The following is a 50,003-nucleotide window of genomic DNA, read 5'->3' on the forward strand; positions in this document are numbered from 1 at the left end:
GGGGGGGGGGGGGGGGGGGGGGGGGGGGGGGGGGGGGGGGGGGGGGGGGGGGGGGGGGGGGGGGGGGGGGGGGGGGGTGGGGGGGGGGGGGGGGGGGTGGGGGGGGGGGGGGGGGGGGGGGGGGGGGGGCCCCCCCGGGGGGGGGGGGGGGGGGGGGGGGGGGGGGGGGGGGGGGGGGGGCCCCCGCCGGGGGGGGGGCCCCCCCCCCGGCACGCGCAGCAGCGTCACGGTCACCGCCCCTGTACGTAGTAGTAGTAATACGCACTGCCGCGATCCGTGCCGAGTGCGGTGAGCGGGCTGGTGCGCTGGACCCTCGCACCGGACGGGTCATTGGCCAGAGGTGCCGCGTTGGAGGCGGCGAAGGCCGATCCTCCGCCGATGAGCGCGGCGATGGCGGAGACCGCGACCAGGAGCGACTTGCGCAGGGGGATCAGGGCAGCCATGGGGGGTTCCTTTCCGAGGGGCCGGGCGGCGGTTCCGCCTGGTCCGTGGCCTCCATTGCGCCCCGGGGAGGGGCCGGGGACACGTCACGAAGAACAGGGACGTGTCCCCGGCCGCCGCGTCTGGCACAATGACCCGCTCCTCCTGCGGCGGTGGTCGGCCGGGCGGGCGGGCATGACGTGCGGCTCCCGCGCTGGCCGAGGCGGGCACGCACACGTACTCCCTGCACACGCTGCTCGACACCACCTACGCCAACAGCGACGTCAACCGCACCCGCCACTGGAGCTCTCGGACCGCCGCGCGCGCCCTCCTCGCCCCGCCGGACCACGAGAGCCATCGGCAGGGCGCCGATCGCCGAACACCCCCGCCCCGGCCGGACCTCTCCTGCCGGGGCGGAAAGGGCCCGAGGCACTCCGCGATCCGGTACCTCGCCGCTTCCGCCGCACCACACTGTGGCTCACGTCACACCCCGTTCCTGTCAGGAAACCGCCGGCTGTCCCGCTCAAGTCACCGAGACCCCAGCGAACCGACAGGAGCGTCACATGAAGCACCGCGTCCTCGTCCTCGGTGCCGGATACGCCGGCACCTACGTGGCCGGGAACCTGGCCCGCCGGCTGTCCCCGGCGGACACCGAGATCCACGTGGTCAACGCCGAGCCGGACTTCGCCGAACGGCTGCGGCTCCACCAGGTCGCGGCCGGCCAGGAGTTCGAGGCCCAGAAGCTCGCCGACATCTTCGCCGGCACGGGGATACGGCTGCACCTGGCCCGTGTCACCGCCGTCGACCCCGAGCGCCAGGTCGTCGCCGTGGCCGGCGCCGACGGCGCCACCGAACTCGGCTACGACACCCTCCTCTACGCACTCGGCAGCCACGGCGAGGACCACGGCGTCCCCGGCGTGGCCGAGCACGCCTTCGACATCGCCGCCCGGACCTCGGCACTGCGGCTGCGCGAACGGCTGGACAGCCTGCCGGAAGGCGGGAACGTGCTGGTCGTCGGCGACGGGCTCACCGGCATCGAAAGCGCCACCGAGATCGCCGAGTCCCGGCCCGGCCTCTCGGTGACGCTGGTCGCCCGCGGCGAGCTGGGCGCCCGGCTCTCCGCCGCGGCCCGCCGCCACCTCCGTCTGGCCTGCGACCGGCTGGGCATCACCGTCCTGGAGCACACCACCGTCGAAGCCGTCGAGGCGACCCGGGCACGGTGCGCCGACGGGACCGCCCTGACCTCCGACGCCACCGTCTGGGCGGCGGGCTTCGCCGTCAGCCCGATCGCCGCCGCCGCCGGACTTGCGGTCACCGAGACCGGACGGATCCTCGTCGACCGCACCATGCGTTCCCTCTCGCACCCGAACGTCTACGCCGCCGGCGACAGCGTCCACGCGATCGGCGACAACGGCGCGCCCCTGCCGATGTCCTGCGCCACGGCCGGCTTCACCGGCATGCAGGCCATCAAGGCCATCATGGGACGCCTCACCGGCAGCAAGATCGGCCACGTCAAGCTGGACTACCTGGGCAACCACATCAGCCTCGGGCGTCGCGACGGCATCCTCCAGCCGGTCGACCGCCAAGGGCAGCCGAAACCGCGGCACTTGGGCGGCCGCAAGGCCGCGCGGATCAAGGAGGCCATCCTCAGGACGGCCCGGTGGACCAGCCGGCACCCCACCTTCCGCCTGCCCACGCGCAAGCGCCACCTGACCGCCGCGCCGCAGGCGCCGGCCACGCACGCGGCCCCGTACGCGCCGGACGCTCCCGCCGGCCGGGCGGTCGCGTAGCCGCCTGGGGTGATCCGCATGGACAGCGCCATCAGTGATCGCTTCGACACCAGCCGGTTCGAGGCCGGCCGCGACCGGCTGGCGTCGCTCGCGTACCGCATGCTCGGCTCGGCCTCCGACGCCGAGGACGCCGTACAGGACGCGTTCCTCCGCTGGCAGGCCGCCGACCGGGAACGGATCGGCGTACCGGAGGCATGGCTGACCAAGGTCGTCACCAACCTGTGCCTCGACCGGCTCCGCTCGGCACGGGCACGCCACGAGCGGGCCGTCGGCGCGTGGCTGCCCGAACCGCTCCTGGAAGGCGACCCGATGCTCGGCCCGGCCGACACCTTCGAGCAGCGCGAATCGGTGTCCTTGGCGGTACTGACCCTGATGGAGCGACTCTCACCCCTGGAGCGGGCCGCCTACGTCCTGCGCGAGGCCTTCTCCTACAGCCACGCCGAGATCGCCGGGATCCTCGGCATCACCGAGTCCGCGAGCCAGCAGCACGTCCACCGTGCCCGGACACGGATCGCCGCCGAGCGCCGCCGCGGCGGCGAGACCGACCGGGCGTCCGCGCGCCGGGTCGTCGAGGAGTTCCTCGCCGCCGCCGCGTCGGGACGCACCGAACGCCTGGTGGCGCTGCTCACCGACGACGTGACGGCGTTCTCGGACGGCGCCGGGCTGGCCAGGCGGCTGCTGCGGTACCACACGCCCGGGCAGGTCGCCTCCCACGTGCGGGCCGGCTTCAAGCCGACCCCGGCGAAGCGCCGACTGGCAGGCGGCACACCCGCGTTCCACTTCGCGCTGGTCAACGGCTCCCCGGCCGCCGTCGCCGTGGTCGGCGACCGGATCCTGGGCGTCATGGCGTTCGAGGTCCGCGACGGCAAGGTCGCCTCCTTGCGCGGCATCGCCGCGGCGTCCCGGCTCAGGCGCCTCGACGAAGCCTGGCGCCGGCACGAACCCGACGCACCGGCCATCGCCGCATGGTGACCGGCTTGCCCGGCAAAGAGCCCGCCGGCCGACCGGACGTGGTGCCGGTCCGCTCGGAGGCGGTGGCGGAAGCCCCTACGCCGGAAGTGTCTCGATGACTTCGAGGCACTCGCGTTCCGGCTTCCCCCGCGCGGGGGAAGCCGGATGATCCGTGCGGGGGATGTGATCGGCCGACGAGACGCGGAGTCTTGGGGGCGTCGGACATCTGGAGGCATGGGGGTTGTGGTGGCTGTACCTGCGTACTCTGAGGTGGGCGGCGGTCTCACGCCGCCGGCCGTTGCGCCGGGGTGGCGGCTGTGGTGGTGGCGGTGGCCCGTATGGGCGCCGAGGGCCGCAGCGGTGTGGGCGGTGTCCTACGCCGGGGTCGAGGGCGTCTGGGCGGTGACGGGCACCGCCGTGCAGTGGAAGGAGCACTCCACGTACGCGCCCTGGGTCCAGCTCCTCCTGGCGGCCCTCGCGCTCCTGGCCGGCGGTGCCTGCCTGGCCGGCACCCGGGACCTCGGCACGTCCGGCCGGGTCGCCGTGGCGACGGCGCTGATCACGGGGCTCGCGGTCTTCGTCGTGGGGATGAACGGGCTGCCGATCCACTTCGTGACGTTGGCGACGCTCTCGGCGGCCGAGAGTGCCACCGGGCTGGCCCAGGTGCTGCTGAACACGGCCGGCGCCGCCCTGCTGTTCCTCGTCTGGATCTCCTACCGCCGGCGGCTGCGCGGAGACTGTCCGCGGTGCGGGCGCCGGCACACCGGTGCGTCCGACGGCCCGCTCGTCCACCCGGCCGCGTCCCGAGCCCCGAGGCGGACCCGTGCAGTGGTGTACCTGTTCATCGTCGGACTCCTGCCGTGGGCGGGAGCCAAGACCATCTGGACCCTGGGCGGCAACGCGCTCGGCGTCGCGGGTGATGACTGGCAGAGGACGGCCGTGGCCGGCGCGTCGGGACCGTCCAAGGCGATCGCGTCGGCGGGCGTCGACGCGACCGTACTCGCCGCCCTGGTCGGAGTCTTCCTGCTGCTGGGCCTGTTGTACGGGTGGGGGCAGGCGTTCCCCCGCTGGACGCTGTTCCTGTCCGGACGGCGGGTCCCGCGCCTGCTGCCCTTGATTCCCGCCTGGCTGACCGGAATCCCCCTGGCGATGTACGGGGCCGTCCTCATCGTCATGGCCCCGCTCATGGCGGCCGGGGTGCTGCCCCCGGTCCAGCCCTCTCCGCCGTTCACCACCGGCTCGGGCATCACCTGGTTCGTCGAGTTCGGCGGGCTGGCATTCGGCGGCCTCGGCTTCGCCCTCATCGCGGCCGCGCGCTCCTACACCGCCCGCACCCGCCCCGTCTGCGCCGGCGCCCTCGCCACGGCGAAGTCCCCGTAGCCGGAGTCAATGGCTGTCGAAGCGGTGGCGGGCGGTTTCGAGGTCGGCGAGGTAGCGGTGGGTCCAGTCGCACATGCCGTCGACCACGGTGCGCAGGGCCTGGCCCGGCTCCGTGAGGGTGTACTCGACCCGTGGCGGCACGGTGGGGTGGACGGTGCGGTCGATCAGGCCGTTGCGCTCCAGCAGGCGCAGGTTCTGCGTGAGCATCTTGTGGCTGATGCCCTCGACCTCGTCACGCAGTTCGGTGAAGCGCAGGGTGCGGTCGCCCACCGCTTCGATGATCAGGAGCGCCCATTTGTTGGCGATGTCGGAGAAGATCTCGCGCGCCAGCGAGTCCGCCCGCGTGACGTCGGCCTCGTCCTTGGCCGTGCCCGAGCCCTTGAGCTGCTTGGTCACCATGAGGTTCCCCCGTCACCAAAAAGTGCGTTCTTCCAGTTCGGTGGCCACTCTCCTACGGTTCCTGAGTAACTGCAAGAGAGCACGAGGAGACTGGAAGAACATGGCCATCACCCTGGTGAACCCCGAGGGGCTGCCCACCGTCGACGCCTACCGGCAGGTCGCGGTCGCGTCGGGTTCGAGGACCGTCTTCATCGCCGGCCAGGTCGCGTGGGGCTCCGACGGGGCCACGGTCGGCGTCGGCGACCTGGCAGCTCAGGTGGAGCAGTGCTACGTCAACATCGCCACCGCCCTGGCCGCGGTCGGCGGGACCTTCGACGACGTGGCGAAACTGACCGTCTACGTCGCCGACTGGACCCCCGAGCAGATGCCACAGCTCATGGACGGGATCTCCCGGGCGGCCGAAAGGCTCGGCGTGGTGCCGGTGCCGCCCGCCACCCTGATCGGTGTGGCGGCGCTGGACGTTCCCGAGCACCTGGTCGAGATCGAGGCCACCGCGGTCCTCGACTGACGGCCCCGGACCGGTGGGAGGGCCGGCGGTGGCCCCCGCGGTCCCGGAGGGCGATCTTGTCCGGGTGAGCAGACAATGAGCGGCAAGGACCTACTCGTGGCGTGGCGAGATGGGCCGTTCTGCGGTCTGGAGGTCGTGGAACATGAGATCGGTACCGCCATGACGGTCGAGGAGCAAGTCCACAGGGCCGACGTCAGCCCTCCCTCCGAGGGCGGCGCGATCGAGTTTCGCGGGCCGGCGGAGCCGGCCGGCCCCGCGGCGCCGCAGCCGGGCGCCGCCCCACCCCCCTCGTACGAAGAATCGATGATCGTCCGGGACATCGTGGTGCGGCTGTGCGCGGCCTTCCCGTCGGTGGACGGGGCGATCGTCGAGACGACGGTGTGGCACGCGTACGACGCGTTCCGCGACGCCAGGATCAGGGCCTTCATCCCGATCCTGGTCGAACGGCGTTCCCGGAAGGCGCTCAGCGCCGCCTCGGAGCAGACGCAGACGCAGACGCAGATGTCGGAGCAGACGAAGGCGGATCGCTGATGTCCGACGAGAGAGCCGAACGCATCGCGGATTTCATCCGGCCGCTGCGGGTCGAGCCGGGATCCGAGGTGCGCCTTTCCCGGGACTTCGATCCCCGCTACAAGGCCGGTATGAGGAAACGGGAGGGCATCGAACTGCTGCGGAGCGGCGTGTCGTTGCTGGCGGAGTACCAGGAGCGGCTGGCCGCCCAGAACACGTACGGGGTGGTCCTCTGCCTCCAGGCGCTCGACGCCGGGGGCAAGGACGGGACCATCCGCCACGTGATGAGCGGCGTCAACCCCCAGGGCGTACGGGTCAGCAGCTTCAAGGTGCCCTCCGTGGAGGAGCTCGACCACGACTACCTCTGGCGTTACGCGCAGCGGCTGCCCTCCCGGGGTGAGATCGCCATCTTCAACCGCTCGCACTACGAGGAGGTCCTGGTCGTCCGGGTCCACCCCGGGATCCTCGACCGCCAGAACCTGCCGGCGGGCTCGTACGGGCCGGACCTGTGGGACCGGCGCTTCCGGGAGATCAACCACTGGGAGCGCTACCTCACGGACAACGGCTTCAAGGTGGTGAAGATCTTCCTCAACCTGTCCAAGGAAGAGCAGCGCATCCGCTTCCTGAAGCGGATCGACCTGCCGGAGAAGAACTGGAAGTTCTCCGCGGCCGACGTCCGTGAACGCCGCTACTGGGACGACTACCAGCGCGCGTTCTCCGCAATGCTGTCGGCCACGAGTACCAAGTGGGCGCCCTGGTACGTCGTGCCCGCGGACCGGAAGTGGTTCGCCCGGATCTGCGCGGCGGCGGTCCTCGCGCACACCCTGATGGACATCGATCCCCAGTTCCCCGACGTGGGCGAAGAGGCGCGCAAGGACCTGCTGGTGACCCGGCGGGCGCTGGAGAAGGAGGCGCCCGCCGGAGGCGAGGCCGACCCGTACGCCGCCGGGCACCCGGAGAAGAAGAAGGGGAGGAGCGGCAGGCACAAGAAGCGGAAGAAGGGCCGGAAGCACGGCTAGGGGGGCGAACGTCCCGCACCGGACCGGCCCGGACCCGTCCGCGGCCACGGATCGGAGGCAGCACGATGACCGTGCGGTCGGTTTCCCCGGGCGAGCAGCCCCAGGCTGGCGAGGACGCCTGGTACACGCGTGATCCCAAAGACGTCGCCGCGGCCTTCGGCGTCGATCCGGCGGCCGGGCTCTCCACGGCCCGGGCCGCCGAGCTCCTGGCCGCGAACGGCCCGAACGCGCTGCCGGCGGAGGAGCGCACGCCGACGTGGCTGCGGTTCCTCGGCCAGTACCGCAGCTACATGCAGCTGGTCCTGCTGGCCGCCGCGGCCGTCTCGCTGGTCATCCAGGAGTGGACCACCGCGATCCTGCTGATCGTGCTGACCCTGCTGAACGCGGTGATCGGCCTGCGCCAGGAAGGCAAGGCGGAGAGCGCGATGAACGCGCTCCAGTCGATGATGAAGGCCTCGGCGCGGGTGCGCAGGGACGGGACGGAGGCCGAGATCCCCGCCGACCGGCTCGTCGTCGGCGACATCGTGCTCATCACCGCAGGGGACCAGGTGGCGGCCGACGGGCGCATCATCGAGGCCAGCGCCCTGCAGATCGACGAGTCGGCCCTCACCGGCGAGAGCGTCCCGGCGGCGAAGGACACCGGCACCCTGCCGGGCGCCCTGCCCTCGCCCGGCGACCGCACCTGCATGGCGTTCATGAACACGCCGGTCACCCACGGCAGCGGGGTGCTCGTCGTCACCGCGACCGGCGCCGCCACCGAGGTCGGCAAGATCTCCGGGATGCTGTCGGCCACGGAGAAGGAGGTGCCGCCGCTCACCAAGGAGCTCGACACCCTGACGCTGTGGATCACGGGCGCGGCCGGCCTGACCATGATCGTGATGTTCGCCCTGGGGCGCCAGCGGGACCAGGCCTGGGACGCGCTGTTCGTCAGCGCGGTCTCCCTGGCCATCGCCGCCATCCCCGAGGCCCTGCCGACCGTCACCCAGGCGATCCTCTCGGTCGGCAGCCTCAACCTCGCCGAACGGAACGCCATCGTCAAGGAACTCCCGTCGGTCGAGACCCTCGCCTTCACCTCGGCGATCAACTCGGACAAGACCGGCACGCTGACGATGAACGAGGTCACCGTCGTCGAAGTGCTCAGTCCCACCGACCGCTACACCGTCTCGGGCACGGGCTACCGGCTGGACGGCAAGGTCCACCACACCGCGGGATCCTCGGCGGGCATCGAGGACGCGATCCTGCCCTATGTGGTGGCCAGCGACGCGAAACTGGTCGACGGCACGGTGGTCGGCGACCCCACCGAGGGCGCACTGCTGGTGCTCGCGCACAAGGCCGGCCTGGACATCGACGGCACGAGGGAGGCCTTCCCACGGCTCGCCACGCTGCCGTTCGACCCGACCTACAAGCTGATGGCCACCTTCCATGCGGCGGTCGACGCCTCCGGCCGCCAGGTCGTGCGCTGCTTCGTCAAGGGTGCGGCCCCGGCGGTGACGGCCCGGGCCGCCACCGCGCTCGCGGCGGGCGAGAGCATCCCGTGGGACGCGGATCTGGCCGAGCGCGCCGACGCCCAGACCCTGCGGATGGGCGGGGAGGGGCTCCGGGTGATGGCCGCGGCCACCCGTGAACTGGACCCGGAGGCCTTCGACCCGGACGGCGACCTGCTCGCGTACGTCACCGGGCTGCGGATGACCAGCCTCGTCGGCATGGTCGACCCGCCCCGCGAGGAGGCCAAGGCGGCCGTGGCCGGCGCCCAGGAGGGCCACATCCGCGTCCGCATGGTCACCGGCGACGACGTGGTCACCGGTGCGGCGATCGCCCGGCAGCTCGGCATCCCCGGCGAGGCGGTCCTCGGCGCTGATTTCGCCGCCATGAGCGAGGAGGAGCAGCTCGCCCGCATCGACGGCATCGGCGTCGTGGGGCGCGTCGCGCCGGAGCACAAGGTGCTGCTCGCCAACACGCTGAAGAAGAAGGGCGACGTGGTCGCGATGACCGGGGACGGCGTCAACGACGCGCCCGCCATCAAGGCCGCCGACATCGGGATCGCCATGGGCAGCGGCACGGACGTGGCGAAGAACGCCGGACGCATGATCCTCTCCGACGACAACTTCGCCACCATCGTCTACGCCGTCGAGCAGGGCCGCCGGATCTACGACAACCTCACCAAGTACATCCGGTTCGTCCTGCTCCTGCTGGTGACCTTCGTGGTGACCTTCCTCGGCGCCACGGTCTTCAACATCGCGGCCGGCGAACCCTTCACCCCGCCGCAGGTGCTGTGGATCCACTTCGTGGTCAACGCCTCCTTCGGCTTCGCGCTGGGCTTCGACCGGGAGAGCCCCGGTCTGATGCGCCGCAGGCCGCGGCCGCGCGGGGAGTCGGTGCTCAGCCGGCCCGTGCTGGTCACGGTCACACTGGCCGGGCTGGCGCTCACCGTCGTCCTGCTCGGGCTGATCAAGCTCGGCGAGGCCCGTTACGGCAGCACCGCGACCGGCCAGTCGATCGCGTTCACCGCGTTCGCCCTCTGCCTGATCGTGGCGGCGTTCGAGTGCCGCAGCGAGACGGATTCGGTGCTGACGACCAGCACCTTCGACAGCAAGCAGATGAACTGGGTGGCACTGGCCCAGTTCGTCCTCGCGGTGCTGGTGACCCAGATGGACGGCTTCCGCCGGCTCCTCGGGACGACCGCGATCGACGCACGGCAGTTCGGCTGGGCGCTGCTGTCCGCCGTCGTGCTCCTCCTCCTGTGGGAGCTGGGCAAGCTCGTGGCCCGTCGGTCGCGACGCACCTGATGGGGGAGGGGGAAGGAGGGCCGGTGACCACCCGGCACGAGGACCGCGGGCTCCGCTCCCGGCTGCGGAACGTTCCCGGGGTCCGCGCGGCGTCGTCCTACCGCCGGGAGTGGCTGGTCAAGGACCTGCTGGCGGGTGTCGTCCTGACCACGCTGCTGGTGCCGCAGGGCATGGCGTACGCCGAACTGGCGGGCCTGCCGGCCATCACCGGCCTCTACACGACGATCCTCTGCCTCCTCGCCTACGCGGTCTTCGGGCCCTCGCGGATCCTCGTGCTGGGCCCCGACTCCTCCCTGGGGCCGATGATCGCCGCGACCGTGCTGCCGCTGGTGGCGGCCGGCGGGGACCCAGCGCGGGCCGTCGCGCTGGGATCGATGCTCGCGATCATGGTGGCGGCCATCATGATCCTGGCCTCGGTCGCCAAGCTCGGCTTCATCGCCGACCTGATCTCGAAACCGACGATGATCGGCTACATGAACGGCCTGGCCCTGACCATCCTGATCGGCCAGCTGCCCAAGCTGCTCGGCTTCAAGGTCGAGGCGGACAGCCTGATCGGCGAAGCCGTCGGTTTCGTACGGGGCCTCGCCGCGGGCGAGGCGGTACCGGCCGCCGCCGCGGTCGGCTGCGGCGGCATCGCCCTGATCCTGCTCCTCCAGCGCTTCCTGCCGAAGGTTCCCGCGGTGCTCGTGATGGTGGTCCTGGCGATCGCCGTGACCACGGCCCTCGACCTGGGTGAGCACGGCGTCGGCCTGGTCGGCGCACTGCCGGAGGGCTTCCCGCCGTTCACCCTCCCCGGCATACGGCTCTCCGACGTCGGGCCGCTGCTCGGCGGCGCCGTGGGCATCGCCCTGGTGTCCCTGGCCGACACGATCTCCAACGCGTCCGCATTCGCGGCCCGCACCGGGCAGGAGGTCCGCGGCAACCAGGAGATGGCGGGCGTCGGTGCGGCCAACCTGGCGGCCGGTCTCTTCCAGGGCTTCCCGGTCAGCACCAGCGGATCGCGTACGGCGGTGGCCGAGCGCGCGGGAGCCAGGAGCCAGCTCACCGGGGTCGTCGGAGCGCTGCTCATCGCCCTCATGCTCGTGCTGGCGCCGGGGCTGTTCCGCAATCTGCCGCAGCCGGCCCTCGCCGCGGTGGTCATCACCGCGTCCCTGTCGCTGGCCGACATTCCGGGCGCGGTCCGGCTGTGGCGGCAGCGCCGGGCGGACTTCCTGCTGTGCGTCGCGGCCTTCCTCGGCGTGGCCCTGCTCGGGGTGCTGACCGGGATCGCGGTCGCCGTGGCCCTCTCCGTCCTGAACGTCTTCCGGCGCGTGTGGTGGCCGTACCACACCCTGCTGGGGCGCGTGGAGGGCCTGGAGGGCTACCACGACCTGCGCTCCTACCCGCGGGCCGGACAGCTGCCGGGCCTGGTGATCTACCGGTTCGACGCACCGCTGATCTTCGCCAACGCCAAGACCTTCCGCGACGAGGTCGCGAGGCTGGCCGCCGCGGACCCCAAGCCGAGCTGGATCGTGGTCGCGGCGGAGCCCATGACCGACGTGGACACCACCGCCGCCGACGTGCTGGAGGACCTCGACGAGGCGCTCAACGCTGACGGCGTGCACCTCGTGTTCGCCGAGCTGAAGGACCCCGTCCGCCGCAAGATCGAACGCTACGGCCTCACCCGCACCATCGACCCCGGCCACTTCTTCCCCACCGTGGAGGTCGCCGTCGACACCTTCCGCCACCGCACCGGAGCCCAGTGGGCCCCCCACCCACCCCCCGAACTACCCGAGCCCCCCTCCGGGGAACAGTGAAGGCCGGGGCCCGCCAGCGCCACGGCCACCCGGTCGGCCGATCTGCCCAGCGCGGCAGCGCGGCATCGGCGGGACTCTGGCCGAACTGTCTCGGCGCAAAGACCCCAGCGGGATCTACGCCGCAGGGTGTTCAACCATCTGACGGCGTATCCGACGCCGAAGCTCCCGCAGTGCGCCGACCCGACCGGTACCCGGTGAGGGCGGCCCAACGCCGATCCGCACACGAACGGCTCAAGGGACTCGCCGGTCATTCAGAGGCCTGCACCGGGCTTATCTCGAAGGCTCCGCATACCCGCAGGTGGTAGGGAATCTCCTCGGCCTGGAAACTGTTCGGCGGATACACCTTGACGTACGCCGAGGTCGGCCGGCAGCTCGCCACGCCAGGGCTGTTGGTGCGCAGAACGGCGGTCACGGTCTCACTCGGGACCACGGACACCGTCTCCACCGCCTCACCGGTCCGGATCGCCGAGGTGCCGATCTGGCGGTGCCGTGCGTCCACGACACTGACGCCCGGGTATCCGCGCAGGGCGCAGGTGTGGCTCGTAGTGTTGGTGAACAGGATCGGGTAGTAGAGAGACCCCGCGGCGCCGTCGGCGTCGCCGACGGCCAGGTCCAGGTCGGCCACATGACAGGTCGGGGTCATTGGCAGGGCCGACGCCTGGACTGCGCCGACCAAGGTGCCGGTGGTTGCCAGGAGGGCCGCGGAAGCGACGGTCGCGGCCCGGGTCAGGATGTTGCTCATGACACCAACTCCCGTGTCAGCAGGGGGATACGCGGCTTCGGCGCGACGATGCCCATCCACTGACAGTCAAGGGACCCGGGGGGCGGTATCCGACTCCGTGCAGCGCGGGCCGACCGGGAAACGAACGTGCCCGGCACCCTCGCCGAGCTTCGACCTGCCGGCGCGCTCTCGCAGCTGAGCAACGCGTGCCCGATGACACCATCCTACCGGCCCGGCACCCCTCCGGCCTTCCGGCACCGCCTCTGCACACTGCCCCACCCGGAACGAGTCGACCTCGTCAAGGCTGGTTGAACGCGGCCGGATCTTCGTCACGGGGCCGTGGACAGCCGCGACGGCATGGATGCGCCGTGCCGCGCGGTCGCGGCCGTTCGCACCTTCGGGCCGGTCTGCCGGCGTCTTCTTGGCCCGGGTGCACCGTGCCCACGGGGTGCTCAGCGGCCGAGAGCGCTGCGGAGGGTCAGGCCGTGGTCTCGGTCCAGTCGGCGCAGTTCCCACCAGGACAGTGCCGTCACGGTGACGGGGGCGCCCAGGACGAAGACCGTCCGCACCGCTGCCGGAACGTCGGGGTAGGCTCCGGTGACCACGTCCAGCAGGGCTGTCTCCCAGACCAGGACGCAGGCGAGGAGCGGGGGCAGCACCTCGTGGATGTCGGCGGTGCGGAAGACGTGGACGAGGGAGAGGCCGATCCCGTACAGCGCGAAGCCGAGCGACCAGAGGCAGAGCACGCCGAGGACGATCTTCCCGGGCAGTCCGACGGCCTCGCGGACCCCCGCGAGTTCCGGAGCCATGGCCAGCGGGAAGGTGGCCATGGACGCCATGACGGCCAGGACCGCGCCGAGCGGGCGCAGGGTCCGGCGGAGGTAGACCCGGCGCAGCGGCCCGCGGGCGGCGGTCACGAAGGCCCCCACGACCAGGGGGAAGGTGCACACGAGTACCAGGACGCTGGTCCAGCTCTGGTCCAGGCGGTCGTCCGCGGCGGCCTTGACGGCGGCGGCGCCCACGACCGCCTTGTAGGTGAGCGTCAGCCCCAGCCAGGCCGCCAGTCCCAGCCCGGTACGCCACAGCTGCAGCCTGCGGACCCCGGGGTCGTGCACGATCCCGGCCCGGGAGGGGCGGAAGGTCTGCTGGGCGGCGTGGAAGGGGTTGAGGACGGCGCGCAGGATCCGGCGGCCGCGCGAGGGCGGGACGTGCAGGGGTCCGGCCGGCGGGAGCGGGGCCAGGTGCCCGGGGTACGGGGCATGGGGGCCGTGTGGGGGGATCGGCTGGGTGTAGGGGTTGGCCTGCGGCGGGACGGGCTGTGCGTAGGGGTTGCCCTGCGGCGGGTACGGCCGGCTCTGCGGCGGCGGAGCGCCCTGCTCGGGCCATCCGGTCGGCGGCCGTCCGCCTTCCGGGCCCCCGTATCCGCGACCGTGGTAGCCGCTCATCCTGTGCCCCCGTCCCGCCCGTGATGCCCTGCCGTCGTCAGGCATGGTACGGCGGCGGGCGCCACTCCCGGCACGTGACGAGAGGGTGAGAGAGGACTCTGTACGGGGGGTACGCGCATCGGAGTGAAGGCCGCCGCGTCGAGCAGGAGTTCGCCGTTGCCGACCATACGGGTCCAGGCCTCCGCCGTCGGCAAGGCCCTCCTGGCCCAGCTCAACCCCGCCGAACGCCGCGACCGCCTCGGCCGCCACCGCATGGAGGGAGGAGCTCTTCGCCGAACTCGACACCCGAGACCCCGGCATGGTGCGGATCGGCACGACCCCGAAAAACCAACGGCCGACGTGGCCACCGTCCTCGGCCACCACCGCACCGGGAACTGGACCGCCGCCCGCTCCTGTCTCACGTCGCGGGACTACGAGAGCGACTGGAACGCCTGGCCGACCGGAGTGGGGCGGCCGCCTGACCCACGGGCCGTCGGCCGGACGTGCGGGCCCGGCCCACGGCCGCGGACCTGACGGCCCCTCAACCGGAAGGCTCCTCCTGCCTTGCGCGCGGGAAAAGCAGAAGTGGACGCGGGCCGCGCCGCCTACGATCACCCGCATGCGACTTCGACGACTGTTGCACGTGTTCATGATCCTCGCCGTGGCACTGGCCGGGTGGGCCGGCGGCACCGGCGGGATCGCGTCGGCGCTGGAGGAAGGGCCGCCGCCGAAGGATCGTCAACTACTCTTCTTCAACCATGCCTACGGCGTGCTCGACCGGGAGACCGCCGACGCCATCGAGCACTCCGCCTACCTGCGCGACTTCGCGAACTTCCAGGTCCGCACCACGACCGGCTCGGGCGGCGAGACCTGGACCGGCCGCTACCTGAGGGGACGCGAGACCTACCTTGAGCTGTTCGGCGTCGGTGACGTCCCCGGCCAGGACGGCACCCTGGGCGCCGGCGGAATGGGGATCTCCGCCGAACGGGCCGGCGACCTCGCCACGGCCACCGCCCGCCTCCACGATCAGGGCGTGCCGAACCCGATCACCTTCCGCCAGACCCGGGACTTCGGCGACGGGACCCCCGTGCCCTGGTTCGACGCCGTCTTCACCACCGGCCAGTACGACGGCTTCGGCGCTTGGGGCATGGAATACCTCCCGGAGTACTTCGCCGACCCGCGCAGCGACACCGAACCGGCCGCGTACCCCGGGGACGTCGGCCGCGAACGGTACCTGCCCGACGGCTACCGCGACCACCTGATGCGCGACGTGACCTCGATCCGCCTCGCGGTCACCGCCCGCGACCTGGCCGCCACCCTGCCGCTGCTCCGGGCCGGCGGCTTCACGGTGCGCGAACTCCCCAACGGCAGCGCCCTGGCGCAGGGCGGGGGCACCACCATCCACCTGGACCCCGTGGCACGGGAGCAGGCCGGGCTCCGGGAGGTCGAGATGTCCCTCAACCACCCGGTGGCCTACCGCCACGAGGAGCGCATCGGCCACTCGACCCTCGTCGTCGGCCCCGGCGACCGCGCCGTGTGGACCTTCGGGGCCGCCGGGTAGCGGGGACTGCCGCGCCGCCCCTGTCCCGTAAGCCCGTTCGCTCATGGGCCGGCCGGTGCACCGCCCAGGGCCGGCCGGCCCTGGGCGGTCCTCGTTCCCGGCGGGAGGCCGGAGGGAACGGACCGCAGCCGCCGCCACGGGAGCGACGTGAAAGGCTGAGGGATGCCCCGCACCTGCAGGCGGACCGCCGGCGCGCCGGCGGCGACTCGCACGGACCGGCGCCCTGGCCGCCGGATGTACGGCGGCGGCAACGCCTCCGGCAGCGGCTGCTGGAAGCCGGGCACGACGGGCGACGACGGGGACTCATGAGGGCCGGGCATGAGGGGCGGACCCTACCGGCAGCCCCTGGACCAGGCCCGGCAGCGGGCCGGTGCCTGCGCGGACCGGCTCGGTCTGCGGGTCGGCGAGGTCATGCCGCCGCGCCCCCGCGCGGTTCCCGAAGAACTTCCCCGCCGAACCGGAGACCCGCGGCGGGAAGCCGGTCACGGAGGTCCTCGTGGACCCGGCCGGCGGCGACGCCGGATCGAGTACCCCCGTGAACGCCTCCACCGGCGCGGTGTGGGACCACACGTGGCACGGCACCTGCATCGCCACCAGCCACACCATCCACTGATGCATCCTGCCCCGGGCGCCGCCCGGTGACGGCCTCATGCGTGTGCGAGGCCCGCGGCGCGGGCAGCCGTCGCGGCCGTTCCCGCCGCGGCCCGGGCGGCGCGCCCGGTCAGTTTCCAGGCGAGTGCCACACGGTCTGCAGCAGCACCAGGCGCCGTGCTCGGCCAGCCACGCGCCGGAGGTGCTGCCCGGGCCGCCGGCCAAGCTCGCGATCTCCGGCTCCTGCCCCGCCGTCGGCCGTAGGGCCGCTTCCCGCCCGCCAGGGCGGGCTCCGGTGCTCCGGTTTTCTCGCGGCATGAGGGAGGCGTACGTGGCGGACACGACGACTGCCCCGGAGGTGACCCACAAGGCGAGCTGGATCGGGTTGGTGGTGGCGCGCACCCCCAGCTCGATGAGCGGCGGGTCGTTCTCCCGCGAGCAGACGGCAGCTCCAAGGTGGGGACGGTGACCAGGATCCGGCTGCCCGGGAAGCACTTCAGCGCGCTGCGACTGGGGTACGGACTACACCTGTCTGTGGGACAGTTCATGGTCTCGTGCCACCGGTTGCCGGGGGGAAGGGCGGAGTATGGCGCGCGAAGAGAAGGACATGCTGACGGCTCGCGAGGTGAGCCACTTGTGGCCGGGCGTCCGTACTCACTCGGTGTATGTGAATGCGCTGGCCCATGGGGTGCGGATAGCAACGGACAGCTGGCCGACCACTACGGGGTACGCCAGCAAGGTGCGGTACAACGCCGACGATGTGCGCCGAGTGGCCCCGCAGGTAGCAGCCAAGCCACTCAAGGGGCCGTCCCCGGTACCGTGCTGTCTGCTGCTGGTCGTTCTGGCAGCGGTCCCGGTCGTGTGGCTGGTGCTGGCCATACGACCTGTCTGCTGCTGATCGTTCGTTCTGGCGGTGGTCCCGGTTGTGTGGCTGGCGCCGGCTAGGCCAAGCGGCCGGCAGAGGTCAAGTGAGTGGTTGCGCGGCAGGCCAGCCGTGAGATGCTCGGGCTGTCAACCGCATTATCTCCGGCTCATTGGGCAGGGCGCCTCCGAGCCTCAAGGAGAGGCCGGTCGGATGCCTGCACGCGCCTGCCCACGCTGTCGCCCGGACAGCGCCCGGGATGGAGTAACCCCCGCGCTCGCCTGTGCGACCGGGCCGCGGTTCTGACGGCGGCCAGCAGGGGTCCGGCCTTGGGGAACGTCGCGCCGCCGCTGAGGACGGCTGGAGTGTTGGTGTGTGGTGCGCCGGGTGATGCGGTGTGTGCTCTTGTGCGCCCCTCAGATATGCGGCCTCTGCGGCCGGCGCGGGGATAGCTTCGTAGCGGAATATCCCAAATGGCGGGTCGGGCCCGCCGGGCTGGAAGGAGTGCTGGCTTGCTGAAGCGTGCGGGGTTGTCGGTGGCTGTGGCTGTCGTACTTGCCGGGGCTGTGGTGCCGGTTGGTCTGGCGAGTGAGGCTCTCGCCGCTGAGACCAAGCCAGGGGTGTGCAACTCGTCGGTGGACGGCACGTACTGCGGCTACTACTCGGGGTCGGCGTACACCGATCGCGGTGATGCGGGGGCCAAGGTGAAGGAGATCCAGGCGCTGCTGATCCAGCACCACGGCTACTCGGTGGGCCCGAAGGGTGTGGACGGCTACTTCGGCGCGGGGACGGAGTCGGCGGTAAAGCGACTCCAGAGGGCCCATGGGCTGCGGCCCGACGGCATCGTGAGTGCCGAGACGTGGGGCGCCCTGCGCGGGGAGACGGCGGATCGCTGAGGGCGACCGTCTCCGGCTGAGAGCGTTGGGTCGGGCGCTGCCACGTAACCGGTCCTTCGCACCCCACGGACGACCGTTCAGGAACCGTAGGTGATGGATACCTGCGCCGATCCGGTGGCGGGGCTGGAAGTGCCGCCCGCCGGGACGAGGTTCGACCCGCCACCGCCACCGCCGGGCCCCCCGGCGCCGGCGGTGACCAGGAAGCAGCCTCCGCCTCCGCCGCCACCGTGCCAGCCGCCGCCACCACCGCCCCCGCCGAATCCGCCACCGCCCGTGCCGCCGGTACCCGGCCTGCCGTCGGTGCCGGCCTTGGAGCTTTCGGGGCAGGCGGATCCGCCCTTGCCGCCGTGGGTGGGGGTTCCGCCGCCACCTCCGCCGCCGCTTTCCGGTCGCTCGCCGCCGGGCTTCCCGGTGTCGCCCGCGTTCCCGCCGGTGGCTTCGCGGTCGGGACCGGTGAAGCTGGAGCCGCGTCCGCCGCCCCCGCCGCCGGCGGCGACGATGAGGCGGGGGTCGGTGCCGGGAACGCCGGTCAGGGCGCAGTTGGCGCGCGCCGAGCTGCAGGTGCGGACGTCACTGGCACCGCCGCCGCTGCCGCCGGGGCGCTGCCCGGTGACGGCTCCGCCGCCCGTGTCGACGTTGACGTAGTAGGTGCTGCCGGGCACCACGGCGAGGGTGGCGGTGACGGTGGCGCCGGTCCCGCCCGCTCCGCCCTCGATGGCGGACTGTCCCGGCTCGCCTGTGGCGGTGACGGTCAGTCGGGTGACGCCGGCCGGTACGACGAACCGCTGGTCGGCGCCGGCGGTGAAGGTCTTGGTCACGGGCGCCGCTGCGGCGTGCGCCGCGGGCACCACCAGGACCGCTGGCAGCGCCGCGGTGGCGAGCAGGAGCGCGGCCCGTCGGGCTGGGCGCTGAGGGCGGTTGGACTGTTGTGGGGTCGAAGTCACGATGGGGACTCCTGGGCAGGGCCGTGCCCCCCGGACGCGCGGACGTAGGTGGATGGTCCGGCCCCTGCACGGGACCGTCCGCCGCGGACCGTGCGCACCGCAGCGGTCAGGCGTCATGCTCTCCCTCAAGTCTCCTCGTTTCCCGTTCCGCCCGCCTCCTGGCGTCCCGGTCCGTCCCGGCGGGTGCGCTCCTCCGGCCCGGGATGCTGATCGGTCCCGGCAGCATTCGTCTACGCCTCGGCGGGGAGATCGCGGCGGCGACGGTGGACGCCACCGGTATCGCCCCCTACGGCGACGAGCAAGCCTGCCGGTGGGTCGCGGTGCGCCACGCCCCCGACCACATCCACATCACCGGGACCCTCGCCCGAATAGACGGCCGCCGCCAGCCCCGGCTGCGCCGGGACCTCCTCGCCGTGCACACCGTCGCCCGCGCCTTCGAGACCCTCTGGGGCCTGACGCCGATGTCACCGCAGGACCGCACCGCAGTGGGCCGGCCCTCCACGGCGGAGCTGGCGAAGGAAACCGGCGCGGCCTGCTGGAGAGTGCCCGCCAGACCTTGCAGCGCACCGTACGCAAGGCGGCCGCGCTCGCCGAGCACGACCCCGACTTCCGCGTACGGGAGAGCTTCACCCCCGGCTGTCGGATCGGCGGACAGGTCGGCGGAGGCGCGCCTGGTGCGCGAGGCGGCAGTGCTGCCGGGCCGCTCGGGCCGTGCCGAGGGAGCGGGTGAAGTGGCCGCGCTCGGCGACCTCCTGGTGGCCGCCGCCCATGCCCCCGCCGCGGTGCGCGACCGGATCGCGGCGGCGGACGCCTTCGAGCGGGCCGGCCGGGCGCCGGAGGAGCGATCGTTGGAGGAACGGGCGCAGGCGGGCTGGGGGGCGTCGGCACGCACGTCGGAGCGGACCCGCGCACCGCCCGGGGCGGCGGCGCCATGACGGTCCTGACTCTCCTGGTGGCGCTCGTGGAGGCGGTGGAGGCTGCCCGCGTGTGGCAGAGGCGCAGCAGCACCGCGCGCAGGCGAAAGCCGTGCTGGAGGCCGGGCGGCTGCTGCGCGAGGCCGCAGCCGCAGCCGCGGCCGGCACACGCCGGTGGCGACGGTCGGCCGCTGCGATCTGGCCCACCCCATCTTTCTCGCCACCCTCACGGATCGGCAGACGCGCCGTGACGGCCGCGCTGCCGGACGAGAACAACTACGCCTTCCGGTGCCCGGCGCCGGGGGACTACTGGTCAACGAGGGAAGCGCCGACGACCAGGGGCGGGCTGTGTTTGGCGGGCGCGGACCGGGTAAGGCGCCGCGGAGAACTCGGTCGCAGGCGGGCTCGCCGAGCCCCGGCCGTTGGAGGAGATGATTGCCATGGGCAAGCGCATGCGCATGCTCGCGCTGGCGGCCACAGCGGCGGCGGTGACCGGGATGTGCGCACCGGCGGCGCTGGCCGGTGTGTCCGCCGGTGACCAGGACTCGACCTACGTGACGTCAGCCCACCAGGGCAACCTGGCGGAGATCGCCGCGGGCCGGGATGCACAGAAGAACGCGGTGACCGACTGCGTCAAGGAGGTGGGCGCGAAGCTGGTCGCCGATCACCAGAAGCTCGACACGGATCTGAAAGCCGTCGCTGCCAAAGCCGACATGACCCTGCCCACCGCTCCCACGGCCGCGCAGCAGCAGGAGCTCAAGGCCGTCCAGCTGAAGGCCGGCACGGCCGGATACGACTCGGCGTGGCTCGCCAGCCAGGAAGCCGCTCATCTCAAGACCCTTGCTCTGATCGACACCCAGATCCGGTCGGGCAGCCACGCCGACGTCACCGACGCCGCCCAGAAGGCACGCCCGATCGTTGCCATGCACCTCGACATGGTCCGCGGCGGCACGTGCCACATCTCATAGCACGACGGCGCCCGACCTCGCCGCCAACCGCCCGATGCGGTCGAGGCAGGCGGCCAAGACGGTGATGCCTGCGGACTGACCGGGCCCGCCTCGCGGCGGAGTTCGCCGGCATGCGAGCCGCTGGAGACGTAGAGCAGCACGGCTGCCCGGTCCCGGTCGCAGGTCGGCGCGGCGAAGAACTCCTCAGGGCCGACACGGCCGCCGGCCAGCCGGCGGCCGCTCCTCGGGACGGCGTCGTCTACCGATCGACGATCGATCGGAGCGACCGCACGTGCTGAGCCACCCGCTCAGGCGTCTGTGTCGAGGAGGTGCTGGTCGGTCGACTTCCTTGAACGACCAGGTGACTGCGGTGCGGGTGGATGACCCAGACCAGGCCCAAGCGGTCTGGCCCCTGATCGGTTGCGGCATACTCGGGATCGTGACCCTGCGCGGGCCGCGGCCGGGCGGGGCCCTTGTCCCTGGAGGCGCAGCCTGCCAGGGCTTTGCCGACTGTGCTCTTCCCGGCGCCGGAGACGCCCGGCACCACCACGACCACCGGCTCGCGCCCGGGCCCCGCCACGCGTCATCCGCTCTGTCCGCATCGGCCCCGACGGCCATCCGCCGAGGCCCGGTCACGACGGTGGGGTGCCGGACGCACCCCGGTCGGCGGCCGTGCGCCGCAGGTCGTTCTCGGCGAGGGGTTGCAGGGCGCCCCCGGTGTCCAGCCGGTAGAGCAGGACCAGGGGCGGTCCGACGAGCACCACCGCGACGGCCGTGACGAGGAGCAGCCAGCGCAGGGTCGTCGATGCTCCGGCCGCCTGGTCCACGGTCAGCGAGGTGGGGATGAGGTACGGCCGTTGGGCCAGCCCCCAGGCGACCACGACGAGGGCGACGCTGCCGACCGCCGTCAGTCTCGCCCAGCCGGTCGCGGTGCGGTACAGCAGTCCGGCGGTGGCCACCGCGCCGACCGCGGCCGCGACCACCAAGGCCAGGCCGATGCCGCCGGTGAGGCCGTCGTGGACGTAGCGCGCATCGTGCCGGGTGACGACGAGGCCGACCACGGCGAGAACGGCGATGACCGCGAGGCTGCACCAGGCCCGCAGCCGGAAGTAGCGGACGAGGTCGGGGGCGTCGAAGCGGCGGGCGTCGGCGGTCAGGAACACCGCACCCAGGAAGGCCGTCGCCGCGACGGCGAGCAGCCCGGCGAGCACGGAGGTCCCGTTGGACCACGCGTCGGCCGAAGCCTTCGTTCCCGGAGCGACCCGGCCCGTGGCCAGGCCGCCGACCACTGCTCCGAGGAAGAAGGGCGTGAGCAGTGAGGAGACGGCGAAGGCGGCGCCGTAGATCCTGCGCCGTGAGAGGCGTGTCATGGGCTTGCGCAGGGCGAAGCCCGCACCGCGCAGGACGAGCCCGACGGCCGCGAGCGCCAGGGGAAGCCACATCGCCGTGAAGACGGTCTGGAACAGGACCGGAAACCCCGTCCACATGATCACCAAAACGAAGATGAGCCAGACGTTGTTCGTCTCCCAGACCGGCTCCATGGCGTGGTCGATCAACCACCGGGGACGCTTGCCCCGTTCGGGGCCGCCCGCGAACAGGTCCCAGAAGCCCGCGCCGTAGTCGGTCCCGCCGGCGCAGGCATAGGCGGCCACCGCCGCCAGCAGCACCCATGCGACGACGTCCTCGATCATGGCCCTCCTCCGTCATCGTGCGCGGTGCCGTGGTCCTGTGCCGCCGCCGCGGCGGCCGAGCGGCGCGGACCGTAGGGCGTGTCGCCCTCCGGGGAGTCCTCGTGGTGGGAGCCGGCCAGTTCTTCGTCGGCGGCCCGCCACCGGGTGCGCATCGTGAGCAGGACGGCCAGGAAGGTGCCGAGGATCAGTGTGTAGACCACGACGACGATCGCGAGCATCGCCCACAACGACGCGGCCCGGGTGTCCGTGACGGCTTCGGACACCCGCATGTTCTCGTAGACGATCCAGGGCTGGCGGCCCACTTCGGTGGTGATCCAGCCGCATTCCACCGCCACCAGGCACGCCGCTCCGGCCACCGCGGCACATCGGAAGAACCAGGGTGAGCGCGGCAGTTCACGGCGGCGCAACCAGCACCAGCCGTACCAGAGCGCGAGCAGGACGAGCAGGCTCCCGATCGTCACCATGATGTCGAACGCGCCGTGGGCGATGGTGGCCTGGGCGGCCGTCGGGCGGTCGCTCGCGGGCACCGCCGTCAGTCCCGTCACCCGGGTGTCCGGGCTGAAACCGGCGAGGATCGAGTCCAGTTGCGGGATCCTGATCCCGCCGGAGATCGACCCGTCCGCATGCAGGCGGCCGAACACGTACTCCGGTACGTGGGTACCGGTCTTCCAGACGATCTCGGTGGCCGCGAACTTCACCGGCTGCTTGTGGAAGACGGAGCGGGCGATGGAGTCCCCGAGCACGAACTGAACCGGGGTGAGGATCGCGGCGACGGTGAACGGCACGGTGAAGCCGAGCCGGTGGTAACGGTCTCGCCGGCCGCGCAGCCAGCCGACCGCGTAGACCCCCGCGACGACGTACCCGGCCGTGAGGACCACCCCCGCCACGAAGTGCCAGTACTCGGGCCCGAACATCGGCGTGAAGATCGCCCTGCGCACGTCGACGTCTACGGGGTTGCCGCCCGCGTCCAGCGTGAAGCCCCGCGGCGTGTTCATCCAGGAGTTCGCGGCGATGATGCCGAACGCCCCCATCAGCGCGGTCATCGGCAGGGGCAGACCCAGCCGGAAGTGCGTCCACGGCTTGAGCCTGCGCCAGCCGTAGAGGTAGATCGCGATGAGGACGGCTTCCAGGAAGAAGGCCCACGCCTCGACGCCGAATCCCAGGCCGAAGACATCACCCCAGCGGCCCATCAGTCCCGGCCACAGCAGGCCGAACTCGAAGGAGAGCACGGTACCGGTGACGATGCCGATGGCGAACTGCACGGCCATGACCGCCGACCAGCGGCGGGCGAGCAGGAGGGCGACCGCGTCGCCCTTGCGCAGCCCGCGGTAGTGCATCAGGAGGGTGATGGCCGGCAGGGCCACCCCGAAGGGCACGAGCAGGATGTGGGAGGCCAGGGTGAAGGCCATGAGCTCACGGGCGGGGAGCAGCTGCGGCGGGGTGTCCGCCATGATCGCGATTGCGCTGTTCATGTGGGCCTTGGCGGTTTCGTGTCGGACGGCGGGTGGATTGGGGGCTCAGCCGCCGGTGGCGAAGCCGCGGAACAGCGTCATTCCCCCGTCCACGAAGATCGCGTCGTCCCCACGACGTAGTCAGCAGGTCGGAGCAGGGCCATGGCGTTCGCGATGTCCTCGGGGTCGCCCACGCGGCGGTACGGGATGAGCCGCAGCAGGTCGGCCTCGGCTTCGGGGGTGTCCCAGGCGACGATCGCGGTGGCCTTGCCCAGCGCCTTCCGCCCCTTGGGGATCCGGGCAACGAGGAGCACTGGACCGTCACTGCCGCTGGCATCCACTGAATCTCTCCCTGAGTGCCGAGGGGGCCATGAAATCCGCGCCACCACCAGAACATCGCGGTCCTGCCCCGGCCCGGTGGCACGACTGCCGCTGCCCCTATGGAGTGCTCCCCCCGGCCGAACGGCTCAACGGCGGCTCGGGAGCCCCGCCGGCCGGCGCGCCCACGGCGGTGCCGCCCAGGCAGAGGTGCGCCGCGATCCGGCCGGTGTGCTGCGATGGAACCACCCGGTGGGCGTGTCGGACGCAACCCCGGGCGCATCCTTTCGTTGCTCCGGCAGTTCGCCGACCGGCACCGGGACCAGAAGCCCCTTCATCGTGGGCGAACCGATCCGGGTCGGAGGCACCGAGGCGGAGGCCCGGGAGGCGACCCGCCACGAGGCGCTCGGCAATCTGGCGTTCGCCCGACGGGCCGCCCGTCCTGTGCCCCTACGACACCACCCTGCCGGAACGGGTGCTGGCGGAGGCGCACCGCAGGCACCCCGTCGTCGGCGACCGGGACGGCTACCGGCACAGCTCCCGCTACGGGGACCGACGTCCACCGGAACCACGGCTTCGTGACCCTCGCCTACGGTCATCTCACCCCGGTCGCCGGCGGACTCGCCGTCGACCTCGTGAGGGCCGGCCACACCCCGCCCCTCCTGCTGGACGCCGACCATGCGGTGGCGACCGTCGAGGCCCCCGGCGGGCTGCTCGGCATCGGCATGCCGCCCGGGCTGGCCTCCGTCCGCTTCACACTGCGCCGCACCGAGAGCCTGGTGCTGTGCACGGACGGCATCACCGAATGCCGGGCCGAGGGCACGGACGAGTAGGGAAACGCCCGACTCGCCGAAGCCCTGGTCGCCGCCCCGCTCCGCCCGGCCGCGACCGACATCGTCCCGAGCCGCCGGCTGGGCCGGTGGGGGAGCGGAACCGGCGACCGACGGGCCGGCGTGGTGGGGCCGGTGTCCCGGGTGCGGCCCGTTGCGATTGCGGGGCCCTCGGCAGGTTCTGGGGAGCGGTTGGGGAGCCCCTCCTGCCGACGGTCGGACCGGCCGTTCCCTCACCCATGAGAGGGCGGCCCTTCCTTGCACTTCACGCCCTCTCGTCCTCGTCGCCCGCCCGAGCGGGTGGGGGGAGGGGGATACGGGTCTGTCCCTCGATCGGTGCCGGGGTCCGCTCACCGAGCCGGTCCTCCACCTGGCGCAGCTTCGTACGCGTCTCCTCGGTCGTCATGACTCCCCCCTCGTCACCGCTGTCGCGGAGCCGGCCGACGTAGGGCCCTGTCCCTGCGCCGCCGCCGATGCCACCGTCCGGGCGTCCTCGCCGGTGAGTTCGACGATGCGGTGCTGCGGAACCCCGGCCGCCGTGGCCCGCGCCAGCAGGGCGTCGCGCTCGCCCGCGCAGTCGCGGTAGGCCAGCAGCTCTTCCTCCACGCGGGCGAGGGCACCCGGCGGCGTCAGCGCGTGCCGCAGCCGGTTCAGCTCCTCGTCGCCCAACGGGACGGGCAGCTTCTCCGACCCGGAGGGGATGGCGCCCGTCCCCTCCGGCGGCAGCAGCCGGACGCCCGGGGAGGCGGCGGTGACGCCGTGCGCGTCGAGCCAGGCCCGTACGGCCGGCGTCTCCAGGCACGCCAGGTCTCCCACAGCGGTGACGGGGGCGCCCAGCATGGGCTCCGGGTCGTCCAAGAGGAACAGGTAGGCGTCGTCGGTCATGCTCGTCTCCTTCGCAGGCACGGTGGTCGTGTGCCGTCCTCACCTACCCCCTTCGGCGCGAGTCATCGCGGCCTCGGTCACCCTCGGCCACGGCGCTCCGGCGCCGCGCATGCCGCCGTCCCGCCCGGCATCCGGTGCCGGTTGTCCGCCACCAGCCGGTAGGCGACGTGGGCGACCCACCGGGCCGGCGGCAGCATGAGCAGCGCCCCCAGCGGCGCCCATCCCCGGCCCGCGCGCAGCAGGATCTTCGCCACTGCCCGGGCGCCGCCGTACACCCGGCCGGACGGGGTCACCCAGAGCACCTCGTATGCGGCGCGCTCCGGGGGCACCCCCAGCGCGGACAGATCCGCGAACTGCCGGGGGACGATCTCGCAGTCGGGGCGCAGGCGGCGCTCGACGAACAAGACGGAGGCGGTGCAGAAGCCGCAGTCACCGTCGTAGACGAGCGTCGGTCGTGTGCGCATGACCCCATCATGCCGCGACGGCGCCCGACCCCCCTTCACGACGCCGTGTGCGGGCCCGGGGATGTCCGGCAGCCGAGGGGGCACACGCGCACACGGTGCTCGCCACCACGCGGCCGGGCGTGCCACCGGCAGCGCACACGGGGGCGGGCGGACAACGGCAGGTGACAACAGGACGCAGGGAGCGCAGTGATGACAGTCCGCTCGTGGCCGATCCGACGGGACCTCCGGCTCACCGCTCACGTGGTGGCCGACCGCTACCGGCTCGACGACCTGCTCGGCCGCGGCGGCGCCGCCGACGTCTACGAGGGCATGGACCTGCGCCTGCGGCGGCCGGTCGCCGTGAAGGTCTTCCGTCCGGATGGTGCCGCCGACATGGAGGAGCGGTTCGACGGCGAGGGCCGGCTGCTGGCCCAGCTGCAGCATCCCGGTCTGATCACCGTGTACGACTGCGGTCGGGACGACGGGACGCCCTACCTGGTGATGGAGCTGGTCAGGGGCACGACGCTGCGCCGGCGGATCGCGGCGGCCGCGCTGGCGCCCGCCGAGGCGTGCCGCATCGGGGCTGCGCTGGCCTCGGCGCTGGCCCATGTGCACGAGGCTGGAGTCGTCCACCGCGACGTCAAGCCCGCCAATGTCCTGCTGGACGAGGCGGGTGCCCCCCGTCTGACGGATTTCGGCATCTCCCGGCTGCTCGGCACCACGGCGCAGACCGCGACGGGCGCCCTGGTGGGTACCGCTGCGTACATGGCCCCGGAGCAGGTGCTGGGCCGGGGTGCCGGGCCGGCGGCGGACATCTACAGTCTGGGACTGGTGCTCCTTGAGTCCGTCAAGGGTGAACGGGAGTACGACGGGGCGCCCCTTGAGGCCGCGATGGCCCGCCTGAACCGTCCCCCGGTCATTCCGCCGGACATACCGGCGGCCGTCGCCGAACTACTGGAGACGATGACCGACGCGGACGAGAGCCGCCGGCCGGACGCCCGCGCCTGTGGGCGCGCCCTGGCCGCCTTGGCAGCGGGGGCTCCCGCGGCGGCGGCCGAGGTGGCCGCGCGGTCCTCCGTGCCCGCCGCTCCGCTCCCCAGGGGCGAAGCCGGCGCCGGTGAGCGGAACGCGGACACGCTCAGGACCAAAGGGGTATACCCGGCATCGGGGGGCGCCGGTGACGGAGCCGCCGCCCCCACCCCCGGCGAGCCGGTGCCCGCACGCTCCTTTTCCCACCGGCCCGCCTCGCGCAGGGCCGGCCGGATCCTGGTGACCGCCGGTGCGGCACTGGCCGTCTTCGGCGCCGGGCTGGCCGGGTCTGCGGGCGGGCCACCCGTCGAGGCGGAGAACGCCGTGCCCGCTCCGTCGCGCCCCTCCACGCCCGCGCCGCCCTCCCCGGCCGCCTCACCGGCTCCGCCGGCCGGAGCCGGAGCCGTCTCCGCGCCCCGGTCCGCCTCGTCCACCGGGGACCGGCCGAGCGCCGGCTCCGAGGACGCGACAGCCGACAGGGGGACGCCGTCGGCCCCCGCCGTCCGGGGACGGCAGCCAGACCGTGCGACCGGCCCAGGAGCGGCCGGGCCGGCCCCCAGGAAGGACGAGGCGCGGCAGGACAAGCCGAAGCCGGCCAAGGGCAGGCACGCCCGCTGACACCGCCACGGTCCCCGGCACACCACCCGCCTGACGCAGCACCAGGCGGATGGTGTGCTGAGGACCGTGACGACGCCCGGGCGGGGGCACCGTCCCCCGGGCGGCGTCGAGGTCCACGAGTTCCCCACCGCCCCCGCCCGGTGGTCTCGGCTCAACCGGGCGTGAGGGGAAAGCGGGCGCCGACGTGGCCCAGGGCGCTCGTGCGCTGCCGGGGTGCGGCCCCCGTCGCGGCCCTGGTGGCCTGAGCCGCACCCCGTACTTTCGAACGTACTGCGCGGTCGCTCCGAACAGCGAAGCACCGTCGAACGGCATCAACAAGATCAAGCAGCGGCGCGGCCTGGTCCACCGGATCCTCTTCATCTGGCCAGCGAGGTGATCCGAAAGACACGGCATAGCCGCCGCGGCCGCTCAGAATCTGCCGCCCACCACGACGAGGCGGTGGCCGCCGAGCGCGTGGGCGAACCCGTTCGAGACGGCGGCGCTGAACGCCGGCCAGTCCCTGGCGCCATCCGAAACCGCCGGTGTGTGCGGGGAAGGAGGGCGGGGTCTGGGACCGGAGCACCGAGCGGTCGGACACCCCGCCCCGCACCAGGAGCCCGGCCCTACCGGGCCGTGAGCGTGAACAAGCGGCGGGTGCCGGTGAGGTCCAGCAGCCGCAGGGCCTGATCGGGCAGATGGGCCAGTGCCGGAGTCGCGCCGGCGAGAGTGGCGCGGCGGCGGAGGGCGAGGAGGACGTGGAGGCCGCAGGAGTCGACGAACGTGACAGCCGACAGGTCCAGGGCCAGGGCCCGACCGGGCAGGTCGATTGCGTCGGCGGCCTCGGCCAGGTGCGGGCCGGTGTCCATGTCGAGTTCGCCGGTCACCGTGACCACCGTGCGGTCGCCCTGCACGCTGACGTCGAGATCAAGGTTGGACATGCGTGGACCGCCCCGTTTCGGGATCGGAGCCCATTACGGTCGGCTCCCCATATCGCGTCCGTCACGGTGGTGAACCGGGTGCAATCGCTGGTGTTCCCGCCGGTCAGGACGAAGGCCGGGGCCGGCCCTGGTCAGCCCGCCACGGGACCGGCCGAGGGCCGGGCCGCGGGGCTCCCTTTCGGGGCCCCGGCCGCGTGCTGACGGGCACGCACGACAGTGGAGTCGACCGGCACGAGCCACTCGATATCGCCCGCGGCATCCGCTTGTGCCTGGGCTGCATGGAGCACCCGCTCGAAGGTCCCGTCCGTCGCCCAGCGGCGGAAACGCGTGTGGAGGCCGGCCCACGACCCGTACCGCTCAGGTGCGTCCCGCAAGGCGACCCCCGTCCGGAACGTGCGATGTCGCCGGGTGGCTCAGGTGGGTCTGATTGTCGGGCCGGTCTCGGCGAGGCGGCCGTCTATGACCAGACCGCTGGACCAGACCGCCGGCCGCCGCCGATTACCTGGTGCGCTCAGTGCGGTCGTCGTACTCTTCGCGGGCGGTGATGACTTCTTCGATGTGCAGCACGGACCACTCCGTGAGCGCCTTCAGCGGTTCCCGGAGCGTCTGGCCGAGTGCGGTCAGCTCATACTCCACGTGCGGCGGCACCTCTGGGTAGACGGTGCGGCTGACCAGCCCGTCGCGTTCGAGGGTGCGCAGCGTCTGGGTGAGCATCTTCTCGCTCACGCCCGCCAGCGCCAGCCGGAGCTGGCCGAACCGGCAGGTCCCGTTCCGGCCGAGTTCGCCGAGGACGAGGACCGCCCACTTGCTGCCGATCTGGTCGAGCAGGTCCCGCGACGGGCAGCCGCGCTCGTACGGATCGAATGACGGCATGGGCCCGGTCACATTCTCGACAGCAGTCACACAGCTCACCTCAATGCTTTCGTTACGGTAAGTACCGTACCAAGAAGTGGCTACTCCCCAACAGAGAGTGTCCAGGTCATTCTGTGTTCCATCCCGCGGCGGACGGACCGCGGCAGGCGTGCAAGGCACGCCCGGAAGGAAGGAATGACCATCATGTCGATCGTCGTCACCGGAGCCACCGGCCAGCTGGGCAGGCTCACCGTCGAGGCACTGCTGCGGCGCGGGGTCCCGGCCGCGGACATCATCGCGACCGGCCGGGACATCGCCGGGATCAAGGATTTGGCCGACCGGGGCATCACGGTACGCCGCGCCGACTTCGCAGACCCCGACGGCCTGGCCGAGGCATTCGCGGGGGCGGAAAGGCTGCTGCTGATCTCGGCCTCGGTCCCCGTGGGCGAGCGGGTCGCCAACCACCGCCGCGTGATCGACGCCGCGGCGTCCGCAGGCGTGTCGCTGGTGGCGTACACGAGCACGACGCACGCGGACACGGCCACCACCGTCATCGGTGCCACGCACGGCGAGACCGAGGCGTATCTGCGGGACCGCGGAATCCCCAGCGTGCTGCTGCGCAACGGCTGGTACCTGGAGAACTACACCAGCCAACTGCCGCAGATCCTGCAGAACGGCGCGGTCGTAGGCGCCGCAGGCGAGGGGCGGATCAGCGCCGCGTCCCGCGCCGACTACGCCGAGGCCGCAGCGGCCGTCCTCACCGCTGAAGGCCACACCGGCGCCGTGTACGAGCTCGGCGGCGACGAATCCTTCACCCTGACGGAGCTCGCCGCCGCGATCTCCGCTGCGGCCGGAAAGCAGGTTGCCTACGCTGACCTCCCGGTGGCCGACTTCGCCCAGGTACTGGCCTCCGCGGGCCTACCCGCCGAGCTGGCGGAGGTCCTCGCCGACGCTGACCGCGGTATGAGCCGCGGCGAGATGTTCACCGACTCCGGCGACTTGCGCCGCCTGATCGGCCGCCCGCCCGTGACCCTGGCCGAGGCACTCGCGGCCGCCCTGCACGACTGAGGTCGAACGTGCGGTGTGGCCGGGTTGCTCAGGTGGGTCTGACCGTCAGGCCGGTCTCGGCGAGGCAGCCGTCTATGAGTTCGCTGCGGTACCGGATGTGCCGTAGGCCGCGCCGGATGCGCTGGACGAGGTGTTCGGGGGTACTGAAGGCGACCTTGGAGAGCCAGCCGCGTCGCAGGAGGGACCAGATCCCCTCGACGGGGTTGAGGTCGGGCGCGCAGGGCGGCAGATACTAGCTGGTTGGTCGTGATCTCGCTCGTCTCTGGGGTCCGGCTCGCCCGTCACGACGTGCGCGGACCCGCAGGTCCGGTGGCACCGTCCGGAGCCGCCCGTAGCGGGGGAGGAGTGGCCACGGACGTGCGGGGCCCAGGCGCCCGAGCCGTGATCCACGGTACTGGTCCGAGTGTGGTGAGGCCGGGGGAGCGCAATCCGAAGCGGGCCGAGTCTGCCCTGGCGTCGTGAGCTCATTGATCACCGGCGACCGGTGTGCGAAGCTGCCGGTCTCGGGGGAGGGAGCGGCGGTGGAGCGCGAGAACGGCCACATCGGTTCCTTACGCGCGGTGTTGTGCTTACTGGTCGTGGGCGGAGCTGCCCTGGGGGCGTTGCTTCTGCGCCCCGGCGGGGGTCTGCTCGCCGAGGGCCGCGGGCCGCTCGGTGGCAACCCCGTCCTCGTGCTCGGCCTCGCCCTGTTGTCGCTCCTCGGCGGGATCGCACTGCGCGCGAAGTACGTGGAGCAGATCGGGGCCCAGGAGACGCTCGACCCGGTGGAAATGCGACTGGTGGACGGTGTGCGTCGTGTGCTCACGGCGGCGCCGCTGGCCCTCCCGCTGCTCATCGTGGCCCTGCACCGGTTCGGTGCCTCGGACGGTGACAGCGACGGCGGCGCACCCGCGGACGGCGGTGCCCCGGGGTCGTCGTCGCTTCCCCCCGCCCCCTCGGTCCCCGTGCCCGGCGCGCCGCCCGCACCGGCCGCCGCCCCCGACGACGGCGGCCACTCCACGTTGACGCGCATCCTCCTCGTGCTCGGCCTCGCCCTGCTCACCGCGGCCCTCGTGCTCGCGGTCCGGCGCCTGTGGCGCCATCCGAGCCTTCCGACGGAGCCCGAGGCCGAGGCGGTGGCCGCGACCCCCGGCAGCGAGCGGGCCCACCTCGCCGACGCCGTGGATTCCGGACGCCGTGCCCTGCAGGACGGAACCGACGTGCGTGCGGCCGTCATCGCCTGCTACCTCGCCATGGAGGAGTCGCTCGCCGATTCCGGTGTGGCCCGGCACGCCTCGGACAGCCCGCACGACCTGCTGGAACGGGCCCTCGACGGCGGCCTGCCCGCAGCGGAGGCCGCCACCGAGCTCACCGCCCTGTTCCGCGAGGCCCGCTACTCCACGCACCCGATGCACGGCGGCCACCGCGACCGGGCGACGGCCGCGCTCGCCGAGATCGCCAACGGCCTGCGCTCGCAGGCGCACGGTCCCCGGGCCGGGGCGGTTGCGGGGTGAAGAGGGGCATACGGATCCGGACCCCGTTCGGCTCCGTGCGGCCGGCCCCCGGCTCGGTACGGCACTCGCTGGCCGTCCTGGCCGGCCTTGCCCTCGCGGCCGAGCTGCTGCTCGCCCTGACCGACGGCGCCGCCGCGGCTGCCACCGGGGCCGCGCTCCTCACCGCCGTCGCACTGGTCCTGGGGCGCTACGCCGCCGGGGGCGCCGCCCAGGACGCCGGACTGCGCAGGCCGACGCGCGTGCTGAGCAGCCGTGCTCCGGCGCTCGGCCGGTGGCGGCGCACCGTGGCCGACACCCTCGCCGACGACGGCGAAGAACACCTGCGCACCGTCATGCGACCGCAGCTCCAACGGCTGTTCGCGGCCCGGCTGGCCGAACGCCACGGTGTGGAGATGTACCGGAACCCGGACCAGGCCCGGGAGCTGGTCGGCGACAGGCTGTGGCCGTGGATCGACCCCAGGGCGCCCGCTCCGCAGCCCACCCTCCCCGAACCCGTCCTGCGTTCCCTGCTTGACCGCCTGGAATCCCTGTGACCATCGCCTAACCCGGCCGGCCCCGGCAACTCCCTACCCGATCCGTCTCGTGAGGAACCCCTCGTGACCAGCACGCACACCAGCCCGGACCACGCCGTCCTGACGCCCCGACAGGCGGGGGAGCGGGCCGCAGCCGTGCTCGACGAGATCCGGACCGCCGTGGTCGGAAAGGCGGAACCGCTCGCCCAGGTCATGCTCGGCATCCTCGCCGGGGGCCACGTCCTCATCGAGGACCTGCCGGGACTCGGCAAGACGCTGCTGGCCCGCTCCTTCGCCACCACCCTCGGACTGGATTTCTCCCGCGTCCAGTTCACCCCCGACCTGCTGCCCTCCGACGTCACCGGCGCCCCGTTCTACGACCAGCGGAATGCCGACATGGTCTTCCGGCCCGGCCCCGTCTTCACCCACCTGCTCCTCGCCGACGAGATCAACCGGACCCCGCCCAAGACCCAGGCGGCCCTGCTGGAGGCGATGGCCGAATCCCAGGTGTCCGTCGACGGCACCACCCGCCCGCTGCCGGACCCCTTCGTGGTGGTGGCCACCGCCAACCCCATCGAGTACGAGGGCACCTACACCCTCCCGGAAGCCCAGCTCGACCGCTTCCTGCTGCGGGTGCGGATGGGCTACCTCACGCCCGCCGAGGAAGCCGGCATGCTGCGCGCACGCGTCGACCGGGCCGCACCCGAGGCGGTGCTGCGCACGCTCAGCGGGCCGGGCGAGGTGCTGGCCATGCGGGCCGCCGTGGAACGCGTCGAGGTGGACGACGACCTGCTGGACTACGCCGTCGCCCTCGTCGGCGCCACCCGCGCCCACCCCCACGTCCAGGTCGGGTCCTCTCCACGAGGCGGCCTGGCCCTGGTGCAGCTGGCCCGCGCCCGTGCCGTGCTGCACCTGCGGGACTACGTGACCCCGGAGGACGTCAAAGCAGTGGCCGTGCCCGCCCTCGCCCACCGGATCTCGCTCAAGCCGGAACTGTGGGTCCGCCAGATCGACGCCGACGAGGTGATGCGCGAGATCACCCGCTCGGTACCCGCCCCGCAGACCCTCCCGCGCACGCCGTCCGTGTCATGACGCGGCCGGTGACCGCCCGTACGGAGGCTGCCGTCCGACGGGCCCTCGACGGCCGGCGGGACGGCGCCGAACCCCCGCCGCCGTCCCCGCCCGGCCGACGCCCCGGCGAACGCGCGCTGCGGCTGGGCACGCTGGCTGTTGTCGCCCTGTCCGCAGCGCTCGTCACCGGACGCCCCTGGGTCCTCGCCCTGGCAGCCGCCCCCCCTGGTCCTGCTCGCCCTCGCCCTGCCGGGCGGCCCGCGCCCGGACGGGCTGACGGCCCGGGCGGAGGTGGAGCCGAGGCGGTGCTTCGAGGGCGAGCGGGTCAGAGTGCGGATCGCCGTGGCCTACGACGGGGAGCCCGGCCGTCTGGACCCCGGGATCACCCTCGGCCACGGAACCCGGCTCGACCGTATGGAGGCGGGCCCGTACCACGTGGAACTCGACCTGACCGCCCGGCGCTGGGGCCGCTGGACGCTCGGCACGGTCGACGTCGACGTCTACGACCGGGGCGGCCTGGCCCGCCGGACGGTACGGGCCGGTCTCGGCGAGATCTCCGTCTTCCCCGTGCCCGACCAGGCGGGCCTCACGCCCATCCCGGTCCGGCTGCCCCAACGCCTCGGCGAGCACACCTCCACACAGCGCGGCGAAGGCGTCGAGGTCACCGGAGTGCACCCGTACGCGCGCGGCGAGCGCCAGCGCCGGATCCACTGGCCCGCCACCACCCGCCGGGGCACCCTCCAGATGCACGGCTTCGCCGCCGAGCGCACGGCGGAGACCGTGATGCTGCTGGACGTGCTCACCGACGTGGTCGACCCCGTCACCGGCACCTCCACCCTCGACGCGACCTTCCGGGCCGCCGCCGGCCTGGTCCGCGCCTACCTGCGCACCCACGACCGGGTCGGCGTCGTATCGGTCGGCGGTGCGACCCGCTGGCTGCAACCAGGCAGCGGCCAGGGGTACTTCCACCGCATCGCCGAGAGCGTACTGGCGGTCCGAAAGGACCACAGCCACCGTTCGCAGGGCCTCGGCGCGCTCCCCCCGCCCGCACTGCCCGCCGGGGCACTGGTGTACGTCATCACCCCGCTGAGCGACCAGCGGATCTTCGACGTCCTGCACCAGGTGCGCGGGCGGTCCAACCCGATGATCGTGGTCGAGATCCCCACCGGCGACCCGGTCGTGGACCCCGGTGACACCGAGGGCGAACTTGCGCTGAGGCTGTGGCGGGCCGACCGCGACGCCATGCGCTTCTCCCTCGTCGAAAGCGGTGTCGCGGTCGTCACCCACCGTCCCGGCGAGACCCTCGACCTCGCCCTCGCGCCGCTGCTGCGGACCCGCGTCCAGGGGGGCACCCGATGACCACCGCCCCGGTCCCGTACTCCTCCGGAGGCCGACCCGCCCGGCTCACCTCCCGCCTCGCCGACCGGCTCCTGGGCACGGCCCTCGTCGTCGCCGCCTGCGACCCGTCGGCCGCCCTGCACGCCTCGCCGCCGGTCAGGCTGCTGGTGACCGGAGCGGCCGCCGCCGCAGCGTGGTGGGCGGCCCCGATGGTCGACGCGCGCCCGGTCCACACCTCGCTGCGCTGGTGGGCCGTCGTGGCGCGGCGCAGGACCACGGTCCTGCCGGCCGCCGCCATCGCGATCGCGGCGGTCACCGACCCCGCCCTCTGGCTCGTCGTCTGCGTCGCGGCCCTGCTGCTCGCCTACCTGCTCGTCACCGACCCCTGGACGGCCGGCGTCACCGCCCCGCCCGGCAGGCCCCGGGCCACACCCGCACTGGCGGCCGCCGCCGCGGCGGCGGTGGTCCTCTTCGCCGCCCAGGCGCCGACCGCGCGCACCGCATACGCCAGGCTTCCCGCCGCCCTCGCCATCGGTGCGACGGCGACCTGCCTGGCCCTGGCGCTCCACACCCGCCACCGCCCGCCGAACCGACCCCCCGGGCAGGACACCGGTGCCGCCGAGCCCCGGAACCGGCCACCCCGCCGCACCCGCACCCACCGCCACTGACGCCGTACCCGTTGAGGGCGGCGCCGTCGCCTCACACAGCACCCCGACGACGCCGAGCCGCGCACGACCCGCAAGCGGGAAGTGCTGCGCGACGCCGGCCGGCACTTCGTCTTCGTCCTCAGGGCGACCGCCCTGCGGACCCGCTCCGGGGACGCCCACGTGAGGGCGGACCAGCCCGCCCACCTGATGACCGTCTCGATGCGCCGGCACGTCAGGCTCGGCGTCCTCCCGATGGACGCGCAGCGTCCGGCAGGCAACTTGATCACCAGGGCCAAATGCCGTCACTCCCCTGGCCCTCGGCTTCGAGGGGCCGCGTATGCGAAGGCAACCAGGTTCTCCTGGACTTGAGCATCGTCGGCGAGGTTCGAGAGGGATGAGGATGCGGTGGGGGTGGTGTGAGCAGCTGTGGCCTGCTCAGTTCAGGTTGTGAACGGGTATGGGTTTGAGTCATACCCGAACAATTTTTCGCAGAATGAGACATTCCGCGGCTAGCGTTCGGTTCGCCTCAGGGGGGAGGCGTCACTGAGCGGCTCCTCCCTCCGTCATGCCCTGTTGAAGGGCAAACGAGTAGGGGAAGGGGAAACGGTGGTTGCACGGCGCAAAGCAGTCGGCGTGGTGGCAGGTCTTGCGCTCCTCGGACCGGCGGCATCACCCCGGCGAGCGCTGAAGGATCGTTCGAGTCCCGCATCTCGTGATGGACGGCTCCGACGGAGCCCCGCCCCTGAACGGACAACAACAGTTCCTCGGACTGCACCGGCATCCACTTCTCGGGCTGCCGGTCCGATGACGAGCGCTACGGCTACCACCACGCGTCACCGAGCCTGTGGAAGAACAACGTCGACCACCGTCACCTGGCCCGACTCCACGACGGCCACCGCACTCTGCACGGCTTCTTCCCCTGGGCAACCGTCGGCCGCGACGCCCTGGCCCGGCACGCCACAGCGGCCCGGTGGCGGGTGGAGGAGCAGTGGACGACCAGCGGGAACCGTCACTTCCTCACGCTGCGCTCCGCCCGCTGACGCTCCCTGGCAGCCCGCCTCGCCGGCCGCGAAGCTCGCCGGACCCGGATCAGCAGGCACAGCGCGGAGGCGACGAACAAGCCCGCTGTGATCAGCAGCCAGCGCCCCAGGAACACATCTGCGGGCAGTGCGGTCGCGGCCGTGAAATGAGGAACCTGCCCCAGGATCAGCGGCCACCACACGAGGAGCAGCATGCCCGCAGCGAACGCCGGTACCCGGACGTAGTTGACGCTGATCGCCGACGGGCGTCCGGCACTGTCGCCGGGGCGTCCCCGGAAGGCTCGCTGCAAGACCTGGTCGGTGGCGGAGTAGGCGGGCAGTAGCACAAGGTCGTGGAGGAGTGCGGCACCGACGAACCAGATGGCGACACCGAGGGGGTCGCCGGCCAGGAGGCGCACGCCGGCGTAGCCGGCGAGGGCGAAGGAGGCGAGGGTCAGCAGGAGGTGGAGGGGAGAGGCGCCGTAGCGGGCGCGCAGGCGGCTCACGCCTGCTCGCCGAAGGTGAGACGGGTGACCCATTTGGTGTTGTGGACGCCTGGGGCGTTGGGAACGATGATCCGCGCGGGGTAGCCGTGATCGGGTGAGAGGACGGCCCCGTTGACCTCCACCGCCAGCAGGGACCGAGGGTCGTGTACTTGGTTGGCGGCCAGGACGACGCGGTTGAAGGATCCTCCGCGCTGCACGGACTCCACCTGCACCGCAGGCACATCGTCGGTGAAACCGACCAGGGCGGCGAGGTCCGCGAGGCGGACCCCGTTCCACTGCTGGTCGGTCGTCGACCAGCCCTCGACACAGGCGATGGGCAGGGCCGCCTCATGCCGGGGTAGTGCGTACAGGGCGTCCCTGGTGAGCACGGTCTGCCGGCCGCCGCCGCGGACGGTCAGCCGCCAGGCGGGGCCGATGTCGCCGGCCCGGATGCCTACCGAGGCCGCGGTTTTGTTGATCTGGAAGCCGTTCGGCCCGTTGCCGGGATTCTGGCCGTGGGGGGCCAGCAGGGCGGTCTTGCGCATCCAGCCGCCGATGCTCTGCCCCATCGTGACCGCGAGCAGCGCCGCGGACCCCGCGCCGACCATCCACAGGGCGCCACGGCGGGAGATCGTCGGTGCTGCCGGCTGGGGAGCGATGAGCCCCATGGCGTCCGTGGTGGGCACTTCATCGGCAGTCAGTGGCCGATGCTGTTCGGCGTGTGGGCCTGTCACTACGGCGATGACGGCGCGGCGCAGTCGGAAGGTGACGTGGACGATGAACGCGCCGATGAACACCCAGGCCCCGTAGAAGTGCAGGACGTAGAAGGAGCCGGGGAAGATGTAGTGGAGCTGGACGTTGAGGATGCCGGTGACGAACTCGAATCCGGCGCCGCCCACCAGCAACAGCAGTGACAGCCGTTCGAGTGCGTGGCTGGCCGAGCGCACGGGCGGCCACCCGAACAGCTTGGGAATCACCGACCACAACTTGGCCAGCAGCACGGGGATGAGGACGATCCCGAGGGTGACGTGCAGCCCCTGGCTCAGGCGGTAGCCCCAGTACGGCGAGGTCGGCCAGGTGAACAGGTAGAAGCCCAGCAGCCCCTTGTTCGGCGTCTGGTCGTTGACGGGCGAAACATCAGGGTTGTAGGCGGCGTAAGACAGCAGGCCGCTCACGAACAGGATGATCACGCCGAACAGCAGAACCAGACCGAACACGGCCGTCAGCCACGGCCCTCGCAGAGGGCTCCGCCAGAACTCGGGCCGGGCCGGACCCGGGGGCGGGCCTGACGCGACCTTCGATCGGAGCCGACCGCGCAGTCCACGCAACGCCGACACGGACATGCTGCCCGAGCTTTGCGTTTCCCTGCCATCGTGACGGGGTGCTCCGGCGCCCGCCGAGGTGGCCTTTGAAGACCTCGGCGGAGCAACAGCCGAGGAGTTGTCGGGGTCGTCAGCGCGGCCCGCATTGGCTGGCCTTGCGGATTCCCGGCCCTCGTGGTCGCCTTCGTGAGGGCGATCGGCATTCATGTGATCCCCTGCTTCTCCACCCGGCAACGACCCGCACTTGGTCAGAAACCTGCCGCACCGCAGACCGGCGCCCCGACGTGACACACCGTCATGGCGGAAGGGCAAGCCGGATGGTCCAGCCCGGACCCACGCCCACCACATGCTCCCAACAGCAGGGGGACACTGCCACCGCCGTCCGCCGTCGGATGCGCAGGGGCCGGGGTATGACGGCCATCGCCGCTCCCGGGGCGGTGGGTCGGGCCTGCCCCACCGTGGACGCAGATGCGAATGGGATCGCTCCAGAACTGCTCCGGCGTGACTCGGGGCCCGTGGCTGGGGATATGCGATGAACCAGCACAAAAGGCGGCCGGTGCCGACGGGTGCTCAGCGGCGTACGCGGGCGAGCTGGGTGTTCATCTCGGTCAGGAACCTCACCACGGTGTGCAGCTCGTCCGGGTGGAAGTGGGAGCGTGCGGCATCGGTGGACTGCGTCAGAGAGCGGAAGCACTCGCGTGCGGCCGCGCGGGCTGTCGCCGCCCTGGCCGGGCAGCGCGGCATCCAGGCCCGGCCGTCGCCCGCCGTGTGCTCCGAGGACGGGCGGGCCCTGCAAGCGGTCGTCCCGCTCGCCCCCGATCTCGGCGAACAGCTGCCGTCCGTCCTCGCGGAGGGCGTTCGGCGGCCGGACCGGTGGCGGGGTTGGGCGTGTAGATCGCTGGTCCCGCTGCGACATTTTTCCGGCATCGACGGGCTTCTGCTGCTCGTCTACCGCAGCCTGCTGCTACCTCTGCTGATCATCATCAGTGCGGTGTTCGCCCTGAGCCCCGCGCGCGCGGTCGTCTACGCGCCGGCTGACCGAGCAATCGTGCGGGTCGACGGCCAGGTCCAGGGCACGCCGACCCGGATGGCGACGAACTGCCGCCCCACCCGAAGGCGGCAGGCCGACTCCGGATCGGCGGTCTCCTGGGCTGTCGAGACCGAGGGCGCACGAAGGCCGCGCCCCGAAGAACGGGGTGCGGCCTCAGAGGAGCGTTGCGGCGCCGCGCCACGTCCGTGGCGACGCGTGCGCCGGACCGGTCGGCTGCCGGTCCGGCGCCGGTCTCAGTTCTTGGTGAGGGTGCAGGTGTAGGCGGGGGTGCCCGATCCGCTGTAGGCCTCTAGTTCGACGTAGTAGGTGGCGCTTCCTGAGGCGGCTTTGGTGAAGGTGAGTGTCTCGTCGGCGCCTGCGCCGTTGTTGACGGATCGTGTGAGGGTGCTGCCCCCGGAGTCGAGGAGGTAGAGGTCGGCGTCGTAGGCGTCGGGTAGGGCGCACTGGACGGTGAGGTGTTCGTTGGCCGTCAGGGAGATGCGGAAGTAGTCGCGGTCGGCGGCCGAGGCCATGGTGCCGGTGAGGGAGGCGGGGTAGGTGACGGCGGTGGCGTCGTCGGCGGTGGCCCGGGTGTCGTTGGGTTCGCTCTCGGTCAGGGAGGCGCTGCCGCCCGGGATGCCACAGGTCGTCTGCGGAGTGCCGCTGTAGGGGTTGCTGTCGATGACTCCGGCGGTGACGCTGCGGAGGTAGTAGCCACAGGTGGGCCGGTTCTTGAAGTCGTAGGTCTCGCCGGGGCCGAGATGCCGGATTTTGTAGCCGGAAAATGTCAGGGGCTGTCCTGCGGTGGCCTGTTCGGGCTGGTGGTCGCCGAGGACGACGAAGGCCTCCTTGCCGTAGAGGGTGGCTCGGCCGTTCTTGTCGAGGAGCAGTGAGCTTCCTTCCTCGACCCCGACCCCCCAGGCCTTGCCGTCTGAGGTCCGGCCGTCCTTGATGGCGCGGGCGACGAAGGCCATGGTGCGGCCCATTCGGTCGCGGGCGGTGAAGTGGGAGTCGTTGATGACGCCGGCGTAGTGAGGCCAGTCGAACATGCCGGTGGTGAAGGTGATGTAGCTGTCGTACGGGTCCGCGAGGGCTTCGGCGCTGGTGACGCTGCCCTGGCAGGCGTCGTAGACCACGGGGCTGTTGATGTGGGTGCCGGCGCTGCCGCCGCCCGAGCCGCCGCCCTTGGCGACCACTGATTCGACGGAGGTTTCCAGCGCTGTGCCCTTCCAGGCGGCGTAGCGGCACTGGTCTCCGCCGGCGAAGTACACGAATTCCGCGTTGCGGATGTCGGTGTTGACCTGGCTGTTGTTGCCGTCGGATGCGGTGGTCAGGGTCCAGCTGGTACAGGAGTTGACGCCGGGAAGAGCCATGACGGCGTCGCATTCGGGGGTGGCGCTGCCGGAGGTGGGCGCGGAACCGGCCAGGACGACGACGTCCAGGCTGCCGGTGCCGCCGCGGATGGCATCGATGGCGGCCGTCATGGAGCCGGGGTTGATCTTGCCGTCGCCGTTCATGGTGAAGGCGGGCCCCTGCCAGGAGGTGCGGCTGACGTCCGAGCTGCTGCCGAGGCGGATGCGGGTGCCGGCCGCTTCGGCGCTGCCGGTCGAGGTGAGCGTGCCGGTCAGCGTAAGCATTGCCACGGCTGCCGAGGCCAGCCCGGCATGCCTGGATCGTGTGCCCATGAAACCTCCGAAAGGTGGGGGAGAAACGCGGATCCGCAGGGGACAGGGCGTGGCGACGCCCTGAGCGGCGCTGGTGTGGGGAGGCACGCCGCCTTGCGGGTGCTGCAGTAGTGGAACTTACAAGCCAACCTGAATGAACGGTAGATGTAGCGCGCGGGACGTCCTTCCGAGACCGGCGCATCATGGTCAGTCTCCACTTCATCTGCCAGTCCGCGCTGGTCTGGCGCCCGAGTGGCTCCCGTTATCGCAATGTAACGAGCGATACATCTAGCCACAGTCAAAACAGTTCTGTAATTTCCGTGGTGCAGTCGACGGCGGACACCCCGTCGACCCGAAGACCGGAGAGGCATACGCCTGATGAACACCCGTCTGTCCCGAAACCTGAGCGCGGCGCTGACGGCCGCGACCGCGCTGGCCACCCTCACCTCCTGCTCCGACTCCACCGACGACACCGCCAAGAGCACCGGCGGACAGCCGGCCACCATCGCGGGGGCAGCGGTCACGAAGGACACCGCGCTGCACGACGCACTGCCCGACGCGATCAAGAAGTCGGGCGCCGTGCGCGTGGCCACCGACGTGCCCTACGCGCCGTTCGAGATGTTCGTGACCGAGGGAAAGCCGGAACTCACCGGCCTCGACTACGACCTCGGGCAGGCGCTCGGGGCGAAGCTGGGCGTGAAGTTCGACTTCGCGCCCCAGAAGTTCGACGGGATCGTGCCGGCCATCCAGGCCGGAAAGTTCGACGCGGCGATGTCGGCGATGACCGACAACAAGGAGCGCCAGGCGGTCGTCGACTTCGTCGACTACTCCGTCTCCGGTTCCGGGATCATGGTCGCCAAGGGCAACCCCGAGAAGATCACCACCCTCGATGACCTGTGCGGCAAGAAGGCCGCGGTGCAGGCCGCGACCAACCAGCTGGACCTCCTCAAAAACCACCAGGCCACATGCAAGGCCGCCGGCAAGGGGGAGATCGACATCCAGACCTTCCCCAAGGACTCCGACGCGCAGCTCGCCCTGCGCTCGGGCAGGGTCATCGCCCAGGTGCAGACCAAGCCCGCCGCGGGCTGGACCGCCAAGACCGCCGACGGCGGCAACACCTTCCAGATCGTCGACGACCCGGCTGCCGCGGGCGGCTACGGCGCCTCCCCGAACGGGATCGCGGTCTCCAAGAAGCTGCCCCAGCTCACCGACGCGATCCACAAGGCCCTGCAGGCCCTGATCGACGACGGCACCGTCACGAAAATCTTCGACAAGTACGGTGTCGCATCCATCGCCGTCAAGGAGGCCACCAAGAACGCGGCGGTGAACTGAACATGACCACCAGCACAGCCCCCGTCGGCACCGACCGTCCCGCGCCCCAGCAGCTCACCGTCGTTCCGCTGCGCCACTACGGCCGTTGGATCGCTGCCGTCGCGGCCATCTCCGCTCTGGTCGGCGTCGCCGGATCACTGGCCAAGAACGGCAACCTCCACTGGGAGATCATCGGGCACTTCCTGTTCGCCGATCTGATCTTCGAAGGGCTCGTCACCACCCTCTGGCTCACCGTCGCGGCCATGGCTCTCGGACTCGCACTGGGCACCCTGGTCGCAGTGATGCGCCTGTCGTCCAATCCCGTCCTCTACGGCATGTCCTCGCTGTTCGTCTGGTTCTTCCGCGGCACCCCCCTGCTGGTCCAGATCATCTTCTGGGGATACGCGGCCGCCCTCTACCAGTACGTGAAGATCGGCATCCCCTTCACCACCGTCACCTTCTTCCAGGTCGAGACGAACTCCCTCCTCACCCCGGCGGTCGCAGCCCTGCTGGCCCTCGGGCTGAACGAGGCCGCGTACGCCTCGGAGATCGTCCGGGCCGGCATCCAGTCCGTGGACCCCGGACAGACCGAAGCCGCGCACTCCCTCGGTATGCGGCCCGCCCAGACGATGCGCAGGATCGTTCTGCCCCAGGCCATGCGCGTGATCATCCCGCCGATGGGCAACGAGACGATCAACATGCTGAAGATGACCGCCCTGGTATCGATCATTTCGGCGCACGACCTGATGTCCAACATCCAGGACGTGTACGCGCAGAACTACCAGGTCATCCCCATGCTCGTCGTCGCCAGCCTCTGGTACCTGGCCTTGGTCACCCTGCTCGGCATCCCGCAGTCATGGCTGGAGCGCCGCTACGGCCGCGGCTCCGACCGCGGCGGCCACATCTCGCCCCTGCGCCGCATCCTCACCGGCACACAGGCCAAGCCCGCCCGCACGAAGAACACCAAGGAGGCGGGTGCGTGAGCGTCCCCATGGTCCACGCCCAGGGCGTGCGCAAACACTTCGGGAAACTCGAAGTCCTCAAGGGAATCGATCTGACCGTCGAACGCGGCCAAGTGTGCTGCCTGCTGGGCCCCTCCGGCTCGGGCAAGTCGACGTTCCTGCGCTGCATCAACCACCTCGACCGAGTCGACGGCGGCAAGCTCGCGGTCGACGGAGACCTGGTCGGCTACCGCCAGAGCGGATCACGGCTCCACGAACTGCGCGAGAAGGAAGTCGCCGCGAGACGACGCGACATCGGCATGGTCTTCCAGCGCTTCAACCTCTTCCCTCACATGACCGCCCTGGACAACGTCATGGAGGCCCCGGTCAACGTCTGCAAGACCGACAAGTCGCAGGCCAAGGAGGAGGCCCACCAGCTGCTGGAACAGGTGGGCCTCAGGGACCGGGCCGGGCACTACCCCGCCCAGCTCTCCGGGGGGCAGCAGCAGCGCGTCGCCATCGCGCGAGCCCTGGCGATGAAGCCCAAACTCATGCTCTTCGACGAACCCACCTCCGCGCTCGACCCAGAGCTGGTCGGAGACGTCCTGGACGTAATGCGCCGGCTCGCGGCGGACGGCATGACGATGGTCGTGGTCACCCACGAGATCGGCTTCGCCCGCGAAGTCGGTGACACCGCCGTCTTCATGGACGACGGCGTCGTCGTCGAATCCGGCGATCCCCGCCAAGTCCTCGTCGACCCCCAGCGGGAACGCACCCGCGCCTTCCTCTCGAAGGTCCTGTGACCGCCCCCTCACGGGAGCAGCTGCACACCAACCCACTGCTCCCGTACGCCGAAGCCCGCCTGGAAGGCTACCTCGCCGACCTCGCCGACCTGGTCGCCATCGACTCGGGCTCCTACAGCCCCGCCGGCGTCAACCACATGGCCGACTGGACCCAAAACCGGCTGCTGCGCCTGGGATTCGACGTCGAGCGCGTCGCTCCCGAGCCCGCCCACGGACATGCGGTCGGCGATGTGATCGTGGCCCGAAAGCAGGGTGACCTTCCAGTCGAGCAGGGTGGACGGCGCCTCCTGCTTGCCGCGCACCTCGACACCGTCTTCGACGACGGAACCGCCGCCGCACGCCCCTTCCGCCTCCAGGGCCACACGGCGCACGGACCCGGCGTCAGCGACGACAAGGCCGGATTGCTGGCAGGAATCACGGCCCTGGAGATCCTGGAAGAGACCGGGACAAGGCGGTACGCCGAACTCGTCTTCGTGGCCACTCCGGACGAGGAGATCGGCTCACCGGCGAGCCGCCCGGTAACCGAGGCCGCAGCCCAAGGAGCCCATTACGCGCTGGCCCTGGAATGCGCCCGAGAGAACGGCGACCTGGTCATCGCCCGCAAGGGTGTCGCCGATTTCCGCGTGAGCGTCACCGGCCGGGCAGCGCACGCCGGCATCGAGCCCGAGCGCGGAGCGAACGCCGCCCTGACTGCCGCCCACCTGGTCGTGGCCCTGCAGGCCCTCAACGGCCTTTGGGACGATGTCACCGTCAACGTCGGTGTCGTACGGGCCGGCAGTCGCACCAACATCGTCTGCCCGCAGGCCGAGCTGCGCGTCGAGGTCCGCTCGGCCACCGCCGCCGGACTCGCAGCGGCCCACCGAGCGATCAAATCAGCCGCCGCACAGCCCGCCGTCACCGGCACCACGGCGACCGTCGAGCAGCTCGACTACTGCCCGCCCATGGAGGACACACCCGCCTCACGCCGCATGTTCGACCAGGCCAGACGCATCGCCGCAAGCCTGGGGGTCAGCCTGTCGGGTGCAGCGACCGGCGGCGTCGGGGACGCCAACTTCATCGCGGGCCTCGGCGTGCCCACCCTGGACGGCCTCGGCCCGGTAGGCGGCGCCGACCACAGCCCCGACGAATGGCTGGACACCTCCACCGTCCCCGTCCGCGTCGCGTTCCTGGCCGCCCTCATCGCCGACCTCGGAGACAGCCGCGCCGGCTGACACCCCACAAGAGTCCCGTACCGGTTCGACCGCGCCATCGCCCGGTACGTGACCCGGCCCCCGGCAGCCCCCTCCCGCCACGCATCGGGCTGCCGGCCCGCGCCGGGACCGCAGCAGCCACCCGTCGCCGCGGTCCCGGCCACCACCCCGACCCCCGAGCCCGCAGGAGACAACCCCATGCCCGTCCCGACCAGAGCCCGCCGTACCGTACTGGCGGGCAGCACCGCGCTCGTCCTGGCACTCGCCCTCGCCCCGTCCGCCCAGGCCCACACCGCCACACCTGCTCTCGGCCACGGCTCGCTCGTCCTGATCGGCGGCGGCCTCAAAGCCGACAACACACAGGTCTACGGCGAGATCATCAGGCGCGCGGGCGGATCGAAAGCGCGTATCGGTGTCCTCACCGCCGCCTCGATCCCCGCCGGCCAGGACCCCGACGCAGCCGACCCTGACAAGTGCAGCAACTCCGCCTGCAACGGCGCCTACTACGCCGCACTCTTCAAGCGGTACGGCGCCTCCGACTCCCGGTGGATCCCCATCGACCTCGACCACATCACCAATGCCGACTCCGACGAGGTCGTGCGGCAGGTCGACTCCATGACCGGCTTCTTCTTCGGCGGCGGCGACCAGTACCGCTACGTCACCACCCTGCTCCACGGCTCCGCACACACCGACTCCAAGGTCCTCGCCGCGATCCGGGCCAAGCTCGCCGCCGGGGCCGTCGTATCCGGATCCAGCGCCGGAGCGCAGATCGCGGCCGGAGCCGACATGGTCACCGGAGGCGACTCCTACGAAGCACTCCGCGACGGCAGCAGCCCGGGGTACTTCGACGACCCGGCACGCCTCGGTTACCTCCCCGAAGGCGGCTTCGGCTTCCTACGCTCCGGACTGATCGACACCCACACCGGCACGAGTGGACGCGAAGGCAGGGCCCTGCGCCTGGCCGCCGACACGGGACACGACCGCGTGTACGCACTGGAAGAGAACACCGCACTGATCGTCGATGATCCAGGCACCACCCGCGAACGACTGCGTGTTCTGGGACCGCAGGGTGTCGCCGTCCTCGACCTGCGTCAAGCCCGCGGCAAGAACCTGCACGCCGGATGGTCCCTCACCGGCGCCCGCTACGACTACCTCACCACCGGCGACCGCTACGACCCCAGCAGGCGGCAGCCCCTGCCCGCAAGCGGCAAGCGGCCCCTGATCCCACGATCAGCCTCACCCGTACCCGCCAACTCGGACGTCTTCCACTCCTCGGCCAACCCCGCAGGCATCCCCTACTCCTTCCTGAACACCGCCCGCGCCCTGGCCGGCAGCACCCAGTGCACCACCACGGCCGGCACCTTCGAGAGCGGCCCCCGCTTCACGGTCACCTTCAGCAAGCAACCCGGATTCACCGCATGGACCAGCGACGATGTCACCGCGCACACCGTCACAGGCCTGCGGATAGCCGTCGCTCCGGAGTGACTCTGCCCTGACGCACTCCAGGCGACAGGGCCGGCCGGAGTCCGGGGGCTCCGGCCGGCCCCACCCGCCTACGCTGGACACTAAGCTCGACCTTGACCCGCCCCAGCAGTCACACGTACGAAGGAAGACGCAGCGCATGGCCCCTGGCACGCTCGCCGACGACATCCGCCTCAAGCTGGGCGACGCCAGCCCCGCCGAACGCAAAGTCGCACGCGTGCTGCTCGCCGGCTACCCCGCAGCCGGCTTCGAAACGATGGCCGTCCTCGCGGAACGCGCCGCCGTCAGCACCCCCACCGTCCTGCGCTTCATCAACCGGCTCGGATACCGCGGCTTCCCCGACTTCCAAACAGCGCTACGCACCGAGCTCGACGAACGCAACGCCTCCCCCCTCTCCCTCTACGAGGCAACCGACTACGGCCGAAGCCACGACGGAGTCGAGGACCTATCCCTCCTCCAACGCGGCAGCAACCTCTTCAGCGCCGCAGTCGCCCAGACCCTCGCCGAACTACCCGCGCACGACCTCGAACACGCCATCGCACTGCTCTCCGACGGCAAACGCCGCATCACGCTGGCCGGCGGACGGTTCACCAACCTCTTCGCCCAATACCTCGGCCTGCACCTCATGCAGATCCGCGACGACATCCGGTTCCTGCCCGACCGGGACGTCGAACGCACCGCGCAGCTGGCAGCACTCAACCGACGCGACGTCTTCGTCCTGTTCGACTACCGTCGCTACGAACCCGACAAGGTCGCCCTCGCCGAACTCGTCCAGGAAAACGGCGGAAAGGTCATCCTCTTCACCGACGTCTGGCTCTCACCCGCAGCAGCTCACGCACAGGTGGTCCTGCCGAGCCAGGTAGCCGCACCGTCCCCCTACGACAGCCTCGTCCCCACCCTCGCCATCATCGAGACCGTCGTCGCCGGCGTGCTCACCGCCCTCGGTGAAGCCGCCCACCAGCGGATGCAGCACGGAGAGGACACCGCCCGTCGCATGGGGTTGTACTGACCACCACCACAGCAGCTATCTGACCGTGCTCGTGAGAAACATCTGGAACTCTGCGGCAAGGTTTCGCATCTCCTCGCCGGCCGCATGCACAGTGGTGTTCCCAGCCGCGGAAGTCCTCGGCCAGTGAGGAGAGGAGGGTGTCGAGGCCGTCGCCGTCCCGCGTCCGCACCAAGCTCTCAGTGCTCACCCACTGCCCGCGAGCTTTCATCCCCAGAGGGTCTTGTCGGCTCGGTGCAGAGCAAGTCCCACGCGTACCGCGATTCCATCTTCGGTCATTTGAGCCGGTTGGAAGTCGTGGGACTCCATGACCGGGTGATATAACCACACTGCCCCGGCCGCGGGTGCCGCTTGGGAATGATCGTCCGTCGCGGCTGTGGATCTTGAGCGGGAACTGGTCCCCGATGGGCTGTGGAAGACAGTCGCGCCGGCCTTCAAGCCGCTACTCCTGGGCCTCCCCGCCATACGGTCCCGGCGCGGGCCACGACGACGGTGACCGGTCGAGGTCCGCGCCGACAAGGCACACTTCTCCGCGGAACACCTCGTCTGGCTCCGCTCACGACGGCTCATCCCGCGCATCGCGCGCCTGGGGATCGAGTATGGCATCTCGCGTGTTCCGGGTGTTTGCGCAGTTGCGGCCCAGTCGACCTCGGGTGTGCCTCGGGCAGGTCGTCGACGTCCCCGGCGGGACCGCGACGGCGGTTGGCGTACTCCGGTGATCAGCCACCGGGCCGCTGGCGGCGCTTGGGGAACGCGGTGTTCTTGCTGGACTGGCACCCGGACTACAGGTCCCCGACCGTCTTGCTGCCATTCAGGGGCGTGGGGGAACGCGATCTGACAGTGGATGACCGGGGGCTGTCGGTCAGACGGTCGAAGTGCCCCGTGTTGCCTCGTGCGCCTCGGTGATGGCTCGCTGTCGGATGTCTCCGAACAACTGGATCCGGGTGGCGGCCAGGATGTCGTCCCTGCCGACGGTCCGGGCATCCCCCGTGCGGGAGTACAGGGCCGGGATGGATTCTTTGAGGGACGCGGGTGGTGTCGCTTCTCCTGGCAGGACGAGGGCGACCGTGCCGTACCGTTTGAGCCCGCCTTCACGGACCACCATCACTGCGTCCCGGGCCAGGTCCGTCAGGAAGTTGCTGGCGAGTCCGTCCAGGTCGCGGACCAGTGCCGGGACGGCCGTCACCCGCTGACTTCGCAGCAGCTTCCTGACTTCGACCTCGAACCTGTGAGCGCCGACCATGGCACTCGGCTTGCGCGACTGGCTGCGCCTGGGAGCACGCACCATGACGCCCTCGGCGTCGTAGGTGACACCGTTCAGGCCCTTGAACGTCGGGCTGTGGTCGTACCACTTGGGCCCCACCATGACTTCGACGTTGCGGTAGAGCGATGAGACAAGGTCCGCGGGAAGCAGCTTCTTTCGCGTCTCCTCGGCCGCTGCCCTCCTGCATCCGCTGACGATCTCCGTCAGCACTGTCCGCAGGACCGACGCGGCCGCGCACGCGGCCGGCCGAGACACGTGCATGGAGGTTATGCCCCTGAACACCGTTTTGACGAGGGAAGGCGTGAACGGCAAGACGTCCATGCCCGACGCGGGCGCGGGACTGCTCTCGGGGCGTGTGGGCTGTACAGGCATCGGAAGAAGCGCTCCTCGCTGTCGGGTTGATCAGAGGCACACACCCAGGAGGGGCGCGCGGTCGGGGTTGTGGCCCCGGCGCGGCCTGCTCCTTTGTATGGTCCCCAGGTGCAGGCCAAAGCCTCGCATCCGCCACTGACACCCGCTCGGGTGATAGGCGACGCTGGAAATGCCACCGCTGTGTGATCAACGGGATTCTGTTCCGGCAGCGGACGGGTCTCCCGTGGCGGGATCTGCCGCCCTGCTTCGGTAGCTGGAAGAGGTCCTTCTCGCCCCAGCAGGGACGCCGAGACTGGACGGCACTCACCGAGGCCTCGCCCACACCCTGACCTATCGGAATCGGCATCTCGACCACGGCTGCGGAGTCACGACGCCGTCAGGCTTCCACCGACAGCGGCCTCGGCGCTGGTCAGTCCGAGTCGTACCAGTGGGTGAAGGGGCGGTCGGGGCAGTGCCGGCATTCGAAGATGTACACGGAGCCCACGCTGCCCACATCGAGGCCGGTGGGGTCGACCGGGACGGCTCGGCTCCC

44 protein-coding genes and 5 pseudogenes are annotated in these 50,003 nt (G+C 71.8%); 30 read left to right on the plus strand and 19 right to left on the minus strand.

Annotation, left to right across the window (positions count from 1 at the left end):
- Positions 1-230 precede the first annotated feature (230 nt).
- Positions 231-443, minus strand: coding sequence for a hypothetical protein (locus tag WDV06_RS19895; RefSeq protein WP_395511121.1), 213 nt, complete (start codon positions 441-443; stop codon positions 231-233).
- A gap of 540 nt (positions 444-983) precedes the next feature.
- On the opposite strand from WDV06_RS19895, the gene WDV06_RS19900 reads away from it, so the two are divergent.
- The 3 genes from WDV06_RS19900 (at position 984) to WDV06_RS19910 (ending at position 4,541) form a co-directional block, all read left to right on the plus strand.
- Entirely contained in the window at positions 984-2,210 is a 1,227-nt protein-coding gene (locus tag WDV06_RS19900) for an NAD(P)/FAD-dependent oxidoreductase (protein ID WP_395511122.1), read from the plus strand.
- Positions 2,211-2,228: 18 nt separating this feature from the next.
- Complete coding sequence (locus WDV06_RS19905) at positions 2,229-3,182, plus strand: sigma-70 family RNA polymerase sigma factor (protein WP_395511123.1); 954 nt, start codon at positions 2,229-2,231, stop codon at positions 3,180-3,182.
- Between the two features lie 348 nt (positions 3,183-3,530).
- Positions 3,531-4,541, plus strand: a complete 1,011-nt coding sequence (locus WDV06_RS19910) for a hypothetical protein (RefSeq protein ID WP_395511124.1) — start codon at positions 3,531-3,533, stop codon at positions 4,539-4,541.
- Between the two features lie 6 nt (positions 4,542-4,547).
- Here WDV06_RS19910 and WDV06_RS19915 read toward each other — a convergent pair whose 3' ends face one another.
- The gene (locus WDV06_RS19915; RefSeq protein WP_395511125.1) at positions 4,548-4,940 is read right to left on the minus strand and encodes a winged helix-turn-helix transcriptional regulator; all 393 of its coding nucleotides are present in this window, start codon (positions 4,938-4,940) and stop codon (positions 4,548-4,550) included.
- 100 nt (positions 4,941-5,040) lie between these two features.
- Between WDV06_RS19915 and WDV06_RS19920 the strand changes: the two genes are divergently transcribed.
- The 5 genes from WDV06_RS19920 to WDV06_RS19940 all read left to right on the plus strand — a co-directional run bounded on the left by WDV06_RS19920 (position 5,041) and on the right by WDV06_RS19940 (position 11,559).
- Positions 5,041-5,448: a RidA family protein gene (locus WDV06_RS19920; RefSeq protein WP_395511126.1), complete on the plus strand. Its 408-nt coding sequence runs from the start codon at positions 5,041-5,043 to the stop codon at positions 5,446-5,448.
- A gap of 75 nt (positions 5,449-5,523) precedes the next feature.
- Positions 5,524-5,979, plus strand: coding sequence for a three-helix bundle dimerization domain-containing protein (locus WDV06_RS19925; RefSeq protein ID WP_395511127.1), 456 nt, complete (start codon positions 5,524-5,526; stop codon positions 5,977-5,979).
- On the plus strand, positions 5,979-6,977 hold the full coding sequence (locus tag WDV06_RS19930) for a polyphosphate kinase 2 family protein (RefSeq protein WP_395511128.1): 999 nt from the start codon (positions 5,979-5,981) through the stop codon (positions 6,975-6,977). The genes WDV06_RS19925 and WDV06_RS19930 overlap by 1 nt, the downstream gene beginning before the upstream one ends.
- Before the next feature lie 65 nt (positions 6,978-7,042).
- A complete protein-coding gene (locus WDV06_RS19935) occupies positions 7,043-9,763 on the plus strand; it encodes a cation-translocating P-type ATPase (RefSeq protein ID WP_395511129.1) in 2,721 nt (906 codons plus the stop codon).
- Between the two features lie 23 nt (positions 9,764-9,786).
- Positions 9,787-11,559, plus strand: a complete 1,773-nt coding sequence (locus WDV06_RS19940) for a SulP family inorganic anion transporter (RefSeq protein ID WP_395511130.1) — start codon at positions 9,787-9,789, stop codon at positions 11,557-11,559.
- Between the two features lie 247 nt (positions 11,560-11,806).
- On the opposite strand, the gene WDV06_RS19945 is transcribed toward WDV06_RS19940, so the two are convergent.
- Positions 11,807-12,301, minus strand: coding sequence for a DUF4232 domain-containing protein (locus tag WDV06_RS19945; protein ID WP_395511131.1), 495 nt, complete (start codon positions 12,299-12,301; stop codon positions 11,807-11,809).
- A gap of 431 nt (positions 12,302-12,732) precedes the next feature.
- Positions 12,733-13,725 (minus strand): hypothetical protein, encoded by a 993-nt coding sequence (locus tag WDV06_RS19950; protein WP_395511132.1) that lies wholly within the window; start codon positions 13,723-13,725, stop codon positions 12,733-12,735.
- A gap of 598 nt (positions 13,726-14,323) precedes the next feature.
- Between WDV06_RS19950 and WDV06_RS19955 the strand changes: the two genes are divergently transcribed.
- From WDV06_RS19955 to WDV06_RS19965, 3 genes are all read left to right on the plus strand, one after another.
- Positions 14,324-15,265 (plus strand): DUF5829 family protein, encoded by a 942-nt coding sequence (locus WDV06_RS19955; protein ID WP_395511133.1) that lies wholly within the window; start codon positions 14,324-14,326, stop codon positions 15,263-15,265.
- Between the two features lie 370 nt (positions 15,266-15,635).
- The gene (locus WDV06_RS19960; RefSeq protein WP_395511134.1) at positions 15,636-15,878 is read left to right on the plus strand and encodes a hypothetical protein; all 243 of its coding nucleotides are present in this window, start codon (positions 15,636-15,638) and stop codon (positions 15,876-15,878) included.
- Between the two features lie 1,352 nt (positions 15,879-17,230).
- Positions 17,231-17,614, plus strand: coding sequence for a peptidoglycan-binding domain-containing protein (locus WDV06_RS19965; protein ID WP_395511135.1), 384 nt, complete (start codon positions 17,231-17,233; stop codon positions 17,612-17,614).
- Positions 17,615-17,691: 77 nt separating this feature from the next.
- Here the strand turns inward: WDV06_RS19965 and WDV06_RS19970 are convergent, their stop codons facing one another.
- Complete coding sequence (locus WDV06_RS19970; RefSeq protein ID WP_395511136.1) at positions 17,692-18,558, minus strand: hypothetical protein; 867 nt, start codon at positions 18,556-18,558, stop codon at positions 17,692-17,694.
- Positions 18,559-18,761: 203 nt separating this feature from the next.
- Here WDV06_RS19970 and WDV06_RS19975 point away from each other — a divergent pair, with 203 nt between their 5' ends.
- Complete coding sequence (locus WDV06_RS19975) at positions 18,762-19,493, plus strand: hypothetical protein (protein WP_395511137.1); 732 nt, start codon at positions 18,762-18,764, stop codon at positions 19,491-19,493.
- A gap of 419 nt (positions 19,494-19,912) precedes the next feature.
- Positions 19,913-20,440, plus strand: a complete 528-nt coding sequence (locus WDV06_RS19980) for a DUF4142 domain-containing protein (protein WP_395511138.1) — start codon at positions 19,913-19,915, stop codon at positions 20,438-20,440.
- A 611-nt stretch (positions 20,441-21,051) separates the two neighbouring features.
- Here WDV06_RS19980 and WDV06_RS19985 read toward each other — a convergent pair.
- The 3 genes and pseudogenes from WDV06_RS19985 to WDV06_RS19995 all read right to left on the minus strand — a co-directional run.
- Complete coding sequence (locus WDV06_RS19985; protein ID WP_395511139.1) at positions 21,052-22,110, minus strand: cytochrome d ubiquinol oxidase subunit II; 1,059 nt, start codon at positions 22,108-22,110, stop codon at positions 21,052-21,054.
- Complete coding sequence (locus WDV06_RS19990) at positions 22,107-23,582, minus strand: cytochrome ubiquinol oxidase subunit I (protein ID WP_395511140.1); 1,476 nt, start codon at positions 23,580-23,582, stop codon at positions 22,107-22,109. Before WDV06_RS19990 ends, WDV06_RS19985 begins: the two co-directional genes overlap by 4 nt.
- Before the next feature lie 45 nt (positions 23,583-23,627).
- Positions 23,628-23,812, minus strand: a pseudogene (locus WDV06_RS19995) (SDR family oxidoreductase); the annotation flags it as partial.
- A gap of 306 nt (positions 23,813-24,118) precedes the next feature.
- On the opposite strand from WDV06_RS19995, the gene WDV06_RS20000 reads away from it, so the two are divergent.
- On the plus strand, positions 24,119-24,712 hold the full coding sequence (locus WDV06_RS20000; RefSeq protein WP_395511141.1) for a SpoIIE family protein phosphatase: 594 nt from the start codon (positions 24,119-24,121) through the stop codon (positions 24,710-24,712).
- A gap of 262 nt (positions 24,713-24,974) precedes the next feature.
- Here WDV06_RS20000 and WDV06_RS20005 read toward each other — a convergent pair whose 3' ends face one another.
- From WDV06_RS20005 to WDV06_RS20015, 3 genes are all read right to left on the minus strand, one after another.
- Positions 24,975-25,115: a hypothetical protein gene (locus WDV06_RS20005; RefSeq protein WP_395511142.1), complete on the minus strand. Its 141-nt coding sequence runs from the start codon at positions 25,113-25,115 to the stop codon at positions 24,975-24,977.
- A complete protein-coding gene (locus WDV06_RS20010) occupies positions 25,112-25,594 on the minus strand; it encodes a DUF6003 family protein (protein WP_395511143.1) in 483 nt (160 codons plus the stop codon). Before WDV06_RS20010 ends, WDV06_RS20005 begins: the two co-directional genes overlap by 4 nt.
- A gap of 77 nt (positions 25,595-25,671) precedes the next feature.
- Complete coding sequence (locus WDV06_RS20015; protein ID WP_395511144.1) at positions 25,672-26,058, minus strand: thiol-disulfide oxidoreductase DCC family protein; 387 nt, start codon at positions 26,056-26,058, stop codon at positions 25,672-25,674.
- A 189-nt stretch (positions 26,059-26,247) separates the two neighbouring features.
- Here WDV06_RS20015 and WDV06_RS20020 point away from each other — a divergent pair, with 189 nt between their 5' ends.
- Positions 26,248-27,684, plus strand: a complete 1,437-nt coding sequence (locus tag WDV06_RS20020; RefSeq protein ID WP_395511145.1) for a serine/threonine-protein kinase — start codon at positions 26,248-26,250, stop codon at positions 27,682-27,684.
- A gap of 602 nt (positions 27,685-28,286) precedes the next feature.
- Here the strand turns inward: WDV06_RS20020 and WDV06_RS20025 are convergent.
- From WDV06_RS20025 to WDV06_RS20035, 3 genes and pseudogenes are all read right to left on the minus strand, one after another.
- A complete protein-coding gene (locus tag WDV06_RS20025; protein ID WP_395511146.1) occupies positions 28,287-28,601 on the minus strand; it encodes an STAS domain-containing protein in 315 nt (104 codons plus the stop codon).
- A gap of 62 nt (positions 28,602-28,663) precedes the next feature.
- Positions 28,664-28,987: pseudogene (locus tag WDV06_RS20030) on the minus strand (transposase family protein); the annotation flags it as partial.
- Between the two features lie 112 nt (positions 28,988-29,099).
- On the minus strand, positions 29,100-29,474 hold the full coding sequence (locus tag WDV06_RS20035) for a winged helix-turn-helix transcriptional regulator (RefSeq protein WP_395511147.1): 375 nt from the start codon (positions 29,472-29,474) through the stop codon (positions 29,100-29,102).
- 174 nt (positions 29,475-29,648) lie between these two features.
- On the opposite strand from WDV06_RS20035, the gene WDV06_RS20040 reads away from it, so the two are divergent.
- Positions 29,649-30,521, plus strand: coding sequence for an SDR family oxidoreductase (locus WDV06_RS20040; protein WP_395511148.1), 873 nt, complete (start codon positions 29,649-29,651; stop codon positions 30,519-30,521).
- A 28-nt stretch (positions 30,522-30,549) separates the two neighbouring features.
- Here the strand turns inward: WDV06_RS20040 and WDV06_RS20045 are convergent.
- Positions 30,550-30,753: pseudogene (locus WDV06_RS20045) on the minus strand (transposase); the annotation flags it as partial.
- A gap of 226 nt (positions 30,754-30,979) precedes the next feature.
- Between WDV06_RS20045 and WDV06_RS20050 the strand changes: the two are divergent.
- From WDV06_RS20050 to WDV06_RS20075, 6 genes and pseudogenes are all read left to right on the plus strand, one after another.
- A complete protein-coding gene (locus WDV06_RS20050) occupies positions 30,980-32,014 on the plus strand; it encodes a DUF4129 domain-containing protein (protein WP_395511149.1) in 1,035 nt (344 codons plus the stop codon).
- Complete coding sequence (locus WDV06_RS20055) at positions 32,011-32,547, plus strand: hypothetical protein (protein WP_395511150.1); 537 nt, start codon at positions 32,011-32,013, stop codon at positions 32,545-32,547. The genes WDV06_RS20050 and WDV06_RS20055 overlap by 4 nt, the downstream gene beginning before the upstream one ends.
- 63 nt (positions 32,548-32,610) lie before the next feature.
- A complete protein-coding gene (locus WDV06_RS20060; RefSeq protein ID WP_395511151.1) occupies positions 32,611-33,618 on the plus strand; it encodes an AAA family ATPase in 1,008 nt (335 codons plus the stop codon).
- Positions 33,619-33,756: 138 nt separating this feature from the next.
- Positions 33,757-34,956, plus strand: coding sequence for a DUF58 domain-containing protein (locus WDV06_RS20065; RefSeq protein WP_395511152.1), 1,200 nt, complete (start codon positions 33,757-33,759; stop codon positions 34,954-34,956).
- Entirely contained in the window at positions 34,953-35,603 is a 651-nt protein-coding gene (locus WDV06_RS20070) for a hypothetical protein (RefSeq protein WP_395511153.1), read from the plus strand. The genes WDV06_RS20065 and WDV06_RS20070 overlap by 4 nt, the downstream gene beginning before the upstream one ends.
- Positions 35,604-35,651: 48 nt before the next feature.
- Positions 35,652-35,951, plus strand: a pseudogene (locus tag WDV06_RS20075) (Scr1 family TA system antitoxin-like transcriptional regulator); the annotation flags it as partial.
- Positions 35,952-36,591: 640 nt separating this feature from the next.
- Here the strand turns inward: WDV06_RS20075 and WDV06_RS20080 are convergent.
- Together WDV06_RS20080 and WDV06_RS20085 are read right to left on the minus strand one after the other, a co-directional pair.
- Positions 36,592-37,107, minus strand: a complete 516-nt coding sequence (locus WDV06_RS20080; RefSeq protein WP_395511154.1) for a hypothetical protein — start codon at positions 37,105-37,107, stop codon at positions 36,592-36,594.
- Entirely contained in the window at positions 37,104-38,429 is a 1,326-nt protein-coding gene (locus WDV06_RS20085) for a molybdopterin-dependent oxidoreductase (protein WP_395511155.1), read from the minus strand. Before WDV06_RS20085 ends, WDV06_RS20080 begins: the two co-directional genes overlap by 4 nt.
- A 511-nt stretch (positions 38,430-38,940) precedes the next feature.
- On the opposite strand from WDV06_RS20085, the gene WDV06_RS20090 reads away from it, so the two are divergent.
- On the plus strand, positions 38,941-39,720 hold the full coding sequence (locus tag WDV06_RS20090) for an MMPL family transporter (RefSeq protein WP_395511156.1): 780 nt from the start codon (positions 38,941-38,943) through the stop codon (positions 39,718-39,720).
- On the opposite strand, the gene WDV06_RS20095 is transcribed toward WDV06_RS20090, so the two are convergent.
- Positions 39,693-41,075, minus strand: coding sequence for a pre-peptidase C-terminal domain-containing protein (locus WDV06_RS20095; RefSeq protein WP_395511163.1), 1,383 nt, complete (start codon positions 41,073-41,075; stop codon positions 39,693-39,695). The two genes, WDV06_RS20090 and WDV06_RS20095, sit on opposite strands and share 28 nt — an antisense overlap.
- Positions 41,076-41,480: 405 nt before the next feature.
- Here WDV06_RS20095 and WDV06_RS20100 point away from each other — a divergent pair, with 405 nt between their 5' ends.
- From WDV06_RS20100 to WDV06_RS20125, 6 genes are all read left to right on the plus strand, one after another.
- Positions 41,481-42,434: an ABC transporter substrate-binding protein gene (locus WDV06_RS20100; protein ID WP_395511157.1), complete on the plus strand. Its 954-nt coding sequence runs from the start codon at positions 41,481-41,483 to the stop codon at positions 42,432-42,434.
- A 2-nt stretch (positions 42,435-42,436) separates the two neighbouring features.
- Positions 42,437-43,396 (plus strand): amino acid ABC transporter permease, encoded by a 960-nt coding sequence (locus WDV06_RS20105; protein WP_395511158.1) that lies wholly within the window; start codon positions 42,437-42,439, stop codon positions 43,394-43,396.
- A gap of 8 nt (positions 43,397-43,404) precedes the next feature.
- Positions 43,405-44,157 carry an amino acid ABC transporter ATP-binding protein gene (locus tag WDV06_RS20110; protein ID WP_395511164.1) on the plus strand — a complete coding sequence of 251 codons (753 nt, stop codon included), beginning with the start codon at positions 43,405-43,407 and terminating at the stop codon, positions 44,155-44,157.
- On the plus strand, positions 44,154-45,368 hold the full coding sequence (locus WDV06_RS20115; protein WP_395511159.1) for a M20 family metallopeptidase: 1,215 nt from the start codon (positions 44,154-44,156) through the stop codon (positions 45,366-45,368). Before WDV06_RS20110 ends, WDV06_RS20115 begins: the two co-directional genes overlap by 4 nt.
- Before the next feature lie 177 nt (positions 45,369-45,545).
- Entirely contained in the window at positions 45,546-46,832 is a 1,287-nt protein-coding gene (locus tag WDV06_RS20120; RefSeq protein ID WP_395511160.1) for a cyanophycinase, read from the plus strand.
- A 136-nt stretch (positions 46,833-46,968) separates the two neighbouring features.
- A complete protein-coding gene (locus WDV06_RS20125; RefSeq protein ID WP_395511161.1) occupies positions 46,969-47,838 on the plus strand; it encodes a MurR/RpiR family transcriptional regulator in 870 nt (289 codons plus the stop codon).
- Positions 47,839-48,697: 859 nt separating this feature from the next.
- Here WDV06_RS20125 and WDV06_RS20130 read toward each other — a convergent pair.
- Positions 48,698-49,471, minus strand: a complete 774-nt coding sequence (locus WDV06_RS20130) for a hypothetical protein (protein ID WP_395511162.1) — start codon at positions 49,469-49,471, stop codon at positions 48,698-48,700.
- Here WDV06_RS20130 and WDV06_RS20135 point away from each other — a divergent pair.
- Positions 49,453-49,773: pseudogene (locus WDV06_RS20135) on the plus strand (transposase); the annotation flags it as partial. The gene WDV06_RS20130 and the pseudogene WDV06_RS20135 overlap by 19 nt on opposite strands.
- Positions 49,774-50,003: the final 230 nt, after the last annotated feature.

Source organism: Streptomyces racemochromogenes, assembly GCF_044129415.1.
In the GTDB taxonomy this organism is placed as follows: Bacteria; Actinomycetota; Actinomycetes; order Streptomycetales; family Streptomycetaceae; genus Streptomyces; species Streptomyces racemochromogenes_A.

Coding starts and splice junctions, on each gene's coding strand:
- WDV06_RS19895 (WP_395511121.1), bottom strand. CDS start 443: ATGGCTGCCCTGATCCCCCTGCGCAAGTCGCTCCTGGTCGCGGTCTCC.
- WDV06_RS19900 (WP_395511122.1), top strand. CDS start 984: ATGAAGCACCGCGTCCTCGTCCTCGGTGCCGGATACGCCGGCACCTAC.
- WDV06_RS19905 (WP_395511123.1), top strand. CDS start 2,229: ATGGACAGCGCCATCAGTGATCGCTTCGACACCAGCCGGTTCGAGGCC.
- WDV06_RS19915 (WP_395511125.1), bottom strand. CDS start 4,940: ATGGTGACCAAGCAGCTCAAGGGCTCGGGCACGGCCAAGGACGAGGCC.
- WDV06_RS19920 (WP_395511126.1), top strand. CDS start 5,041: ATGGCCATCACCCTGGTGAACCCCGAGGGGCTGCCCACCGTCGACGCC.
- WDV06_RS19925 (WP_395511127.1), top strand. CDS start 5,524: ATGAGCGGCAAGGACCTACTCGTGGCGTGGCGAGATGGGCCGTTCTGC.
- WDV06_RS19930 (WP_395511128.1), top strand. CDS start 5,979: ATGTCCGACGAGAGAGCCGAACGCATCGCGGATTTCATCCGGCCGCTG.
- WDV06_RS19935 (WP_395511129.1), top strand. CDS start 7,043: ATGACCGTGCGGTCGGTTTCCCCGGGCGAGCAGCCCCAGGCTGGCGAG.
- WDV06_RS19945 (WP_395511131.1), bottom strand. CDS start 12,301: ATGAGCAACATCCTGACCCGGGCCGCGACCGTCGCTTCCGCGGCCCTC.
- WDV06_RS19950 (WP_395511132.1), bottom strand. CDS start 13,725: ATGAGCGGCTACCACGGTCGCGGATACGGGGGCCCGGAAGGCGGACGG.
- WDV06_RS19955 (WP_395511133.1), top strand. CDS start 14,324: ATGCGACTTCGACGACTGTTGCACGTGTTCATGATCCTCGCCGTGGCA.
- WDV06_RS19975 (WP_395511137.1), top strand. CDS start 18,762: ATGCTGATCGGTCCCGGCAGCATTCGTCTACGCCTCGGCGGGGAGATC.
- WDV06_RS19980 (WP_395511138.1), top strand. CDS start 19,913: ATGGGCAAGCGCATGCGCATGCTCGCGCTGGCGGCCACAGCGGCGGCG.
- WDV06_RS19985 (WP_395511139.1), bottom strand. CDS start 22,110: ATGATCGAGGACGTCGTCGCATGGGTGCTGCTGGCGGCGGTGGCCGCC.
- WDV06_RS19990 (WP_395511140.1), bottom strand. CDS start 23,582: ATGAACAGCGCAATCGCGATCATGGCGGACACCCCGCCGCAGCTGCTC.
- WDV06_RS20000 (WP_395511141.1), top strand. CDS start 24,119: ATGGAACCACCCGGTGGGCGTGTCGGACGCAACCCCGGGCGCATCCTT.
- WDV06_RS20005 (WP_395511142.1), bottom strand. CDS start 25,115: ATGACGACCGAGGAGACGCGTACGAAGCTGCGCCAGGTGGAGGACCGG.
- WDV06_RS20010 (WP_395511143.1), bottom strand. CDS start 25,594: ATGACCGACGACGCCTACCTGTTCCTCTTGGACGACCCGGAGCCCATG.
- WDV06_RS20015 (WP_395511144.1), bottom strand. CDS start 26,058: ATGCGCACACGACCGACGCTCGTCTACGACGGTGACTGCGGCTTCTGC.
- WDV06_RS20020 (WP_395511145.1), top strand. CDS start 26,248: ATGACAGTCCGCTCGTGGCCGATCCGACGGGACCTCCGGCTCACCGCT.
- WDV06_RS20025 (WP_395511146.1), bottom strand. CDS start 28,601: ATGTCCAACCTTGATCTCGACGTCAGCGTGCAGGGCGACCGCACGGTG.
- WDV06_RS20035 (WP_395511147.1), bottom strand. CDS start 29,474: ATGCCGTCATTCGATCCGTACGAGCGCGGCTGCCCGTCGCGGGACCTG.
- WDV06_RS20040 (WP_395511148.1), top strand. CDS start 29,649: ATGACCATCATGTCGATCGTCGTCACCGGAGCCACCGGCCAGCTGGGC.
- WDV06_RS20070 (WP_395511153.1), top strand. CDS start 34,953: ATGACCACCGCCCCGGTCCCGTACTCCTCCGGAGGCCGACCCGCCCGG.
- WDV06_RS20085 (WP_395511155.1), bottom strand. CDS start 38,429: ATGTCCGTGTCGGCGTTGCGTGGACTGCGCGGTCGGCTCCGATCGAAG.
- WDV06_RS20090 (WP_395511156.1), top strand. CDS start 38,941: ATGAACCAGCACAAAAGGCGGCCGGTGCCGACGGGTGCTCAGCGGCGT.
- WDV06_RS20095 (WP_395511163.1), bottom strand. CDS start 41,075: ATGCTTACGCTGACCGGCACGCTCACCTCGACCGGCAGCGCCGAAGCG.
- WDV06_RS20100 (WP_395511157.1), top strand. CDS start 41,481: ATGAACACCCGTCTGTCCCGAAACCTGAGCGCGGCGCTGACGGCCGCG.
- WDV06_RS20105 (WP_395511158.1), top strand. CDS start 42,437: ATGACCACCAGCACAGCCCCCGTCGGCACCGACCGTCCCGCGCCCCAG.
- WDV06_RS20110 (WP_395511164.1), top strand. CDS start 43,405: ATGGTCCACGCCCAGGGCGTGCGCAAACACTTCGGGAAACTCGAAGTC.
- WDV06_RS20120 (WP_395511160.1), top strand. CDS start 45,546: ATGCCCGTCCCGACCAGAGCCCGCCGTACCGTACTGGCGGGCAGCACC.
- WDV06_RS20125 (WP_395511161.1), top strand. CDS start 46,969: ATGGCCCCTGGCACGCTCGCCGACGACATCCGCCTCAAGCTGGGCGAC.
- WDV06_RS20130 (WP_395511162.1), bottom strand. CDS start 49,471: ATGCCTGTACAGCCCACACGCCCCGAGAGCAGTCCCGCGCCCGCGTCG.